The following is a 57,671-nucleotide window of genomic DNA, read 5'->3' as shown; positions in this document are numbered from 1 at the left end:
CTACTGGACTCATTTTGGCAGTTTTCGTGCAGCCTTTCCGGACTTCTTTAAAGAAGTGCATGGTTTCGAACCGTTGCGAGAGATGGAGGACCTGGGGCGCCTTGCCAGTGAATTGCAAGAATCCGGTGTGCGTGCAGTTAAGACCAATCCCATCCGATTTGTCGATGGAAAATCAGCCATGTACGGGTCAGGCCTGCGGATAGGCCCGGGCATCTTCGACAAAGGTTTGAACAAAGAACTGGTCAGAGACGTCCACCGTCAAATCGATGTACTCCAGGATAGCCTCGGGCCTGATATCGACATCATGTTGGACATCAACTTCACCTTGAGGGGCGACGGATATAAGCAATTCATCCACGAGTTCGCCGACCGCGGACTGCGGTGGATAGAGTTGGACGGACCGGAACCGGATTCGCTCCGAATCATCCGAGAATCCTCGAAGACTCCCATAGCTTCGTTGGAATCCCTGTACGGCCCGCAGCAGTATGCGCCTTTTCTTGAGGCGCGAGCGGTAGACGTACCAATTGTGGATGTGATTTGGAACGGTGTCGCCCAGTCGACGAAGATCGCGCATCTGGCGGATGCCTACGGTGTAGACATCGCGTTACACAACCCAGTCGGGCAACTGGGAACCGTCATGAGTGCTCACTTCGCGGCTGCGCACTCAAATGTTCGAGTCCTGGAAGCGCGCCTGGATGAAGCTCCTTGGGGAGATACATTCCTTACGGACCCACCGTGTGTGGAGAACGGACATCTTGTCGTATCGGACGCGCCCGGGTGGGGGACTGCAATCGATCCGGAACGCCTACTCGCGTACCCCGAGCGCACACTGAGGAGTTGAGGTGGCGGTCCGGCTGGATGCAGATCGAGTCTTCGACGGCACCCGGTTCATTTCGGAGGCTTCGGTAGTCGTTGAGGACGCTCAAATCGGTTTTGTCGGGCCGACGTCCGAGCTACCGTCGCAGTATCGTCACCTTCCCGCCAACGGGCGCCACTCTACGATCATGCCTGGGCTCTGGGACGTGCACACCCATTTCTTCGGAGTGCAGCAATTGACGATGAATGCGATGCTGCAGACACCGCCGGCAGTAGCCGGTATCCGAGTGGCCAAGGACGCAGAGAGGATGCTCGCGGCTGGAGTCACGAGTGTTCGCGAAGCCGGTGGCTTCGGTATCTTTCTCGCATCGGCTGTCGACGAGGGGACGGTATTGGGTCCCACTATCTACGCAGCCGGCGCGATCCTGAGTCCCACTGCAGGGCACGGTGACTGGCCCTCGGCTCCGCTTGAATGGATGACGTCGTATCACAGGCCACCGCAATTTCAACTCTGCAATGGGGTCGATGAGTGCATCCGGGCGGTGCGCATGCAAGTTCGCAAGGGGGCGCGCGTCATCAAGGTATGTGCGTCAGGCGGATTGTTGGGGGCACACGACAGTCCTCATGATCAGCACTTTTCGGACCGAGAGCTTCGTGCGATAGTTAACGAAGCAGGATTGACCGGGAAGATTGTCATGGCCCATGCCACGGGAAAGGCGGGGATCTTGGCAGCGTTGCGAGCAGGTGTCCACACGATCGAGCACGGGAGTTATCTAGATCGAGAGTGTGTCGATGCGATGCTCGAGACCGGTGCGATACTCGTACCCACATTGGCAATCGGTCACGCCTCATTGCGTCGGGCCGAATTATCGCCGCCAGCGGTCGCTAGAAAACTGCGAGATGCAGTTGAACGAGCCGCAATTGGAGTTAATCTTGCTTACACCTCAGGGGTGCCGATTGCTGCCGGATCAGATTTCGGAACTTCGGGCGCTGGATCAGCGAATCCACAAGAACGCGGAATAGACGAGATCGGCTATCTCCAAGAGGCAGGGCTGTCGGCAGTCGACGCGTTGAGGGCTGCCACAAAGGTTGCCGCAGCAACCGTTGGGCAGACGTCGACGGCCACGGGTGAACTGGTGGAAGGTGCAACAGCTGACCTTCTTGTGCTCACGGTTGACCCGAGTTCCGATGCTTCGTTGGTGGCCAATCCGTCTGCAATCAAGGAGGTGTGGAGAATGGGCCATATCGTTCACTCGTCTTGACGGCCTAAGAATGTGGCGACAATTGCGGGGTCCGAAAGGTTTCGGCGTCGACTCGTATGTGTGGTGTACCGGCGCCGAAGTACTTATGCCGCCGGTACACCGAGTCGTCACTCGTCGGTATGATCAGAGAAGTTGAGCAAGAGCGATCTCGAACGCGTTGGCGGCGATCAGTGTTCTGTCTTCAGATTTCGAGTGACATTGGAGCAGCGCCTTTTCCACGGTCTCGGAGACGTCGCCGAAGATCAGGTCATCGGACAGTTCAAGTTCCGTCTGCATGAGCAAAGCGAATGCTCGGGCCATGCCACAGTTGGCGATGAAGTCGGGAATCACGGAGACGGCCCGATCGGCGTGCTCATATGTCGGTCCGTAGAAAATTTCCTCATCTGCGAAGGGGACATTAGCGCCACTCGCAATCAACTCCAGGCCTGCGTTTGTCAGTCGCTCTACCTGCTCACGCGTAACCAACCGTGATGCGGCACACGGTAGGAACACGTCCGCCTGCAAGCCCCAGAAAGTGTTGTTCAGTTCTGCGAACGGGAGTGGATCGGTGACATTGAGAGTGTTCCCATTGCGTCCCAGGAACATTGATGTCACTTCAGCAAGACTGAAGCCGTCGGTATTTGCAACTCCGCCATCGCGGTCGATGATGCCTACGATCGACGCCCCGGCTCGTGCGAGGTAATATGCCGCAGTGGCACCAACATTTCCCCAGCCTTGAACAAGTACTCGCTTTCCCGTCACGTCGCCGCCGTAGATTCGATAATAGTGCCTTACGGATTCGGCGACGCCCCAACCAGTCACGAGGTCAGCTATCGAGTGCGCTCCACGTGAAGTTGGGGCATACCGTGGATCGTCTACAGGCTTGGCGACACCCAGTCGCAGCTGGCCGATACGCCGTACGTGATCAAGATTGATCCGCGGGAAATGCCCGGTGACCACGCCTTCCTGTGGATGCCAGAGTCCGTGTCGTTCGGTTGCCGGAACCACATCGAGCATTTCGTCTACATTGAGGTCGCCGCCTGTGCCGTAATACGATTTCAGTAGGGGCATTACTGCTCTGAACCATCGATCGAGAACCTCGTTCTTACGAGGATCGGAGGGATCGAAATCGATACCCGATTTAGCCCCTCCGATCGCAGGTCCGGATACCGTGAATTTCACTTCCATTGTCTTGGCGAGTGATTCGACCTCTCGCTGGTCGAGTCCCCTGCGCATTCTGGTTCCGCCGCCGGCGGCGCCACCCCGCAAGGAATTGATGACAGTCCACCCGCGAGCAGTTGTTTCGCTGTCGTTCCATTCGAATACGATTTCGGGGGCTTTGCTCTCGAACTGGGCAAGTAAGGATTTCATATCTTCTCTCAGTGCTTGCTAGCTGCTGGCTGAACATCAGTACTCTGAATTATGTCGTGAGACTTGACAAGTTAGACAACGTAACATGTCCATGTCGCCTAGGATCATCGCCCCGAACCTTGACTTTTCTGTACAGTCTGCATGGCAGTGTAGGCGGATCGCTTTCGTGCCAAGGCAGTTGGTGCGTAGACCTCAGTTCGATTGTGAGGTGCACACCTCGGTGGGTGCCGAGTAGAAGATCAGGTGCGTGCAATGTGAACAGCTCGACGCGCTTTCAATCTCGCTTTCTGCATTGCCTTCATTCTCGATGACCTCCGTTGGCGCAGGTCAGGTCGAAACGACTCTCGTGTCGAAGTGCTGGGCCACGACGTGCCTTGAGTGCAATGCAATTCGTGCCATGTAGACGTCATTTCGGAAGGTTGACCGGTGAATCGAACTGTTTCAGTAACGATGGTGTGCACGCTCGCGCTAATCTCCGCAATCGCACCCTTGTCCATCGACATGTACCTCCCCGCGTTGCCTTCAATGGCCGAAGCCATGGGCGCGTCCACCGCGAGTGTTCAACTGACACTCACTACGTTCATGGTCGGGCTTGGAGTGGGACAACTGGTCGTCGGCCCGATCTCGGACGGGATTGGCAGACGAAAGATGATGGTCGTTGCGGCGGTTATCATGACCTTGAGTAGCGTGGCGTGTGCGATTGCTCCAAGCATCGGGTTTCTTGTTGCTGCCCGATTGGTTCAAGGACTGAGTGGCGGATCCGCCATAGTGCTCGCCCGCGCTTGTATTTCCGACCGCGCACGGGGTGACAACGCGGCGAAGCTCTTCAGCCTCATGATGATAATTGGCAGTATCGCTCCGGTGGTCGCGCCGCTTATCGGGGGGGTATTGCTCGGTCCCCTTGGTTGGCGCGGCATTTTCTTTGTTCTGTCAGTTGCAGGCATGGTCATGGTTTGCGGTGCAACATTTTTCGTGCCAGAAACTCTTACCCTTGAGCGTCGACACAGCGGCGGGCTCAGGGCAATGTCATCGCACGTTCGTATCGTGGCCTGCAATCGACGCTATGTCGGGTACGCATGTTCGTTCATCTTCGGGTTCGGCGCGTTGTTCGCGTATATTTCCGCGTCGCCATTTGTGATTCAAAACGTACTGGCCTTCACTCCGTCGCAGTTTTCAGCCATCTTTGCCGCCAATGCTGCGGGGATGGTGACGACCGCGATGCTTGCCGCGCGCCTGGTCGAGCGCGTTGGGGCGCGTGTACTACTGCGGTTCGGTATAAAGATGCTCGTGATCAGCGGAGTCGTGCTCTTGTGCACCAGTGCGCTCCCCGCTCCTGTTGGTTCCGGGTTGATCTTGGTCCCCTTGTTCTTGGCTGTTTCGAGTGTTGGGTTCATTCTGGGAAACGCGACCGCACTCGCACAGAACGAAGTAGTTAACTCTGCCGGCACCGGTTCTGCGCTGCTGGGCGCGGGCCAGTTCGGTTTGGCAGCAATAGTGTCTCCGCTGGTGGGGATCGCAGGAGACCACAATGCAGTACCGATGGCTATCGCAATTCCCATCTTCGGTCTCTTGGCAGCAGGAGCATTGGCGTTGTTGGCAGGCGGAGAAGGATCTGTGGGTTAGCGTCCCATCTGTACTGGTGAATGCCAGCGAGATGGGCATAAAAATCAGAAGCGTATTGCTTGACGGTTTTGAGCCGAAGGAGGAAAGGGCTGACGTGGACCGAAAAGTCACAACTGGCTAGCCTGCACGAGAGATGCCACGGACATTCGCCTTTGTACCACGTGGCTGGGCAGGTGATGAGAGGTGCCTCCCGCTTTACTGCGAATCGGCTGACACCGACACCCGCGGCTCGCCATCCCTGGCTAGCTCTAAGACTGATTGAGGTTGTGGACAGTTGGCCTTCCGATGAGGGAAGACTCCCTGCGACGACAAGAGATCGAACGCCGAGGAAGTCGTAAACGCGTCTGTCGTACGTCGACGAAAGTTAGTGGCAACGTCGCTGGCCCCGTCTCTCATACGGCACCGTTGACGGTGCTACTAGACTTCGAGGTACGACATTCGAGGGTGCGGCGGACCGCTCTGCTGTTCCGCACATCAGCCCGTCAAGCCCGGCCCTAAGGTAACCGAGAAGATCCGCTGGCTCCGCCAGCACCACCACTTCGGGTCACGATGAATCTCGATGCACTTCGCCTGCTATCAAGACTTGTCATCGTTCTCCACCCCGGTACGCCGGCGCCTTGGTCCGCTGTCCGGCCTCAAGGGTCCGCATGAGCGGCATCGACCGAAAAGGTGTAACGACCGACAGAACCATGACACTCGTCGATCGGTTGGCAATTCCCGCTCGATTGAGTTGGAGCAACGTCGCCTGCAGGTCTTGATGTGACGCAGCAGCTATGCGACACAGCACATCTCCGGATCCAGTCGTTGCGAACGCTTCGAGCACACCAGGTACCGCCTCAAGTTCTGCCGTCACCCGGTCGAGCGCGCCCTGTGCGATCTCAAGCGTCACGAACGCTTGAACACCGAAACCAGCTGCGGACAAATCGATGTGCGGAACGTATCCAGCGATGACTCCGGCATCTTCCATCTTCTTCAGCCGGGCAGTCACTGTCGCCCTGGCGACTTTGGCGTGCCGGGAAAGCTCGAGTGGCCCGGCACCGGGGTGAGCGTTCATCGCTTCGAGCAAAGCCAGATCAACCGCATCCAAATTCACGTCAGGTCTCCCATTACATCGACTCGGAAAGTATTCTAGGCAGAATGTGCATAAAATTCCCGAACCGGTTACTGATTCCGTCGAAATGTACAGCATAACCTGACCCTGTTGACCAGGATTTGCCCGGGGTGATTCTCTGGGAGTACTTCTGGTTCCAAACTTCCTTGACACCAGAATCTTTCATCGCGTACTCAGAGAGGGCTCACAATGACCGTCGAACAGACTCTCACCGACGAAGAAAAACTCGCGGGACTCGATCTCGATCAGCTTCGTCAACTGGTAGGGCTAGTCGAATACAACGACACACTCGATCCATTTCCTGTAAGCGGTTGGGACGCTCTGGAATGGATCGTCGGAAATGCTACGCAGACTTCGCATTTCTTCCAGTCTGCATTCGGAATGGAATTGGTCGCGTACTCCGGACCGTCGACTGGCAATCGCGATCATCACGCTTTTGTCCTCAAGAGCGGTGCGGTGCGCTTTGTGGTCAAGGGAGCCGTGGACCCCGCCAGTCCACTCATCGAACATCACCGCACACACGGCGACGGCATCCGAGACATCGCGTTGACTGTTCCCGATGTCGACCGCTGCATTGCACATGCCATCACACAGGGCGCCATCGTGCTCATCGAACCCCATGACGTTAGCGACGCGAACGGTACAGTCCGCATCGCGAGCATCGCCACATATGGCGATACGCGCCACACCTTGATCGATCGATCGCGGTACTCCGGACCCTATCTGCCCGGATACGTTGCTAGAACGTCGACCTACACCAAACGAGACGGTGCACCCAAACGCATCTTCCAAGCGCTTGACCACGTCGTCGGAAACGTCGAGCTCGGCAAGATGGACGGTTGGGTCGACTTCTACAACCGTGTCATGGGTTTCACCAACATGGCCGAGTTCGTCGGCGGTGACATCGCTACCGACTACTCGGCATTGATGAGCAAGGTCGTCTCAAGCGGAAATCACCGCGTGAAGTTTCCCCTGAACGAACCCGCCATCGCCAAGAAGCGGTCACAGATCGACGAGTATCTCGAGTTCTACCAAGGACCAGGTGCCCAGCATTTGGCGTTGGCCACCAACGACATTCTCACCGCAGTGGACATCCTGACCACCGAGGGCATCGAGTTCTTGGCTACACCGGATTCCTACTACGAGGATCCCGAACTTCGCGCGCGCATTGGCGAGGTTCGTGTCCCGATCGAAGAGTTGCAAAAGCGCGGCATCCTGGTCGACCGTGACGAGGATGGATACCTGCTGCAAATCTTCACCAAGCCGATCGGTGATCGACCGACTGTGTTCTTCGAGCTCATCGAACGCCACGGTTCGCTGGGTTTCGGCTTGGGCAATTTCAAAGCTCTTTTCGAGGCCATCGAGCGTGAACAAGAAACCCGCGGAAACTTCTAATTCACGTCGTTCGAAGAACCCATCACGGACAGGAGGTGCGCGGTCATGGCGTCTACCGACAATCGGCCTCGTCCCACTTCAATGTCACACCCCGTGTCGCGACGATAGTGGTGCCGGTAGCAGCGGCCGCTTCTACTACAAAGAGCTGACCGGAGAATGAGGTTCTCCTCCGACTCCTTATCGCGCCACCAACATGAAATTACTTAAGTGATAGTCAGATGCCACGGTCTGGGATCTTTCGCGATGACGGCACCACGGCCAACTAGCCATCTAAACCTCGTCACCTGCTGCTCCCGTCGCTGTTACCCGACGGCATCTGATTGCAGACGGACGTCGTTATCGGTCGACGTTTGATAATCGGCAACGCCGACGTCCGTCTGCACGAATGTTGTAGCCGGCGACGAATCGCCGCCGAATCGCCATCTATCCCGTTCGGGTACTGCTCGAAAACGCACCATTCTGCGAACAAGACCTACACGGACCTCAGGCGCCCATGCTCGCGGTGGGTACAGCTGCGTAGGTGGTGGTGAAGCACCGGATGTTGTCGGGAATTGACGGTATCCGAGTTGTGTATCCAGCCGTCCCATACGACGTCGTCGGTTGGGGCGGTTGTCTCTATCTGTGGACGTTCAACATTTCGACTACGAGCCGGTCACCGGACGGGGTCAACAGCCACTACCTGCCCATCAGATATGAGAGGGCAGTGGATGCGTAATCTGCAATTTTGTACCACGTAGGGCGACTACCATTCTCTGTCGATACCTGTTCCGTACGACAATTCCAACGTCGACTCGGACAAGATCAGACAAGATCATGTTCGATTGTAGCGGTGACTAGAAGCGTGCAAGGCTCCAGCATCGGTCTGGGTTCGATACCGGTGTATCTTGGTGCTCTCGCTGACCTACACCCGCTGAGATCAGAATATCGGCACTAACTTAGGGGCGAAGGAGTTGTTAGTTAGGGCGCATTAATTAGCTGCTGATATTCGAGATTGAGCTTAGAGAATAAATTTCGAAATGATTGAAAATGTCATTAAATCGGAAGCTTTCGAATAAGAACCTGAGAAAGTGTTGGTCTCCCGGGCCGATCTGACGCTGCGGTCTATTACGTACTCCCGAACAGGTCAGAGCGTTGCAGAGGGGCTCGGCTGGTTCAGGGAGGTACGCGACCGTCAACGCGTCGGTGCATGTGGCGATGCAGATGACAGTGACTGTCACCTGAGCAGGTCCGCCGGGCGGTGACCCACCGCGCACCTCGGGGAAGCGGGATGGCCCACTCTGCAAGCAGAGCGGGCCATCGGATTTACGCCTAGATGGTGTGGCCGGCTGTCGGTATCGACGTCGCGCCATCTCGGCCCTGGGTTCTGTAATGCGGCCGGTCCGGTCGGATGAAGCAGCACGTTACCGCGCCGATGAACGGGCCGATCGCGAGGACGATGAATGCGGAATAGAACGAGCCGGTGGTGTGGAAGACGAACCCTAAGACCGCGGGTACTGCAACGCTGCCGAGTTGCCAGACCGCGTTGACGCTACCGGCGGCGGAGCCGACCAGGTTACTTCCAGCGAGCACGGGGGTCAGGGCTGCGGTCAGCGGCGCGTATGCGTACGCGCCCAATCCGAGCAGCGGTGCGCACCAGAGGAACTGCGTGAGGGTGGAGAAACTTCCGAACACCAAGAGGGTGCATCCGAAGACCGTGAGAATGACGATGATCGGCAGTTTCTGGCCCAGCCGGAGACGGTCCGTGATCCATCCCATCATCGGTTTCGCTGCGACGGCGACGGCGGCGAAGATGACCAGGACGGTGCCGGCGTCGACCGGGTCGATACCATTCGCTTTAACCATCAGCGTATTCGACCAGGTGACGAAACCGTAGGTCCCCCAGAGGCCGCCAAAGCCCGTAATTCCGAGTAATACTAGGTCGCGATTGCGTAGTAGCGGACGCAAATTCGGCAATGAACTCGTGCGGACAGGCAAGCGCTCATGCTCTTGCCCTGGGGTCCGGTCTCGGAGCAGGACGAAACACAGGACGCTGATGACGATGGTTACGATACCGAAGAGATGGTATGACTCGCGCCATCCCGATGCGGCGATCATCCGTGGGACGACGGCATTGGCGATGACGGTTCCGAGGGAGGTGGCGGTCATGAACACGCCCATCGCGAACCCACGTTGAGTGGGTCGGAACCAGGTCGCGATCAGTTTGAGGCCACCCGCGAAGTCCGCGCCGGCGAACAACCCGACGACGCCCTGCACGATCAAGCCTGCGCTGATGGATTCGATCTCGCCGAACACGATCATGAACGACCCCGCGACCAGTCCGGTGATCGATAGGATCATTCTCCCGCCGAGCCAGTCGGTGAGAAATCCACCGAAGGCGTTAGATGCGACATAGCCGATGTAGTAGCAGGTCGCGAAGATGCCGATGGCCGCTATCGGTACGGCGAGGGACTCACTCACCGACGCGGAGGCAGGACCCCAGGTTGAGCGATCGACCGAGGTCATGGTGAAGGCGGCCCAGCACATTGCCAGGACGACCCACCTATAGCTGGAGGAATGCTGAACGCTCATCATCGTGGCTCCAGGGGCAATCCGAAAATTGATATTCGTGCAGGACGCCAGGGGAAGCGGAGGTGTTCGGTCATACGATCGCCCCCTGCTTGAGCAGAGTTCGGCGAATGGACGGCAGGTCGTGGGGACGGCCGCCACTCAGTTGCGCCGCGGCGATTCCGGCGGCGTGCCCGGTAGCGAACGCGGTGCCCATCACACGTACCGAGGCGAACGCCTGGTCGTCCGAGCTTGTCAACCGGCCGACCCCCCACACGTTATCGGTGTCGGAGCACCGGATGGCGTCGTAGGGGACGTCATACCAGCTGCCACCTTCAATTTCCTCGTAGCGCGTGACACCTGGGGCGGCGTGGTCTTCGATCGGCCAACCACAGCGTCCAATGGATTCGGTCGGCCGCTTTCGGGCGTGCAAGACGTCGTCGGAGGTGACCATGGTCGTGCCGACCAGTCGCCGACTCTCCCCGAATGCCGATCTGCGGGCCGGTGGTGACCAGGTATGCCTGCTGCCACCCGGCCATTCCCTTGCGCATCGCGTCGAGGTACCGCCAGGTCTGAGCCCGGGCACTGGCCTCCGCAGCACTGATCTGTGTTGAATCGAGAGTGTCGAAGTGCTCGTCGATCAGCAGCGCCATAACGTCACCAGTCACCGGCAACCGCACCGCGATGCCGTGGTCCCGAGGCATCTCGGCGCCCGTTTCCTGCACATACTCGGCGACGGCGGCGCGCATACCGTCGGTCGACAGGTCGGCGTCCTCTGCCACCCCGCCGAAACGACATGCGAGGGTATTCGTCTGACGGTCTGGCAGCTCCACCGTCCGCACGGCTGACCCGGACAACGCCAGCAGCGCACCGTCCCCACTCGCATCGATGAAGGCGTCGGCGGTGATGCGCTCCGTTCCCCCTCTGTGGGCCAACTCGATTCCGGTGATCAATCCCTCGTGCCGAGTTGCGCCGACCAGTGTGGTGTGCAGCCGAGTTTCGACGCCAGCGTCCGCCACGATCTCATCGCACACGATCTTGGTCGCTTCCGCGTCCAGAAGGACGATCCGGTTTCCGGTCCAGCCCATCACCTTCTCGGCATACACCCCGCGCGCCCGTAGGCGGTCGAGTACTTCTCCACCAACCCCGGCGACAACGGTCTCGTGGGTCTGGTCGAAGAAACCACAAAGTGCGAGGACCGAACTATTCGTCGCAGCGCCGCCGAGGAACGGGTACTGCTCGATCAGCCGAACGCGTGCGCCGGACCGCGCGGCACCAACCGCCGCCGCGATACCACCGGCGCCGCCTCCGATCACTACGACATCAACATGCTCTGTGAGCGTCACCTGGGACTCCTATCCATGCCCTCCGAAGAACCGGGGCATCCTATGTGCTGAGTCACACTGTTACCCATACCGAGACCGGCGTCCAATACCCGTTTCGGCAACCAGGCATAGCCGGAGAGTATGGCACGCTAGGGGGGTGGAACTACGTCATCTCCGATACTTCGTAGCCGTCGTGGAGGAACGCTCGATTTCCGGTGCGGCGGAACGACTCATGATGTCGCAGCCCGCGCTCACCAGGCAGATCAAAGAACTCGAGCGGGAATGCGGCATCAGCCTTCTGGACCGAGTGCCGCGGGGTGTCGAGCCAACACCGTCCGGCACGGCCCTCTACCAGCATGCAGCACAGCTTCTCGGATTGGCAGCCGCTACCCGGGAGGTTGCTAGATCGGCGTCGTCGTTCCGCGAGATCGTGTCCATCGGACTACCGCCAGGCCTTCCCACTCCCTGGTTAACCGGCCTCGTCCATACCTTTCGAGATGAATCGCCAACTACACGAATAGATTTCTCAGATGCGCCGAGCAGCACACAACTGAGAAGAGTCCAGGAAGGGCAGCTCGACCTCGGCATCGTCCACCAGAATCCGCCATCCAGTCTGAACTCCGTCAAGCTCTTCGAGGAGCCGTTCGGTGTCGCCGTCCGGCCGAATCACCAATTGTCCGAACGTGGCACCTGCCGTCTCGTCGAACTCGACAACCTGCGGGTGCTGGCACACGCACGTGAGCAGGTCCCGGACGAGCACGATCGGCTCATTTCCGCCGCCTATGAGGCAGGCATCGCCCCGATATGGCAATTCGCCGCGTTCGTCGAAAATGCCTACGCGTACGCCGAAGCCACCGAATCACATGCGGTGTTGCTCAGCGAAGCCAGCGCACACCGCCTCCTGCCAGGTTGGCGGTGGATCCCTCTCGTCGAACCCACGTTCCCGATGCGCACATGGCTGGTGCGATCAGATCGCACGCGAATGGCTGTCGAGGCCAGTGGGCAGTTGATTGTCCGGTACGCACAAACAACGGCCAAGCCGATTTGAGCGCAGCCAGCCGATCTCCGCGATGACAGCAAAACTTCTGAACGTCGGGCGCCGACCGACATAGCGGAGGCAATTCCACCCGGCGCATCGGAGGCATCAATGGCGCAGAAGTACTTTCGTTCGGTCTCATCGAGCAGAACCCGGAAACGAACGGAAGCCGGCATTGCAATCGACGCCGCCCGCGTCGGCGCCGAGGATGCACTCGAGTCAGCTATGAATTTGAGCCTTCAGGTCCTGGTGCAGAACAGTGTCGACGAAAGGGATTCGTGAGCTTTGACGTAACAGTACTTTCGGGTGATCGAGGTTGAACCGGGTGATATCGGATCGTGGTGACAGTCCGAGGAAAGTGCGGAAGTCATTACACGCTTGCATCCGAACCCCGTCGACCTTGCCGACGCATCTCGCGATGACAGATGGCAAACCCGGGAGGCGCAAGCCTGCTGGCTGTGGATCATCGAAAGAGACGAAAGAGACGAAAGAGACGAAAGAGACGATGACCCGGACTCGTACGCAGCGACCGCCGAGTGGGTCGTTGAGTTCGTCGATATCGAACTCGGTCTTCTGACGAACTTCCGAATCTTTGTAAAAATAGCACTGTCATGTTAATCGAAAAGCGTAGCGGCACATTTAGTTCGGGACCGGATGCTACGAGATACCGTCAGGCCATTATTGCGTAACCGGATTACAGGTTTCCAGTGGGATTCAGCCCGCGACTTGGGCGGTGACGATCAGCGGCCGGTCGAGGAGAATCTACGAGGCCCGATTTGGGGCCATTTGAATACGGTTGAATTTCAGTAGATTTCGGCACACCGTGTGCGTATTGAGTTTCGGCGGTTGCGCACGGCGCTGTTCGTGAACCGTACTAGGGTGTTCGCGTGTTTTGATGCAGAGCGCGTGAAAGTCTATGCGCTAGTGAGTAATTCATTGAACCAACGCTATCGGGGATTGAGGCGATTGACGCGTCCGCGAGAGAGTACTTGTTCGACTGTTGATCGGCGCCAACACGAAAGAGAAGCGGCCTGAGCGCTCGGGCCGTGCCTATGTGCTGGCCGACATTGTTGCGGACGGCTGTGAGCGAAGTCTGTAGCGAGGTGTGGGTGGCTGAATCGCGGTGAGCCGGTTGGACGAAGCAGACCGTGCAGAATGTGAATTGGGTCAAATTCGGTACTCAAATTGACCGTTGTCACAATGCGGCCGGCACAGTAAGCTTACGGCGTCGGAAACTTACCGTGACCGTTAACTTACTGAGAGTGAGCGCTACGCCATGAGGGCATTACGTTTCTACGGAAAAGGTGACCTACGTGTGGAGGACATCCCCGAGCCCGAATTGAAGCCTGGGCATGTGAAGATTCAGGTTGAGTGGTGTGGGATCTGTGGCACTGACTTGCACGAGTATCTCGGTGGCCCGATTCTGATTCCAGACAAGGGGCATCCTCATCCCCTCACAGGTGAAACGCTACCCATTACGATGGGCCATGAGTTTACCGGCCGGATCACTGAGATCGCCTCGGATGTCAAAGGTTTCAGAGTCGGTGACCCTGTCATTGTCGAACCGAACATCCGTGACAACACTTGCCATCAATGCACACACGGAGACTACAACCTTTGTCCTCAAGGTGGCTTCTACGGCCTCTCCGGGTGGGGGGGTGGGCTAGCCGAATACGCGGTCATCGACGCGCGCAACGTATACGTATTGCCACCAAGCGTCCCCACGGACGTGGGTGTGCTTATCGACCCGCTCGTAGTGGCATGGCAGGCAATGCTGGACTCTGGGTACGCTCCAGGTCAGAGCGCGGTTGTTATCGGCGCGGGACCTATCGGACTGGCGTTGATTCTGGTCTTGAAGGCTAGCGGTGCTTGTTGGGTCGGTGTAAGCGAAGTGTCGCCAGCCCGGAAGGCTCAGGCCGAAGCTTTCGGCGCGGACGACGTGTTCGATCCTACGACCGACGATGTTGCTGAGCGGGTCCGCGAACGCACGCAAGGGCTGGGTGCTCACGTGTCCTTCGATTGTTCCGGCCTCGAGAGTACGTTGCGGACGGCAATCGCAAGTGTGCGCCCTAAGGGCACTGCTTTCAATGTGGCCATCTGGGAAGGCCCCACTACTCTCGACGTGAATTCGCTCGTGACTGGGGGCAAGAAATTGGCTTCGACTCTGGGCTTTGCGGGGGTGCATCCCAGCGTCATTTCGGCTCTGGGGGATGGCCGTATCAAACCAGCGGACATGATCACTGCGCGGATCGCGTTAGAGGACATCGTGGATGCCGGCTTCGACGAGTTGGTGCGCAACAAAGATGAGCACATAAAAATCATCGTCCATCCGTGATTTCGAGGAAAGTGAAGACATGAAGTATGAGGCTGGCCTCCTTGCACGGAGAGCTGCACAGAGCTACCCCGACCGGATTGCCCTCACTTATGAAGATAGTGACATCACGTTCCGCGAGGTCAATGCAACCGCCAACAGATTCGGATCGGGGCTTGCACGACTTGGGCTTGGGAAGGGCGACCGTGTCGCGGTGCTCTCCTGGAACAGACCAGAAGTCGTTTATACATGGCTGGGCTGTGAGAAATTCGGGTTAGTCCGCGTCGGAATGCACACGCATAACCCTTTGCAACATCACATCGACCTACTGCGACACGTAGGAGCGGCTGCGCTGGTATTTGACACGGCTTTTAAAGACGACGTCTCCGAGATCAGGACGCAGCTTCCCGACTCGACAGTGTTCATCGGACTCGGTGACGAGTGTCCTTCGTGGGCAATTCCTTTCGCCCGTTCGCTCATCAGTGGTTCCCCCGAAGATCCTCGGATCGATGTCGACGAAGACGACCCGTGCTTCATGCAATTGACTTCGGGTACTACAGGCATGTCGAAGCCTTGGGTCAAGTCGTACCGATCCTGGCTTGCCGTGATCAACCAGAACGCCATTCATCTCGATACGTTCGACGATCAGCCTGCTATCGACAAGCACGACGTCAACTTGCACTTTCACCCTCTGCAGTGGGCCACCGGTTTTCAGACGTTCTATCCCTACTTCATCCGAGGCGCACGCACGGTACTGCTCTCGGACGCGGACTTTGACGCCGACGTCGTACTTGACACCTTACTGAAAGAGCAGGTCACCGGATCATTTGCTCCTGGACCGCTGCTTTCGCCGATCCTAGATGCCATCGAGCGTCGCGCTGACGTCAACTTGTCGATCAAGCGGCTCGTTGTCTTCTTTGCGACCCCAGAATTGCTCACACGCACGACGCGGCTGATCGGAGCCGTCTGGGCCCACGCGTTTGGTTCGACCGAACAAGGCGCTGCAGCCACACGACTCCTGCCCAGCGATGTCACCCCGGATTGCCCACGGCGGCTGGACAGCGTAGGACGACCAGCATCATTCAACTTCGAGGTCGCCGTCGTCGACAGCGATGGACAACAGTTGCCCAGTAATCACGTCGGCGAGATTGTCGTCCGGTCGGCGATGTCGATCGGCTACTACTGGGGATTTCCCGAAGCCACCGAGGCCGCGTTTTTGAAAAACAATTGGTTCCGCAGTGGTGACGTGGGTCAACTGGACGAGGACGGATTTTTGTACTACGGCGATCGGGCCGTGGACACTATCGAAATCGGGGACGACGTCATCTATCCCCATGTAGTCGAAGCGTCCTTGCTCGCACATGAATCAGTGTCGAATTGTGGTGTGGTGAGAGTCGAACAAGGTGGCCGAGCCACGGTGGTCGCAGCGGTGTGTCTCAAAGACGGTGTGGATACTGATTCTAGAATTCGCGAAACACTGCAGACCCTCTCAGCGTCGGCGCTGCCCGGCTTGAGCGTTGGTGTCGAGATCCTGTTCGTAGAAACGTTGCCAACAGTCCTCGGTGGCGCCAAGGTTCAGCGCAACGTACTCCGAGAAACGATCGAGGCACAGCGATGAAGAACGGAACAGCAACGCGGAATGCGTTGCAGGCCGCCGCCGACCGGCCGTTGCTGTACTACCGAGACGAATCCTTCAGCGGAGCTGAGATCGACACGGCGGTCGACGGACTTGCCGCTCGACTCCGTAGCTTGATCAACCATGGCGGCGTAGTAGGTATCTGGTCCTGGAACTCCCCAGAGCTCCTTGTGGCCCATCTAGCGGCTGAGCGCGCGGGCCTCACCCGTGTGCCGATCGACCCCGAAGCGCCTCAGGCAGAAGCGCAAGCAATCCTCGATGCCGTCGGCGCCGATTTGGTGCTCGTCGACGACGAGCACTCCCTCGACGGCGGGCGGGCTTCCCACACCTTGACACCCGATGTGTGGACCGTACAGGGGAGTGATTTCTCGCCGTCGGAGCGCGATGGACAACACATCGCGATTCGCATCGTCCGAGGAATCGATGGGGGGGGCCTCATCAATATCCCTTTAACCCAGGACAACTGGGACGCGCATATGCGGCAATCCGAGTCGTTCCTGCGCAGTGATCTATACGGACATACCGTTGGTCCAGAGTCGACCTACCTGACAGTCCAACAATTGCAGTACGGCACCGGACTCCTAGGCACGTTCCCGTTCATTCGTATGGGGCTGCCGCAAGTGATCTTGAGGAAGTTCGACGCCGCAGAGGTAGTCGCGGCAGTCAAACGACACCGAGTGACGACCACTTTCATGGTGCCGGGAATGGTGAAGCGCCTCTGCGACACTCTTGAGAACTATGACATGTCGAGTTGGACGCTCAATGTGCTCTACGGTGGGGCGCCATTTGTGCTCGCCGATATGTTGCGTGCTGCTGCCGTCCTCGGACCACATAGGTTGAATCAACTTTACGGGCGCTTCGAGGGAGGATGGCCCATAACAGTTCTGGACGGTGCCGACCACCAAAGGATAGCTGCGGGCGAGCATGGCCTTGCGAGCAGCTGCGGATGCGTCGTTCCAGGAATTGAAGTAGACCTCGCCCACCGCGTCGCAGATGACCCGAGGGCTGAGCTACGCGTGCGCAGCGATTGCACGGCACCATTGTTCACCGATGCTGACGGGTGGTGCGCGTTGGGAGATTTGGTGACAGTAGACGATGAGGGGCACGTATTCTTGCTCGGCCGGCTCGATGGAATGATCAACACAGGTGCTTTTCACGTCTACCCAGCCGAGGTTGCCGCCGCGATCACCGCTGAGTTCCCTGGCGCCGTCGCAGTCGAGGTTGAAGGGCGACCTGACGAACGGTGGGGCGAAGCAGTCACGGCGATCATGGTGTGGACTGATATCGACCAAGCACCCAACAATGATGAGTTTCGGCAGAGAATGTCCGCGAGACTGGCGAAATACAAGGTACCAACCCTCATCGAGCACCGCGATGTTCCATGACGGGCCACGGAGGACGATGATGAGCGCCATAGAACCCAACTACGCTGCTCGTCGGCGCCGTAAGGAGGAAACCCGGAGCACTATTCTGCAAGCAGCCGCCGATACCTTCTACCGGGAGGGTATCGCTTCGGTCAGCATGGAAGAGATTGCTGCCGCAGCCGGCGTGAGCAAACCAACGCTGTACAAACACTTTTCGACAAAGGAACTCGTCGTTTCCGAGTGCCTGTCCTCGGTCGACGAAAAGCACTTCCGGTGGTTCGTCGACCAACTCGGCCACGCAGAATCCAACACGGAACTTCCAGCGGTGGCCGTGTTTGATGTGCTCGACAAGTGGATCAATTCGCGAAGCTTCCACGGATGCACCTTCATCAACGCCTCGGTGCAGGTCGGAAAGACAAACCCTGATGCCCAGCTGGCGGTCTTTAGACATAAGGATCGCACTCGTACTTGGCTTCTGGAACTGGTCGAGGACTCGGGTATTCGCGCAGGATCGTCGCGCGAACTGGCCGACCATTTGATGTTGCTGATGGAAGGCGCGATTATTACCGCGCTCGTCGAGGACGACCATCAAGCGGCTCAACGCGCCAAACGTGCCGCTGTGATTCTCGTCGAAGCGGAGAAGATGTCCGTGGACAACTGAGCGTACGAGCATCTCTTTGCTCGTCGTATCGGGTGAAGCGGAACAGCGTACGGAACATTTCGCGATCGCGGGTCGCTTTCCATTGCATGTGCGGCCCGCCGTCGCGCCAGTCCGAAAGACCGATGCTCCATGCACAGAAAGTCCATGAACATGAACGAAACGAACAGCCTAGCCATCAGTGTTGGTGTACTTGCGGGTGTTTCGGTGTGGGTGACCGGTCTTCTCAGTTTGCCTACGTGGCTGGTTTTCCTCGCTTGGTTGACCTTCTTCTTCTGTGGGCTAGGTAAATCGGGTCTGATACTTCAGCTTTCGAGCAATCTTTGGGGAATATTTGTTGGTGCCATTGCGCTCTACGCGCTTTCGCGTCTCCCTGACCAGATATTTATAGCGATGCTGGTCATTGCGGTTTCGGCGTTTACGATCGCGCAGTCTGCCCGCGTGAGATTCTTGTCGCAATCACCCGGCTCGTTCGTGGGCTTCGCCATGATCGCCGCTGCGGTTCAGACCACGGCGCTGCCGATTGATAACGTGACGGTTCACGGTCCCATTGCAGTTGCGGTGGGCGCTGCAGTACTCGGATCGCTGTTCGGGATTGCGTCGCAGCTAGCGGCTTTCGCCATTCGCACAGCGACCGGCGGTCGAGACGCGCACCGATCCGGTGATCAGATGTTGCTGAGAGAGGAATGAATAGCAACTCAACAGATCGAGTGTCCGTCGTCAGTTGAACGTTACAACCAGGTCGATCCTTTCGACGTGACAACCGTGGTATCAGTTCTGACGAGACCCAACCGTGTGCTGCGACGAACCGTAGGCACTCGCGCACCGACGTCATCACCGTGTTCGCTGTGCCCGCTCCGCGAAACCGCGATGGCGTACCCGGCCTACGAGGGGGCAACGGCTCAGCCGCGAGCCACCGCAAAACCACGCCAAATCGCTGAACTATATTTCCTGACAATCGAATCCGGACCGCCCCGCAGCAGCTCAGAAACAACGCAATACGGCCCGCGTATACCCGTTCGGTGTTTGGAGTTCGGTCCAACGCGCGCAGCGTCGCTAAATACGCCGCCGCTTTCGTGTGCACACGGTACGCGCCATCGATCACGACATACCGGGCTGACCATCTGACGGCGACACTGCCCCGCGCCGCCACGAAAACGTCCACCTGACAAAGCTAACCAATGCGCCAGCAAAGACCCTGATAACGGAAAGGAACATTGCACGAACACTTGCCGGCCAACGTGCCTCGACCAGGTAATCAAGAGTAGATAACGGATAAGACATCATTCAGAAGTCGCGTCCCCAAACAACGAGCCATCATCCCGGACACCGGATACTGCAAGTGGATGAAAGTGGAGCAGGGTAGAATATTTGATGGTTTATTCACGACAAGGTCGACGTTCTCGCGATGGCCGGTTTCTACGGGTTGTGGCCCGATCCCGAACTGCCCGAGGATGATCCGAACAAGTGGGTATGGACCTGTATAGTCTTGACCTGGCCAGCTACGGATGCCACAGGACAGATTTCCGCTGATCCTGCGCTGGCTTGGTGCGTTGGGTAGAGTGCGCCATTGCTCCTGCACGTTGGCGTCAGTTTCCGCTCACTTCTGTGCTTTTGCGCGGCAGTGAGGGCTGGTCCATGCCCAACACTCTGGTTGATAAGTGCAGGATCAATCGATCGTCCGGATCGGTCAGGTCGAGACCGAGAGCGGTGCGAACTCTCTCCAATCGTTGCAGGACAGTGTTGCGGTGCAGTCCGAGTGATTGGGCCGTTGCCGTTGCCGACGATTCGTTGTCGAGATAGCAGCTGAGGGTTTTCACGAGGTCTCCGCTGGGATCGACGAGGGTTAGAGGTTCGAGAAGCCCCAGTGCTGCGTCCCGCATTGATTGGGCTTCGAACCAACCTGAGAGCAAGCGCGCGGTGCTCACAGACGTGGCGTGTTCGATGGCAAACGGCGTCGACGCGCCGCGTGCGATCATTGCGGCCTGTTTTGCTTGCATGAGTGACTTCTTGATGCCGGCAGCACCGAATTCTGTTCCGCCGATCCCACCGCAGAATCGGAAGTGGTCTGAACTGTCGATGTTGGAGAGGATCCTTGACACTGTTCGACCCAGATCATCTCCGGAATTCGAATCAGGCCCGGTATCCGAAGAATTCTCGTCCGACGTAGTCCAAAACACATAGCCGTCGGATTGTTCGATGACGGCGGTTTCGATGCCTTGGGTGGCCAGCAGACGCTCTAGTGCGGTCAATGTCTCACTGGGATACGAGATTTCGGTGGTTCTCCAGGTGACGTAGACGGCGGTGTGCCAACCGCCGAGTCGCCAGCGCAACGCGCTGCTCTTCTCGAGCGTTCGCGGCGATACATCGTCGGCTTGGTCGAGGATTTCCCCTAGGAGCATGGATCGGTGGCGACTCTCGCGCTCGATGTGCGCAGTTCGCGAGGCGAGTAGGACGCTGTACGACAAGGCGGCAACCGACATCGCCTGCGCGATCGCGTCGAGAAGAAACGACGGGCAAGTAGCCTTGACCGCGACGAGCCAGATATTGGCTGATCCGTGTGTAATCTGAATTGGTTGCAGAACAACGGATTCGTGACCATCTGTGACGAACGAACCCGGACGTGGCTGCGTTGCTGACATGAGGCTACGTCCTTCGTTCATACCTGCCAGTGCATGGCAGTGTTCTGATCCGGCTAGCAGACGCCCCTCCGCATCGATCATTGCCGTCTCCGCATGGATGGTGCGGTTGAGCGCTGAGATCAGTTGCTGCGCAGTGCCGGGTGGTGTCCGGAAGTAGTTGACGGCGTCGGTGACGATGCGTAGGGCTGAAGTCTCGGGGGCGCGAACATACTCGTCGCAAGCCGCAACTATTACAGCGGCATCCATCGATTCGACGCTGATCAGTGGAATGGAGAGTCTGTCCGCCAGTATCTCCGTTGCGAGGGGAATCGCCTGCGCGCGCTTCCATGACCAGAGCAGATGCGCCGACGCTGTGTGCGAGCCGGATTGCGAGGTCGGTGGAGAGGTGTTCGGCTCGAATGGCACCTCGAGTGAAGACGACCAAGGTCTCCGGGGGAAGCTTCTGAATCCAGTGGACGTCCGCGCACGGCATCACTCGCATCACTCTTCGGTTCAGCCCCGACTGCCCTCCTACGACGCGATGCTCGGGTATGGCGTCGACAGACAACAGTTGGCTGACGGTCACCGGCAGGAATTTCATTTCAAAGGCCCCATGGCTGTGGCCCTGAGCCTTATGCAGGTGCTGTTGACGTAGGTAAGGGGGGTGTCGCGGAAGCGCGCGATCTCGATTTTCGCTGGATCGGCACCCGCCCGCACCGCTGCGTCGACGGCATCTGCTCGGGCAGCGGCTACACACTCGGCATACGTGCTGTCTCTGAACGGATAGACCCGATCGATTGTTCCGCCGGCAAATGCGGTCGCCGCGCCCAACGCCCCGGCCAGGTGGCCCAGCCGGGAAGCGAGAACGGTTCCGGGGCAGAGGGGTTGAGGATTTCCTGAAGCTGTCAGAAAGACGACCGGAGCGTCGCCGAGCCAGGATCTCATCCGATTTACCAAGCGAGGCAGTTTCGCTTCGAGTAGCTCCCGTGGGATTCGTGTCTTCCACAGCCCGGTGGACGAAGTGGGAACGCCGAACATCGTTGCGGTGTGATGACTTTCCCATGGAAGGCCGTCCGTGATGGCGGTGACGTAGCTGTGGGTCGGCGACGCGTGCACTACAAGAGCGTCCGCAAGATCATGCTCGTGCCGGATGCCGCCGATGACGCCGGCACGGGTCGATTCCCGGACCCGAAGCGGGTGCCGGATCATGTCCGCGACGGACATGAGTGTTCCGTCCCCGCTGACGACGTGCATCTGAGCGTCCACGCCCAGCGTGCGCAGTATGTGCGTCATCTCGGCGGCGACCCGTGCGGAGCGAGCTGAGAAGGCGGAGTCGAGGATTGTGACGTTCTCGCGTTCGATCAACCCGATTCCACTCGCTGCGCTGCCGAACGTGACAGTGGCCTGTGGGCCGACGATGTCCGTGACGATCGCGGCAGCTGCGGATTCATGCGTGGGCATCGACTGCGAATTGGTTCCTACAATGGCAAAAGCTCTGATACTCAACGTCTTGCAGGAACGCGCAAAATCTACGACCGCGCCGGTGTCGAGGTCGCACCGCTCAGTTCCGTCGTACTCGTGTCCGCCGGCCACCACGGTTGCCGGACCACCTACTGCGCGCGTGAGTGAGTCCGGCCAACCGAACATCGGCGGGACGGATGTCGTTGTCGGGCCTGCTATTCGAAGAACTCCCACCTTCTCCGCGTCGATCGGTAAACGCGAAGTCGAGACTTCGCCCAGTCCGGCAACCATGACCGCTGTTATCCGGTTCGCTTGGTGTTCGTGTAATAGCGTGCGCAGCATCTCCGCGATGGATGACGCTTTGCTGTCTACCGCCTCGGCGTCGTCAACCGTGTCGCCGTTTGCGTCCAACAGCACCGCTGCCGGACGTGTGCTGAGGGAGATGCCCATCGAGGTCGCGGTCATTGTCGAAATCCCACCGACACCGGGTCGATGTCGAATCCGAAAGCCCGCGGCCCCACCAGTGTGGCAGCGTGCGGCGTGTGCCACCTGGGGTCGCCCGGCAGCGCCACTACTCGAATGTGCTGTCCCCTCGACAAGGACGTTATCTGTACTACTGTTCCGGTTTCTCCGTCGAGGGCGGTGATGATGTCTGGAACAGTGGAAATCGTGACACCGTTGATCGATGCGATCAGGTTCTCGCTCTGTTGGTCTATTCGCAGTACATCGACACTTCCAATGCCCCCCGATACGTCGTCGCCGAGGACTGTAACGACTCCGCGCGGAATCCCCGACGTCACTTCGTGAATGACTTCGACAACTGTTCCCTCGAAGATCACGAGCCCACCACATACATCCAAGGTGCGGTCGAGGTCCACGAGTTCGCCCGATTCCATTGCGTGGACGAGCTTTCCGAGATCGACGATTCGCGAAAGCGACCGAAAGGCTCCGTGCACGACGCAATCCTGCGCAGTGACCCGGTAGGCGCTTGTGACAGCTACCATTCCCATCTCGGTCAGTGTTGCACGAAGGAGCTTGCTTCCGGTGCGATCGCCGCCCGCACGCACGATGGAATAGGCGCCCATCGCTCCCACCATGAAGATCGGCGACAACGGAAACCCAGCCAGGGTGAGGAACGACATCTCCAGAGCGGGGAAGCAGCGGGCCATGAGATCGGAGTCGATACACGGAAGCCCGAGTTCCGCGGCGACGACAATGGGGAACAACCCGTTAACCGGACCGATCTGTATGGGTAGTACCGCCTCACATACACGGCCGAGGTGTTTTTCGACGATCTCACGCAGCAGCGTGATCTCGGGGTTGCCCGGAAATGCCTCGACGACGGCGCTGGGGCTGCCGCCGATCGCAACGGGGAGAAGTGTGGCTTCGGGATTCAACGCATCCGCATCGACGAGTTGAACTGGCCCGTGCTTTTCGAGCGCGCATCGCAGCATCTGCAGCGGAAGAAAGGGGTCACCGCCACCGCCTGAGGCGAGAAAGGATGCACCGCGGGCGAGGTGTTCGACGTTGTCGACTGTCACATACCTCATGGGCGGAGCGGTCACCTCATTTCAGTCGGCGGTGTGACAAGGATACGTGTCGGGATTGAGGGAATCGGTGAGTACTCGGGTGAGAGGGTGCATCCCGAACGATGCGAAGACGCGTGCGAATGTCTTGGCTGCGCGCACCAGATCGTCTATGCCGACCCATTCACCGGCTGTGTGCGCATCCGTCATCGACCCTGGTCCGTAGATCACCGTCGGAATACCCAGTCGGTTCCGTAGAATCCGTGCATCGCTTCCCAGCAGAGAGCCTGCGATAGAGGCACTTCCCGAACGCCCGAGAGCAGTTCTTGTCATGTACTCGGTAAAGGGATGGTCGGACGGCAGTTCGGATGCTTCGACAAAAGTTCGGGTTCGAATCCGGTAATTGACGGGAGGATCGAGACGGTTGATCTTGTCGGTGAGGGACTCCGTCACCTGTGTGGGACCTTGTCCGGGGAGAGTTCTTCTGTCCACCGTCACGGTGCATCGGCTTGCAACGACATTGGCAGCTGTCCCGCCCACGATCGTTCCGACGTTGCACGACGGTTGACCAAGCAAGGGATGAACCGGGCCACTGAAATCGGCTAGATGCAAGTCCGTCACGATGCGGGCGGCGTCCGCGATGGCCGAGTGGCCGCGAGCAGGATCGCTACCGTGCGCTGCACGTCCCTCGACTTCGATCTCGGCAATCAGAGTGCCCCGCTCGGCGATTCCGACGTGAAGTTCGTTGGGTTCGGGAATGATGCACGCATCGGCGACGATCAAACCGGCATCTGCCAAGGCGATCGTGCCAAACTGGCCACCGGTTTCCTCGTCCGCAACGAGATGGAAGACGATGCCACAGTCGATCGCGACGTCGGCGTCGCGGCATGCCCGGAAACCTTCGATCGCCGCGGCAATTCCACCTTTCATGTCGCACGCGCCGCGTCCGACGACGCGATCAGTCTCGATCACCCCTTCGAACGGATCTGCCTGCCATTCCTCGCTGCGGGCAGGGACCACGTCGATGTGACCGTTCACCAGGATGATCGGCGCTGATCCGTCGACCGGGCCGGCGGTAGCGAGCACCGACGGTCGCGCGGGTGACGCATCGAAAATCGTTGTCGTAAAACCTGTCTCGGTCAGTGTGTCGACGAGTAGCGCGATGACTGCTCGTTCGTCACCTGGCGGGTTGGAAGTATCGCAGCGAATCAGCGCTGCCGTCAGGTCCGCGACACGCGAAGCCGACACATAGGTGTCGAGCGAGTGGGCGATGGGATCTGCATGCTCTGTCACAGGTATTGCTCCGGATCGTCGAGAAAGCCCACCGCAGCGATGCTCCGCAGGTAAGCGCGTAAATGCGGCGCCCGGTCGAACACCACACCGAAGGCCCGTCTGGCCTCCTCCGGGCGGCCGGCCCGTGCCAGCAACACGGCGTGCCAGAACCGTGCTTCGCTATTCTCGCCGAGCGCCTTGTCAGCTTCGACAAGTGCTTGCACGGCATCATCGAGTTGGGCACCGCTGACATCCTCGAACGGGCCCATCATGATTCGAGGCGCGAACATTACCGAACCAACTGCGTCGAAGGCAAGGTGCAGTGGAAGCAGGCGGGCTAGTTGTATGAGGCACGGACGTTAGTTACGCGGTGCCGGCGGTAAGCGGCGGGCGGTCGTCCTCCGCGTGCTGAATGCGGTCGGTGGTAATTGTAGTGAACATTCCAGATTTCGACGGCAGTGCGCCGCTCGGCTTCGCTGGTGTACTCGCGGGAGTACAGCAGTTCTTCGGCGAGGATGCGGTTGTAGCGTTCGACTTTCCCGTTGTGTTTCGGGGTGTAGGGCTTGATGCGGTAGTGCCGCGCTTCGCGAAGTGAAGCGGTGAAATCTGCTGCCCGGTAGCATGATCCGTTGTCAGTGATCACGCGCTCGATTCGGGTGATGCCGTGGGCGGCGAAGAAGACGCGGGCGTTGTTCATGAAATCGATGGCTGTTGCAGCGGTTTCGTTGTCGCGGGCTTCGGTGTACGCCAGGCGGGTGTTGCCGTCGATCGCGGAATGCAGGTAGGTGTAACCGATCCGGGCCTGCTTGTTCTTCGTTTTCCGGCGTTGTGATCGTTTGGCCTGCTCGGACCCGCGGCCATGAACGCGCCACCCGCCGCCGTCAGGGATGCGGCCGACTTTCTTGACGTCGACATGCACCATCTGACCAGGCCGTTTCGCGGCGATAACCTGCGTTTTTCGGTTGGTTTCGCCGTTCGGGTCGATGAACCGGCGACGATTCAGCCCGAGATCCCGCAGGATTTTCGTGACCGTCCGGCGAGCAATGACGATGCCGTCGGTGCCCAGTTCGAACGTGATCCGTGAAGGAAGACCATTTCCGGGTCCGTCGCATGAATTCGATCTCGGCGACAAGCCCTGCCGCTGTGGCAGTCGGTTGATGGTGCGGTGTGCTGGAGCGGTCCTGTAATCCCAGGTCACCGAACTTGCGATACCGATTGACCCAGGTGGAGGCGCATTGGCGGGAGATACCCATTTCGGCGGCGACGTGGGCGATCGGACGACTCTGGCAGCGCTCGATCAGGCGTCGTCTTCCCTCGACGGTGAGTGGGGCATTACGGTGTGTCACAGGGCTGGTCCCTTTGCTGTTGATGGTCAGTTTCGCAACTTCCATCCTGCCGCGAAGGACCAGCCCGTCTACTTCACTCCCGCGTCAGCAACGTCCATACCCACAACACCTAGGTGAGCGGAGTTGCGCTTATGTGATTTCTCGGACGCCCAGCCCGGCAGCAACCGAGCTCAGAGAGTTTCTACGACAGCGCGGACTCGCAGCTTACAAGATCCCGGATCGGTTCGAATTTGTTTCCCGTTTCCCAGAAACCGCGATCGGCAAAGTCCGCCGAATGGACCTTCGAACCGGTCTTGACAAAGATAAGGACAATCAATCGTGAGCATCCCCCGTATTCAGCCATACGCCATGCCGACCTTCGAGGAGTTGCCCCCGCATCGATTGAAATGGAAACTGGAGCCGCAGCGAGCAGCCCTGTTGATTCATGACGTACAACACTATTTCCTCAGTGCTTTCACCTCGGGGCAGTCACCCGTCGTCGAACTGGTCGACCACATCAACGAAATACGCACGAGAGCAGCGGAATTGGGTATACCGGTCATCTACACCGCCCAGCCCGGCAGTCAGGATCGTCAACAACGAGGTCTGCTGGGAGATCTCTGGGGACCTGGTGTGCCGGACAGCGACGACCAGACCGCAATTATCGCCGAGCTAGCACCTGCCCCTGGCGATGTTCTGCTTACGAAGACTCGTTACAACGCATTCCTGGGTACAGATCTTGCCTTACTCTTGAATCGGTTCGGGCGTGACCAGCTGATTGTGACCGGCGTGTACGCCCATATTGGTTGCCTCATAACGGCTGCCCATGCCTTCATGACCGAGGTCCAGCCGTTCATCGTCGCCGACGCTGTCGCAGATTTTTCCAGGGGTGAGCACGAGGACGCGCTTCGCTACGTTGCAGGCCGCTGTGGAGTCGCAACGACCACTGCCAATGTACTTGAGGGGCTTGCCCTGCCGCTGACGTGGGACACGATGTTGGCCGATGTCGCTGAGATCTTAGGCGAGTCCGTCGACAACGTAGCCCAATCTGGCGACCTTATGGCGCAGGGGATGGACTCATTACGTCTAATGACTCTCGTCGAGCGCTGGCGGCGACTCGGTGTGAACGTCGCGCCGGTTGACCTCGCCGAAGAACCGACGGTGGCGGCCTGGTGGTCACTTATCGGCCCACTACGGTCGGTCAGGTCGAAGTAGTAGGAGCAGTACTCCAGCCAGGGCGCACGCTGCTGCCGCAGCCCATAGCGTCGCGGCCCTGCGTGTCAGGGTGAGTTGAGTCCAACGGTTCACAGCAACCCCGCCTGCAGGGCGAGATACGGATCAACTCTTCTATGACAATGTCCAGCCTGGCCGTGGCCGGGGACAATGCCCGCATGGACTCCTCGCAGCCGCGTTCCGACGGCGCACGCCGACGCCGCGCGTTCACCCCGGCGGACAAGCTCGCGCATCTGGCCGCCTACGAACAGGCCTGCGAAAGCAACGAGGGCGGCGCCTACCTGCGCCGTGAGGGCCTGTACTCGTCGCTGATCAGCGAGTGGCGCAAGCAGCGCGACGCCGGTGTCCTCGACGGCAAACCAGCCGGCGCGAAGGTCGGCAAGCTCACCGCCGAGCAGGTCGAGATCGCCCGCCTGCGTGCCGAACTCGATCGCACCAACAAGCGGCTCGCGACGACCGAGGTCGCTCTCGAGATCATGGGAAAAGCACACGCGCTCTTGGAACAGATCTCCGAGAGCGCGGACACCGACGAGCCGCGCAGGAAGCGTTGATGACCGCCCACCACGACCTCACCGATGCCGGTGTGACCACCAGGGCAGCAACAATATTGACGTCGGTGACCCGGTCGACCGCAGCCCGGAACAGGACGCGTTCGCTGGTGCCGGTGCGGTCGGCAGCAGCGGTGAAGCAGGTTCCGGCGAACAAGCTCACCCCGGCCGAACGCCAGGCGGTGCTCACGATGCTCGACTGCGACCGGTTCGTCGACCAGGCCCCACTCGAGGTTTATACCCAGCTCCTCGACGAGGGCACCTATCTGTGTTCGGTGTCGACGATGTACCGAATCCTGCGGGAAAACATGCAGGTCACCGACCGCCGCCGGCAGGCCCGACATCCCGCCAAAGCCTGCCCCGAGTTGGTGGCCGAAGCGCCACGGCAGGTCTACACCTGGGACATCACCAAACTTCCCGGCCCGACCAAGGGCGTCTACTTCGACGCCTATGTGATGGTCGACATCTACTCCCGCTACGTCGTCGGAGTGCACGTCCAGACCCGCGAATCCGGACTCCTTGCCGTCGAGTTCATGACGGAAATCTTTGCCGTGCACGGCATCCCGAACGTTGTGCATGCGGACCGGGGAACGTCGATGACCAGCAAGCCGGTCGCCACCCTGCTCGCGGATCTCGAGGTGACCCGCTCGCACTCGCGGCCGAAGGTCTCCAACGACAACCCGTATTCCGAATCGCTGTTCAAGACCCTCAAATACGGGCCGGGGTTCCCGGAGCGGTTCGGGTCGATCCACCACGCCCGACAGTTCATGGAAACGTTCGTGACCTGGTACAACCACGAACACCGTCACACCGGAATCGGCCTGCACACCCCCGCCGACGTCCACTTCGGACTCGCCGCGCAGAAAGCCGCTGAACGCTCCGCCGTCCTGGCTGAGGCTCGGCGCAGCCATCCGGAGCGATTCGGGGCCTCGGATCGAGGCCCGAAGATCCTGAATTTGCCCACCGAAGCGTGGATCAACAAACCCGCGGTCATCGACGGCACCGAACCCGTGGCAGATCAGGCCGCCGCGTAACACCCATTGGACTCAATCACCTTGACAAGTTCCGCGGCGGGATTCGTCAGGTCGACAAGCACCCCCGTCATCGGACCGCCAATGGCAGACGTGCCGAACAGGGCCAGTGTGTAAACAGACATAACTCGGCCTCTTACGTCGTCGCCGGTCCGCATTTGCAGGACGCTTGCCACAATCACTGCGAAACCTGTTGAGCTTGCCCCAACTAGGACCGCCGCCCCTAGCGCTGGAAGTTCCGTCCGAGCCGTCCCGAGCACTGCCAGGGCGCCTCCGAGCGCGATTGCGGCAACACCGACAGCACGCGTCCCGGTCGGCGGGCGTCCAGCTAAGGCAACCACCACGACCAAGGCGCCCAAACCCGTTGCAGACATCAAGCGGCCGTATGCTGCGTTCCCGCCGTGGAGGGTTCCGTTCGCGAACAGCGTTAGCGAAGTTGGGAAATTGAAAGCTGCCATGAACACAACAAATGCAATGCCAACGACTGGACCCAGCACACGATCTGTCCGGATGTAGTGCAACCCAGCGCGCACCGAAACCCAGTTTCGGGAGCCACGCTCTTTCCGCTCACGAGGTAAGAAAGCAGCCACAACGGCGAAGCCGACGCTATTCACGACGAAGCAAAGCCAAGGACCGCCGCTCACCAGCAGCAGCGCCCCCATCGCCGGTCCAAAGAATCGTGTCGAAGTAGTGAGCAGACCAGTGAAGGCAACGGCGTTGACCAATGCTTCGGTCGGTACCAGGGATGGGAGATAAGCCTGAGCGGCAGGACGCTCGAAGGCACGCACTGCACCAAGGATCGCAGTCATACACCACACCAGGATCAAACCTGCGTTTCCCATTAGCAGTGCGATCCCTGTCGCCGCGGTGACAACTGCTCCCGCTACCTGGGTCGCTCGAAGAACGCGACGGGCACCCAGCCAGTCGGAACTTGTCAAGGTGATTGAGTCCAATGGGTGTTACGCGGCGGCCTGATCTGCCACGGGTTCGGTGCCGTCGATGACCGCGGGTTTGTTGATCCACGCTTCGGTGGGCAAATTCAGGATCTTCGGGCCTCGATCCGAGGCCCCGAATCGCTCCGGATGGCTGCGCCGAGCCTCAGCCAGGACGGCGGAGCGTTCAGCGGCTTTCTGCGCGGCGAGTCCGAAGTGGACGTCGGCGGGGGTGTGCAGGCCGATTCCGGTGTGACGGTGTTCGTGGTTGTACCAGGTCACGAACGTTTCCATGAACTGTCGGGCGTGGTGGATCGACCCGAACCGCTCCGGGAACCCCGGCCCGTATTTGAGGGTCTTGAACAGCGATTCGGAATACGGGTTGTCGTTGGAGACCTTCGGCCGCGAGTGCGAGCGGGTCACCTCGAGATCCGCGAGCAGGGTGGCGACCGGCTTGCTGGTCATCGACGTTCCCCGGTCCGCATGCACAACGTTCGGGATGCCGTGCACGGCAAAGATTTCCGTCATGAACTCGACGGCAAGGAGTCCGGATTCGCGGGTCTGGACGTGCACTCCGACGACGTAGCGGGAGTAGATGTCGACCATCACATAGGCGTCGAAGTAGACGCCCTTGGTCGGGCCGGGAAGTTTGGTGATGTCCCAGGTGTAGACCTGCCGTGGCGCTTCGGCCACCAACTCGGGGCAGGCTTTGGCGGGATGTCGGGCCTGCCGGCGGCGGTCGGTGACCTGCATGTTTTCCCGCAGGATTCGGTACATCGTCGACACCGAACACAGATAGGTGCCCTCGTCGAGGAGCTGGGTATAAACCTCGAGTGGGGCCTGGTCGACGAACCGGTCGCAGTCGAGCATCGTGAGCACCGCCTGGCGTTCGGCCGGGGTGAGCTTGTTCGCCGGAACCTGCTTCACCGCTGCTGCCGACCGCACCGGCACCAGCGAACGCGTCCTGTTCCGGGCTGCGGTCGACCGGGTCACCGACGTCAATATTGTTGCTGCCCTGGTGGTCACACCGGCATCGGTGAGGTCGTGGTGGGCGGTCATCAACGCTTCCTGCGCGGCTCGTCGGTGTCCGCGCTCTCGGAGATCTGTTCCAAGAGCGCGTGTGCTTTTCCCATGATCTCGAGAGCGACCTCGGTCGTCGCGAGCCGCTTGTTGGTGCGATCGAGTTCGGCACGCAGGCGGGCGATCTCGACCTGCTCGGCGGTGAGCTTGCCGACCTTCGCGCCGGCTGGTTTGCCGTCGAGGACACCGGCGTCGCGCTGCTTGCGCCACTCGCTGATCAGCGACGAGTACAGGCCCTCACGGCGCAGGTAGGCGCCGCCCTCGTTGCTTTCGCAGGCCTGTTCGTAGGCGGCCAGATGCGCGAGCTTGTCCGCCGGGGTGAACGCGCGGCGTCGGCGTGCGCCGTCGGAACGCGGCTGCGAGGAGTCCATGCGGGCATTGTCCCCGGCCACGGCCAGGCTGGACATTGTCATAGAAGAGTTGATCCGTATCTCGCCCTGCAGGCGGGGTTGCTGTGAACCGTTGGACTCAACTCACCCTGACACGCAGGGAGTCGACGACTGCACCAGCGTGAAGCCCTAAGAGTAGGCAGGGTAGAAACTCAAGTGCGCTCGTGAAGCCCACCGCAACAGCCGAACCGGTAATTTGTAGAACGAGCCAGTTCGCCGCAACGACTTGGATCCAGTTGCCGGTGAGGGAAAGTGCTTGCAGTGAAAAATACCGTCGGTAGTCTGCATAACGCAGGCTTTTGGTGGTCTGGTGAAACCAGCGCAACACTTCGTTTCGCACAGAGCAATGCAAGCAGAGCATGGCCTTTCTGCACAGCTAATTCAGTTAACCACTGTCAGGCTTCACGGTCTAACCAGGAGGAATTGTGACCGAAGTATCGAAGCCCTCGCTCTTGGCGGCGGCGAATCTTGCCACACCCATGGTCCTTCGGGTCGCGGCGACCTTACGGCTTGCGGATCTCACAGGTGATTCAGGAGCTACCGCCGATGAACTTGCGACACCGACGAAAACATCGGCAACAGCACTCCGTCGGTTGCTCGACCATCTGGTAACCGTCGGCGCTTTCGAATACGACGACCAGACTGGGCGTTACACTCCATCCGAGTGGGGTCGGCAGCTACGCGAAGACCACCCCAGCGGTACACGCGCCGACTTGGACGCGTACTCCGCGATTGGCCGTGCGGAATTGGCGTTCGCGGATCTATTGGAAACAATTGTCACCGGCAAACCGGCGTATCCCCGTCGCTATGGCGTCGATTTTTGGACCGATCTTGAAGCGAACCCGAACCTGCAGGAATCCTTCGACGCCAAGATGAGTCGAAGGTTCCAGATTCAGGCCCGTCAGATTGCCCAGCGTTTCGACTGGAGCAGGTTCGGTTCAGTGGTCGATGTCGGCGGTGGTGACGGCACCCTTCTATCCGCAATCCTCAGCGACCATCCAAGTGTGAGGGGAGCGGTTCTCGATTTACCTCCGACGGCTCAGCGCGCTCGCATGCGTTTCGGTCGAGAAGGTCTGACTAGCCGGGCGGAGACGATTCCTGGAAGTTTCTTCGACCCCTTGCCAGCAAACGCTGATGCTTACCTGCTTTCGGACGTCCTGCACGACTGGGGAGATGAGGAAAGCCGCTCGATATTACGTCGGTGTGCACAAGCGGCAGGTTCCGATGGCCGGGTGCTGGTGGTCGAGGCGCTACGTACCAATGCGCATGACCTGGTCGCGAATACTGCACTCGATCTGTTCATGCTGATGTGCTTCGGAGGACGGGAACGCACATCGGGAGAACTGAGAGAACTCGCCACGGATTGTGGACTTGTTTTGCTTTCGATCGGTCCGGTGGCAGACCGACGAACCCTGATCGAATTCGGCGTTTCGGCCAGCTGATCCACACCAAACTTCACCGAAGTGCACACGAACACCGTTGCCCCAACGGGAATCGATTCCGCACAATGAGGGCACGATCATCACTTAGTGAGGGACAGGAGTTCGCATGCCCGCGAACGTCGTGACGGTTCATTTTCAAGGCAACGGTGGTGAATTCGCTGACCTCAGTTGGGCACAGCAGCAGACCTGGGACTTTCTCCGAAATAACCGAGTCGATACTCCAGGCTGGGGGGCAAGTCCTGATGTCTACCTCGACGTCCCCCTGCGCACCCCATTTGCATTAGACAACTGCCCCGGCAGTCATCGCCTCCGTATTTTCACAGACTTCGAGTCTGCGAACTCAATTTTCAGGCTACGGGTGCACTTCGAGCTGGCAACGAGTACGAGATGGGGGAGCGGTCGACGTGGTGTGCGTAGAGAGTCTGGGTCCGAGTGACCCCGCCGTCGCCGAACTCTTCAGGATGATCAGTCGTAAACCTGTGGACATCACGACAGGCGTGCCGGTGAAGTTGGGGGCCATCGTGACGAACGGTTGGGTGACACGGTTGTTTGCCGCAGTCCCTCGGGTACTCGTCGACGCAGCCGGTGCAGATAATCTCGGCGCGCTCTTGGCCGGATCTCGGGTTGCAGGAAGAACTGCATTCGATCAGCTTGACCAAGCTCGCTGGGAATCATCGTCTGAGGGAGCAATGGCTAGCGAGCGTGCCGCCGTCCATCTCAGACAAGTATCGGCAATCGCAGACTCTGCGCCACAGCTGTCCGTTGTGGACGGGGGAGTGCTGCGTCGGACGCTAGCGGTCGTCCCATCCGGCGAGACAGACACTCTACGCATCGCCGCCGCTTATCGAGTGTCCTCGTCCTCCGTGCTATTAGCCTACTTTGCTGAGGCGAGTAACCGTTGGTTGGGGCAACAAGTATTCGCTGCGCGTCTGGGTAGCGCAAATCGCTACACCGAATCTGAACGCGTCTCCGTAACCCGTTTGAAGACCTTCGGTTTCGTTGCATTTACGTTCGGCGGAGACAACTATCTTCGCCGGGTCTTTCTCGCATCGTTACGTGCCTACGAACACGCCCGAATTGATCCCGCCGCAGCGCGTCGGCTGCTACCGCCGGAATTTATTCAGTTCGAAGATCGCAGGCAGACACTGTCGATTTACCACTACGTTGCCCCACCTACAGGTTTCGACCAACGAGACCAGCCGGTGCTGAAATTCTTTGCAGACAAGGGAGACCTACCGGGAGCTCTCAATTTGTCCGTCGAGACCAACGCGCTGTGCGACGCGGATGCGGCGGCACTGCTGACTTGCGTTTCCACCCTGGTGACGACTTGGAAATGAAAGAGCACTTGCGAAAGAGACTGTGCAGCATCGTCGGAGATGAGAACGTGCTAACCAGCCTGAACGCACTTAACGATGTTTCGGTCGACCGCGCCAACGTAAGGCTCCCCGGTATGCCACTGGCCGAAGTCCGCCCTGGTTCAGTTGCGGAATTGAGAGACATTGTCAAAACGGCGACAGTCGAGGGCATCATTATGGTTCCACGTGGGGCGGGGACCGGACTCGCCGGAGGCGTGAGCGCTCCTGCTGGATCTCTCGTGGTCTCGACGACGCGGCTGCGACACATCGGCCCAATCGATCCAATCGACCATACAACAGTCGTCGGTGCCGGAGTGCGCACCGCCGATCTTGATGCCGCAGCGGCAAAGCATGGCCTGATGTACGCCCCTGACCCATCCAGCGCGCGGTACTCCACCATCGGCGGGAACGTGGCCACAAATGCAGGTGGTCTGCGTTGCGCAAAGTACGGAGTGACCCGCGAATCTGTGTTGGCACTGAGAGTTGTGCTGACTGGTGGGCGGTTGCTTGAAACCGGTCACCGCACACTAAAAGGAGTTGCCGGATTTGACCTAACCAGCCTCTTCGTGGGATCCGAAGGCACGCTGGGGGTGGTCGCCGAAGTGACAGTACGACTTTACCCACGCCCTGCCAGGACCCGTTGGGCGACCGCCTACTTCCGAGACCTCGGTGCCGCTGAGGCTGCTCTCAATGCGGTCGCACGCTCAGAGATTCGGCCGGCGGCACTCGAGCTTCTCGATAGCGGAGCACTGCGTGAGATCGACCGAGACAGCGGCACTGCGCTCGCCATACGCGGCGCGGCACTGGTTCTTGCGCAAACCGATGGACTCGCCGCCGATGCCGAGCTCGCGGTGCTCGCGGAGCATCTCCGGACGGTGGGTGGCGCTGTCGATGTTCTCAATGATGCCGAAGCGCATAGGTATTCTGAATTGCGGCGCTGCGGTCGGTCGGTACCCGCAGATCGGTGGTCCTCAGGAGGGGATATTGCAGTACCGCGATCCCAGGTTGTCGCCGGGGTACGCCAAGGCAAGGCTATCGCGCGCGCCCGCGGACTGGAGTTCTCGGTAGTCGCCCACGCCGCGGATGGCAATCTCCATCCTAGCTTCACTCTTGCAAAGTCCGAAGAGCTCTCGCCACCATCCATCGTCACCGGAGCGTCCGGCGAGCTTTTCGACTGGGCCTTGTCGATCGGCGGCACTATCACGGGTGAGCACGGTGTCGGGTTAGTCAAACGGGCGTGGATTAGTAAAGAAATCGGACCGCTCGGGCTGGCATTACAACGCGAGGTGAAACGTGTTTTTGATCCTGAGAATCTTTTCAATCCGCATACATGGCTGGCTGCCGAAGCCGCCGACGAGAAATGAGAGGAAGATTCGATGAGCCGGCTCAAAATAGTCCTCTACTCGCATGACTCCGTTGGACTTGGACATGCCCGCCGCAACCTGGGCATAGCCCACCGATTGGCCCAGGTGATCTGCCGCGGGGATTTCGGACAATGGAGATGACTAATTCAGGCCGTGATCGCGAGCTGCTTGTAACTGTAGTGGACATCGTTCGGGAACCGGTATCCGAGTGCTGAATGTCGACGCCTCGAATTGTAAAAGCCTTCGATGTACTTGATGATGTCTTGTCGCGCTTTGTCTTTGGTGGGATAGACTGTTCGGTAGATGCGCTCGTTCTTCAGTGCCGCAAAGAAACTTTCGGCCATACTGTTGTCCCAACACACCCCAGTCCGTCCCATCGACGACCGTATGCCCAGAGAGCTCACCAGAGTCCGGTAGGCCCGAGAGGTGTAGACACTGCCGCGATCGGAGTGAAAGATCGCGTCCGGCTCGATGAGGGTCGTTGCCGCTGCGTTCGTCAACGCAGTCGCGACGAGCTCGGTGCGCATGTGATCTGCGATAGACCACCCCACGACTTTGCGAGAAAAGCAATCGATGACCGTCGCGAGATAGACGAACCCCTGCCAAGTGTGAACGTAGGTGATGTCGCCGACGAACGTGATCCCCGGACGGTCCGCGGTGAAGTCCCGCAGCAGCAAATCCGGAACGACCGGTTCACCGTCCGGGGCGGAATCGGTGGTGACCCGAAACGGACGCAGCTGGCACGGGATCAGGTCGTGTTCTCGCATGATCGAACGCACCAATTCCGGGGAACACTCGACGCCGGCTGCGGCGAGATCTGCATGGATGCGGCGGTAGCCGTAGGTTCCGTTCGATGCACCGAAGAACGATCGAATCTGTTCTGCAAGAACATCTCTGCGGATGGAAGTGGCGGACTGTGGTCGGCTGCGCCAGTGGTAGAAACCGGACGTCGACACCTCGAGCCAGCGGCATCGGTCGACTATCGAGACGGTCGTGGAGTCGTCGGTGACGTAGGAGTCGACGAACTCGTACTTCGCCACTACCGTGGCTCCCGCGCGAAGTACGAGGCCGCTTTTTTCAGGAAGGCCGCTTCTGCCCGAAGCTCACGGTTCTCGCGTTCGAGCTGGTTGAGGCGGGCGCGTTCGGTGAGCGTGAGATCCCCGTCGGCAGCACCGCCGTGGGTTTCGCGGTACTTGACGAGCCAGCGCCGCAGGCTGTCGTCACCGACCCCGTAGGCCTTGGCGACTTCGCTGACCAGCTTGGACGACTCGATGACCTCTCGGCACAGTTCGTCCTTGAACTCTGTCGAGAACGATCTCCGTGATCTGCTCATGCTGGTCGGACTCATTTCAGTAGATCCCTATCGTAAGCGGGTCCAGTGTCCGAAATCCGTGGGCCGATCACAGAGTCCTATTCATGGAACCTGTTCGCAAACATGACTATTCCCTGCTCCTAGTGCTCGACTGCCGGCGGTAACGGCACCGATGTCAGTCAGTTCGACTGCCCGCGGGGCGGAAGGGCCAGGGTGAGACAGGCGCTGTGACTACGCCCACCACCCGCGTTCCTCTCCTGGCTGGTCTCTGCGGCTCGGGACTGCTCAGCCGGTGAGCGAATAGTGTGTGCCACCCGGCGGGGCGGGCGCGGTGAATGTCGGTTCAGGCGCGAACGGGGGCCGTTGGTCTCAGATGGGCGACTATCGCTCCGGGATGGGCTCTACAGGTCCACCGAAGTCGTCCTCTCCGATGCGGTGGATGTGAATCAGGTTGGTGGACCCGACCGTGTGCGGGGGTGAGCCGGCGACGATGACGACGAGATCCCCGCACTGGTATCTGCCGAGCCGAAGGAGTGCCCGGTCCATCTGACGGATCATCTCGTCGGTCGATTTCACCGGGTTTACGACGGATGTTTCAGTCCCCCAGGTCAGGGCCAGCTGCTGACGCACTTCTGGCGCCGGGGTGAATGCCAGCACGGGAAGCGGGCTGTGCAGGCGCGCCAATCGCCGGACCGTGTCCCCGGACTGGGTGAATGCCACCAAGGCTTTGGCATGTAACCGCTCGCCGATATCGCGTGCGGCATAGGAGATCACGCCTGCCTTGGTTCGCGGCACGTGCGTCAGCGGTGGCACGTGCGTGGACTCGCTTTCAACCGCCTCGATGATCCGAGACATCGTGCCGACGGCTTCGATTGGGAACCGCCCGACCGATGTCTCACCGGAGAGCATCACCGCATCGGCACCGTCGAGGACGGCGTTGGCGACGTCGGACGCTTCGGCTCGGGTGGGTCGGGAGTTGTCGATCATCGACTCGAGCATCTGGGTCGCGACGATCACCGGTTTCGCGTTCTCCCGGGCGATCTGCACCGCACGCTTCTGTACTAGTGGTACTCGTTCGAGTGGCAACTCGACGCCTAGGTTTCCGCGCGCGACCATGATCGCGTCGAAGGCCAGGACGATCGCTTCGAGGTCGTCGACAGCTTCGGGCTTTTCGATCTTGGCGATCACCGGCACCCGGTGACCGACTTGGTCCATCACCTGATGAACCAAGTCGATGTCCGACGCGGACCGTACGAACGACAGCGCGACGAGATCAACCCCGAGACGCAACGCGAACTCGAGGTCGGCGATGTCCTTGTTGGACAACGCTGGCACCGACACACTCGTCCCCGGCAGGGACAGGCTTTTATCGTTGCTGACCGGGCCGTCGGCGACGACTCGGCAGATTACGTCGGGGCCGTCCACCTCAAGGAAGGTCAAGGCCACCTTGCCGTCGTCGATCAAAAACTGGTCGCCGGGACGGGCGTCGTCGGCGGTGATGCTAACCTGTTCTCCTGTCGCCCACACCGTTGCGCCGTCAGTGAGCCTCCCGCGCCGGATCTTCGGACCCTGCAGGTCGGCGATAACACCTACCGGCCAACCCGACAGCTCCGAGGTCTCCCGGACGTACCGGAAGTTGGCCTCGTGATCGGCGTGATCGCCGTGGCTGAAGTTCAGGCGCGCCACATCCATCCCCGCCTCGACAAGTTCTCGAATGCGGTCGCCGGAAGCGGTCGCGGGACCGAGGGTGCACACGATCTTCGCTCTTCGCGACGACTCGACGAGGCCGATCGGGTCGCCGGCTCTACTTGACGAGATGGGATCCGTGAGGGGCATGGTGTTCCTTCGGCTTATGAGGGGTGGGTACGTCGGAGAGTCGGTATTGGGAGTCGATGGTGCGGACGGTGCCGGATTTGCTCTTCATGACGATCGATTGAGTGGTGGCGGTGTCGTGTGTGTAATGCACTCCACGGAGGAGGTCACCGTCGGTGACGCCGGTGGCAGCGAAGAAGACGTTGTCCCCAGCGACGAGGTTTTCGGTGGTGAGGACACGGTCCAGGTCGTGTCCGGCGTCGAGGGCTTTGCTTCGTTCGGCATCGGTCGGTGCCAGGCGTGCCTGGATGATGCCGCCCTCTGGGGTGCCGCCGATGCCGATCATCATGTCGGTCCCGGATTCGGGGCGGCAGGCTGCGATCGCGCCGGCGACGTCACCATCGGCGACGAGTCGGATGCGGGCGCCGGAGGCGCGTACACGGGCAATGAGTGTCTGATGCCGGGGGCGGTCGAGGATGCACACGGTCAGATCCGACGCTCGGGCGTCGCGGACTGCGGCCAGTCGTCGAAGTTTCTCCTCCACCGGTGCGGTGATATCGACGACATTGGCGGCGTCGGAGCCGACCACGAGTTTGTCCATGTAGAACATCGCAGAGGGTTCGAGCATGGCGCCGCGTTCGGCGAGGGCCGAGATGGCGTTGGGTAGATCCTTGGCCATCAGGGGGTCCCTCGACCGGGCCGACCGCGACATCGCTGGCGGGCCCGGATTCATTTCCCACGGTTTCCCCGTTGAACAGCATCGGGGCTTCGTCCTTTTCGCCTTCCCCGATCACCACGACGCCAGTCATCGAGACGGTGGAGAGGAGTTGGCGCATGGCGTCGTCGGCGGCACCGTCGCCGAGTTCCTTCTCCCCTCGCCTCACCCAGCGCCCGGAGGCGAGGGCGCCTGTCTCGGTGACGCGGACGAGTTCCATTGCGGGGTTGCGGTCCGGGATCAGTCCGATGACGGGCCTCTCGGCGAGAGTCATGCTGGGTTTCCTTAGTCGGATGCAGAGCGGGGACTGAAGGCGTGCTGGTTCAGCCCGTGGGCATCGGGAGAGGGACGGCTCGTCAGGATCGAGTGATCTGCGTCTTGACGCCTTCGCCGCGGCGGACCAGATCGATGGCCTTCTCGATGTCGGGCAGCGGGACTTGAGCGGTGACCAGGGCTTCGCCGTCGAGCACGCCGGCGGCGAGGGCATGCGCGGCTCGGCCGAAGGTATGTTGCAGCGACTGGGATCCGGTGATGGCCAGTTCCTTGGCGAAGATATCGTACGGGGACACCTGCGCGGTCGCGTCGGGGCTCGAGACCCCGAACACGTGGAACCGGCCCGCCTGCCGCACGGCGTTCAGACCGGCCTGGAAACCGCCGACCGATCCGGTGGCCTCGACAACCAAGTCCCAGCCCAACGGTTGTTCGAGGGCGTCGATGTCGCCGGCGGCACGGTGTGCACCGAAATGCCCGGCACGCGAGTAGCGCTCGGGATTGCGGTCGACGACGTCGACGCGTGCCCCGGATGCGGTGAGGAGTTGGCTGAGGATCAGTCCGGTCGTGCCTGCTCCGATGACCAGGGCGGTGTCGCCCGGGTAGACGGGCCCCATCCGGTCGAGTGCGTGCAGGACGCAGGACAGCGGCTCGACCAGCGTGGCCCACTTGCGGGGGACGGAAGGGGGCAGCAGTTGGGCGTCGACCGCCCGCACGTGGACGTAGTCGGCGAAACCACCGGGCAGGGTGACCCCGTATCCCTGCCAATTCGCGCACAGATTCGTCCGTCCGGAGCGGCACTGAAGGCAGTGGCCGCACTCGACGACCGGGTCGACGACGACGAAATCGCCCTCCTCGAGGTGCTGTGCGTCGCGGCCGCGGGCGACGACCGTCCCGGCGATTTCGTGACCGGGCACTATCGACGTCCGCGCGGCGGGGTAGTCTCCGTCGATGATGTGCAGGTCGGTGCCGCAGACACCGCAGCTGTCGACCTGGATGATGACGTCGGACGGTCCCGGGGTGGGGTCGTCGACGGTGGTCAGGGTCAATGTTCCGGTGCCGTCCGCGATGGCTGCCCGCATGATCGTGTCTCCTGTCTGAAGGGGGTCGGGGTCAGTTGCCGATGCGGTCGCCGCTGACCGGGTGGAACAGGTGCACGGGTCCGGCACCGGTGCGCAGGCCGACGGTGTCGGCGAGGCGTGCCGGCGCACGGCCGGGGGCGCGGGCGACCAAGGAGAGTGAATCGTGGCCGGCTCCGACGTGGGTGTACACGTAGGACTCGCTGCCGAGTTCCTCGACCAGATCGACCACGGCACGGATACCGTCGGCCTCGCCGGCGAGCTCGAGCTGCTCGGGGCGGATCCCGACGGTGACGGTGTCGAGGCCCAGCTTGCTTACCTCGGCGAGCTGATCACGTTCGACCTTCAGGACCGACGTGCCGATCTGGACACCGTCCGCCGTCACGGGCGCGGTGATCAGATTCATCGCCGGCGAGCCGATGAACCCGGCGACGAACGCGTTGACCGGTTTGTCATACAGCTCGGTCGGGGACGAGAACTGCTGCAGCACACCGTTCTTGAGAACCGCAACGCGGTCCCCCATGGTCATCGCCTCGACCTGGTCGTGGGTGACGTAGACGGTGGTGGTGCCCAAGCGCTGTTGCAGGGCGGCGATCTGGGTGCGGGTCTGCACCCGCAGTTTCGCGTCCAGGTTCGAGAGCGGTTCGTCCATGCAGAACACCTGCGGTTCGCGGACGATGGCCCGCCCCATAGCGACGCGCTGGCGCTGTCCGCCGGACAGTTTGGCGGGTTTGCGGTCGAGGTACTCCGTCAGGTCGAGCATGCGGGCGGCATCGGCAACCCGCTTCTTGCGTTCCTCGGCGCCGATGCCGCGCATTTTCAGTGCGAAGCCCATGTTCTCCCCGACGGTCTTGTTGGGGTAGAGGGCGTAGTTCTGGAAGACCATGGCGATGTCGCGGTCCTTGGGGGCGACGCCGAGCATGTCGTTGCCGTTGATGGCGATGTTGCCCGAGTCGATGTCTTCGAGGCCAGCGAGCATCCGCAACGCGGTGGACTTGCCGGATCCGGAGGGGCCGACCAGGACGACGAATTCACCGTCTTCGATCTGCAGGTCGAGGTTGTCGACGGCGAGGGTGCCTGCGCCTTCGTAGATGCAGGAGGCCTGCTTGTAGTCGATGGTGGCCATGAGAGTTACTCCTGAAAGGAAAAGGTGTATGGGCTATTTGATGGCGCCGAAGGATAGGCCGCGCACGAGTTTGTTCTGCGCGAACCATCCGGCGAGGATGACGGGGAGGGCTGCCATGGTCGCGGCGGCGGACAGTCGCGCCCAGTACAGGCCTTCGCCGGTGATGAAGCCGACCAGGAATACAGGCACCGTCTGTGCTTGCACGGCGGTGAGGTTGAGGGCGAAGAAAAATTCGTTCCATGAGAAGATCACGCAGATCAGCGCGGTAGCGGCGATGCCTGGGGAGACAAGTGGCAAAATCACCTCGCGCACCGACGTCCACAAGCTGGCACCGTCCATGCTGGCGGCTTCGAGCAACTCGCCGGGTACCTCGAGGAAGAACGAGCGCATCATCCACACGGCAATGGGCAGGTTCATGGCGGTGTACATGATGATCAGTGCCCAGATGTTGTCGAGGAGACCGACCTTGTTGACAATCACGTACAACGGCACGATGGCGGCGACAGCGGGCAGCATTTTGGTGCTGATGAAGAAGAACAGGGCGTCCTTGGTGCCCTTGACCGGTCGCAGCGACAGGGCGAACGCGGCCGGGACACTCAGCAACAGAACAACAATGGTGGAGACGGCGGTGGCGAACACGGAGTTCAGCACTGCGGTGCCGAGGCCGCTGTCGAAGACGGCCTTGAACTGGTCCAGGGTGGGAGTGAAGAACAACTTGGGTGGGTCGGTGTAGGCGTCGCCTTCCTGCTTGAACGCCGTCAGCGCCATCCAGAAGACCGGGAAGAAGAATCCGAGTGCGGCGATCCAGGCTACGACACCCCACGGACTGAACCGGGCACGTTTCTTCGGTGCTTTCGTTGCGGTACCGGGGGCGGTGGACCCGCGGGTGATCATGGCGCCGGGTCGGGTCGGATCAGTGCTCATCAAGCTGTCTCTTCTTTTCCGCTGAAACTGGTGAAAATCAGGCGCAGCGCCAGGGTGGATACGGCGATGGTGGCGATGACGGTGACCACGCCCATGGCGGCGGCCTGGCCGATGTCGAATCCTAGGAAGGCGCGCTGGTAGATGTAGAACGGCAGGTTCGAGCTCGCCACGCCGGGGCCGCCCTGCGTCATCATGTAGACCGCGTCGAAGGTGTTGACCAGGTAGATCGCCCCGAGGACGGCTCCGAGTTCGATGAACCGCCGCAGGTGCGGAAGGGTGATCTCTCGGAACAGCTGGAAGGCGCTGGCGCCGTCGACCCGGCCCGCTTCGAGGATGTCGCGAGGCATCGACTGCAGTCCCGCGAGGATCAGCAGCATCATGAACGGGGTCCACTGCCAGACGAGGTCTGTCATCACCGCGGCCATCGGGAACCGGCTGACCCAGTCGATCTGCCCGACTCCCAGCGGGGATAGAACGAAGTTGACGATACCGAAGACCGGGTCGAACATCGAGGTCTTCCACACCAGCGCGGCGGCGACCGGGGTGACCAGGAACGGGGTGATCAACAGAGTGCGGACGACGCCCCGGCCGAAGAAGGAACGGTCGAGCAGTAGCGCCAACAGCAACCCGAGAACCACCGAGATGATCACGGTACCGACGATCATGATGACGGTGTTGACCGCCACCGTCCGAAACTGCGTGTCCCGGAAGACGTCGACATAGTTGTTGAGCCAGTTGAACTCCCGAGAACCGGGACGGACCAGGTTCCACGACTGCGTCGAGTAGTACAGGGTGAACAGGAACGGCACCTGAGTGACGACGATCATGAAGATCAGCGCGGGCAGCAAGGGGCCGCGGCGGCGCCACCCTTCGGCGCGGCTCACTCTCGGCTTCTGCGGCGCCCGGACCGGTGAGGCATCGGGGCGGGGTGTGGTAATCGTGGTCATCGTCCCTCCTCCTGGTAGGTTTTGCCGACCACTTCGGCGTATTGCTGCGCCTGGTCGAGTGCGTCGTCGACGCTGGTGCGGCCGGCGATCGCAGAGCTAATCTGCTGGCTGACCCGGGTGCCGAGATCCTGGAACTCGGGGATGGTGAGGAACTGAACCCCGGTGTAGGGCACCGGCTGCACGGTGGGGTGCTGGGAGTCGGCGTTCTTGATCGACTCGAGGGTGATCGGGCCGTAGGCGGCGCTGATCTCGTCGTACTGCGGAATCCGGTAGGTCGAGTTCCGGCTGCCGGGCGGGACTCGTTCCCAGCCGAGATCGTTTCCGACCTTCTCGATGTACTGCTTGTTCGTCATCCAGGACACGAACTTCCAGGCGGCGTCCTTCTGGTGACTGGATTCGGGGATGCCGAGCGACCAGGTGTAGAGCCAGCCGGGGTTCTCCTTCTCCACCATCGGGGCCTTGGCATAGCCGACCTTGCCGACGACCTGGCTCGATTCGGGACTCTCGACGGTGTTTACGGCGGAGGTGGCGTCGTACCACATCGCGGTGTGTCCCTGCGAGAACTGAGTGGCGCACTCGCTGAACCCGCTTGTCGCAGGTCCGGGTTCACCGTGCTCGCGGACGAGGTCGACGTAGAACTGGACTGCCTTCTTCACCTCGGGGCTGTTGAGTTGGGCGTTCCAGTTCTTGTCGAACCAGCGGCCGCCGAAGGTGTTGATCACCGTGTCCAGTGGGGCGAGGACCTCGCCCCAGCCAGGTTTGCCGCGCAGGCAGATTCCGGTCATGTCCTCGGCAGAGTTGTCGAACTGCTGCGCCCAGCTGGCAACCTGATCCCAGGTCGGGTCGTTGGGGACGGTGATCCCGGCCTTGTCGAACAGGTCCTTGCGGTACATCAGGAACGACGATTCGCCGTAGAACGGGACCGAGTACATGTCCCCTTCATAGGACAGGGCGTCCTTGATAGAGGGGATGAAGTCGTCCTGGTCGTAGCCCTCGGTCGCGGCGATGTACGGCTCGAGGTTGGTCAGCCAGCCGTTCTCTGCCCACTGTGGGGTTTCGTAGTTGCTGATCATCGTGACGTCGAACTCGCCGCCGCCGGTCGCGGTGGAGGCGGTGATCTTCGCGCGGGCCTCGTTTTCGGGCAGCGTGACGAACTTCAGGTGAATGCCCGGGTTTTCGGCTTCGAACTGTTCGGACAACTTGATGGCGTCCTGCATCTGGGGGTTGGACACCATGGCGATGGTGACTGTGTCACCGCTGGAGCTGCCGAGCGATCCCGCTCCGGCACATCCGGACAGTGTCAGGGTCGTCGCGGCACAGCAGATGCTGGCGGCGAAGAGTTTGCGTCGCATGGGAGGACTTTCTCGAGACAGAAGGCTGCCTGTAGACAGACGTGAATTACTACTGATGCTTCTCATGTGCAACAACGGAGATTTCGGCCCTCGAGCACACCGGCCGCGTCGTTACCTTGGTGCGGTGAATTCTGTGCAGCGAAAATTATTTGACGATACGCATAGGCGAAGTTCTCATTCCGGTGCGCTGCTCGGCGGCAGCAGCGACACCTTGACCGATTCGCTGCCGCTGCCGACGAGGTCGAGTCCCTTCTGGAACTCGTTCAGGGGCAGCTGGTGGGTGCAGATGCGATCCATCGGCAGGGTGCCGGATTCGATCATCTTGATGGCCGTCGGCCAGCAGTGCGGACCCAGGTGGGCGCCGAGGACGTCGAGCTCTTTGACGTCGCTGATGATGGACCAGTCGACCGAGACCTCGTTGGCGAAGATGCCGTATTCGACGTAGCGGCCGAGCTTGCGGAGCAGGTTCAATCCCTGCGACACTGCCGAGGGGTGTCCGGTGGCTTCGAGGTAGACGTCGGCACCGTATCCGTCGGTCAGATCGCGCACGATCTGTTCGGCGTTCTCCTCGGTGATGTTTACGACGATGTCGGCGCCGCAGGCGCGGGCGAGATCGAGCTTGGCCGGGGCCAGATCGAGGGCGATGACGTGAGCCGGGCTCTTGGCGCGGGCTCCGGCGATCATGCCGAGACCGATGGGGCCGCAGCCGGCGACCACCACGACGTCACCGAAGCTGATCTGGGCACGCTCGACGGCATGCAAGGCGCAGGAGAGCGGTTCGGCGAACGCGGCATGCGCGGCGGGAATGTCCTTGGACACCTTGTGCACGATCGCGTCGGCCGGGTAGATCATGTATTCGGCCATGGCCCCGTTGACCACTCGCCGAAATCCGTAGATACGGTGCGGGGCGCACATCCAGTACTGACCGCGCTGGCAGTACCGGCACTTCCAGCACGGCACGATCTGCTCGGAGACCACCCGGTCACCTGCGTCGACGCCCCACCGCTCGCGGCCCTGGTCGTCGATCGCGACGATCTCGCCGACAAACTCGTGGCCTGGCGTCACCTGCAGGTCGACGTTCGGGGGCACCGGGCCGTCGCCCCAGTACATGTGCGCGCCGTGGTAACACTTGAGGTCGCTGGCACAGATGCCGACGGCCTGAACTTTGACCAGTGCCTCGCCGGGGCCGGGCACTGGGATCGGGAGCTGTTCGAGGCGGTAGTCCTCGCGGCCGTAGATCACAACTGCTTGCATGGTGTTCGTCATTGGGTCGGTCCTTCGTCGCTGGAGAGTAATCGAGGAGACATCAGGCTGCAGCTCAGGCACCTGTGCGCAGGCCGGGTTCGGCAGGGGTGGCGGTCGCCGCGGTGGGTGCGGGTTCGTCGTCATGCAGGATGCGGCGGCGGTCGACGTCGTCGTAGAGGGTGACGGTCACCTGCGGCGCGGTGGCCGGCGAGAACAGGGTTCCCTCGTGTTGCACGGCAGCTGCACCCCATTCCAGGGCGGTGGCCAAGGCGGTGCGGCGATCGCGGCGGCCGGCGAGATATCCGGCGAGCATGGCGTCGCCGGCACCGACGGTGCTGACGACCCGGTCGACGGGGGCGCGGCCGTAGAGGGTGCCCCCGTCGTCGACGAGGACGGCTCCGTCGGCTCCGAGGCTGGCCAGTACCGCTCCGGCGCCGCGGGCACGGACCTCGTCGGCGGCGTCGATGACGTCACCGAGGGTGTGCAGGGCCTGGCCGGTCAGTTCGGCGAGTTCGTGGGTGTTCGGTTTGATCAGGTCGGGTCCTGCGACAATGCTGGCGGCGAGCGGGGCTCCGGAGCTGTCGATGACCACCGGAATTCCTTGGCGTGCTGCGGTTTCGATAATGCGGGCGTAGAGGTCGATGGGGGCGCCAGCGGGAAGGCTCCCCCCGCACACCAGCAGGGACGCATCGTTGGTGGCGGCGGCGATCGCCTGGACGAGGCGGTTGACCTCGTCTGAGGTCAGGACCGGGCCCGGTTCGTTGATCTTGGTGACGGCCCCGTCCGGGCGGGTGAGGCTGACGTTGGCGCGGATTTCGCCGGTGACGGGGACGAAGACGGTGTCCAGGCCGGCGGTCTCGAGCATCTGGCGCAGCTGCGCGCCGACCGAGCCGCCGGCGGTGACGATGGCACGGACCGGCTCACCGTGGGTGTGTAGGGCTAGCGCGACGTTGACGCCTTTGCCGCTGGGCTCGCTCCAGCTGCGGCGACTGCGGTTGACCGAGCCGAGGACGATGTCGTCGAGAAACACTGTCCGGTCCACGCTCGGGTTGGGGGTCAAGGTGACGATCATGTGCGTTCCACACTCATTCCGGTTTTCTCCAGTTCGGTGAGTTGGGTGTCGGTCAGTCCGGTGTCGGTGATCAACAGGTCGATGTCCGTGAGGTCTCCGTGTTTGGTGCCGCTGATCGCGCCGACCTTGCTGTGGTCGGCGAGCAGGATGCGGCGCTGGGCGCAGCCGAGCATCTGTCGTTTGATCGCCGCTTCCTCCGGGTCCGGGGTGGTCAGCCCGCGGGTGACCGAGATGCCGTTGGTGCCCAGAAATGCGACGTCGACGTTGATCTCGGCCAGTGCTCTCGATGCCCAATCCCCCACCTCGGCCAGGGTTTTGGTGCGCAGGCGTCCGCCGAGGGTGATCACGGTCAGCATCGGTCGGTTCAGCAGCGCCACCGCGAGCGGCAATGTGTTGGTGTAAACGGTCAGCTCCCGGTCCCCGGGGAAGATTTCGACCAGCTGAGATGTCGTGGATCCGGCGTCGATCAGTACCGATCCCTGCTCTGGCAGGTGCGCGAGCGCGGCCTTGGCGATGCGTGTCTTCTCGGTGGTGAATTCGGTGCGCGCCTCCACCGCAGGTTCGAACGAGAGTGACTGCACGGGGACGGCGCCGCCGTGCACCCGGCGCAGCAGGCCTTGCCGTTCGAGTTGGATAAGGTCCTTGCGGATCGTTTCGTTGGTGACGCCCAGCTGCTCGGCGATCTCGTTGGCGTCGATACGCCCGCGGCTGCGCATCACCGCGATGATGCGGACCTTGCGCTCGTCGGCGTAGAGGGCGCGGGCTTCGGCGTTGTGAATGCTCATAGCAGCTGATCCTTCCGCACGCGTCGTTGGAAGTCGGCCGGGAAGGCGGAATGGCTCACCGCCGTCCCGGCCGCGGATCGGGCCGGCAGGGGCGGCGCACAGGGACGTGTCGCGTGCTGCTTGGGGAGTTGCCATCACACACACGCCGGGAAGCCGGGGGTGGCCGTCGCTCCGGCGGCCATGCTGGCCACTAGCGCCGCCCCGCGGGCACCGGCCTCGGTGATGTCCGGGCGCACCAGGTCACCGAACCGGCGACGCTTGACCTCGATCAATGCTTCGCTGCGGGACCAGCCACCGGTAACCACAAGCGCCCGATGCGGACCGGCGACCGCGCTCATCGCGTCGTGAATTTCGGCCACCTGATCGGTTACCGTCTCGAGCGCAGCCCGCCAGATCTGGGGGGGACCGTCTCCGTCGCCGGCTCCGAGGATGTCGACCCTGCCGAATGGCGGGGCGACGACCTGGACTGAGGGTTTTGGAATCGAGGTGGCAGTGGCATCGAGTTGGGGGAGGTCGTTGCGGTCTTTGCCGAGCAGCGCCAAGATCCGCTGCAGTGCAAGGCCACCCTGGGTGGCCCCAAGTAGGCACCAGTGATCGGTCACCGCGTGCCACCCGGTGGTGATCCCGGCATGCGCGAGGTCGGCAACCACCAGCGGTGAGAGCCCCGGCGTCACGGTGCGCACGAGGGCCTCGGCGGTGCCACAGGAGTCGAGTTCGTCGCCTGGTCCGTCGGCGCCGGCGCCGATGGCCGCGGCCTGATGGTCGTGACCGGCCACCGTCAGCACCGCTCCGGTCAGGCGAGCTAATCCGGCGTCCGCGCCGACTCGGCCGAGGGGCGTGCCGGCGGAGACGATCGGCGGCATCAGATCGGCCCGGGCGCCGGACCATTCGAGGGTGTCCGTCCACCAGGATCGGTCGGCGAGGCGAAGCCACCCTGTCCGCGATGCCAGCGATTGTTCGGTCGCTTCTTCGCCGCCGAGGCCCCGCACGATCCACTCGGCGACGTTGAGCCGCCGAACGGCGCTTCGTACAGCCGGGACATGGTCGACGAGCCAGCGATGCTTGGTCAGCGACCACTGCTGGCGCAGCGGCAATCCCGTGACCGCGGAGAATTCCTGGCCGGGGAGCTGCCGCTGGAGATCGGCCAACTCCGCGTGGTCTCGGGTGTCGTGCCAGGCGATGACCGGTGCGACCGGCTGCCCGTGCCGGTCGAGAAGGACCCCGGACTCGGCGAGGCTCGCGACTCCGATTCCTGCGATCTCTCCGGCGGGGCATTGCTCGAGGGCCTCGGAGAGTGCGGCGATCGCGGAATCCAAGAGTGCCTGGGCGTCGAGTTCGGTGCCGGTGGCGGTGAAGGTCCACGGAGTGTCGGCTCGACCGGTTGCCACAGCATCCCCGGCCTCGGTGAACACGACAGCCTTGCTCGTCGTGGTTCCGACGTCGAGCCCGACAAAAAACGTGCTGCTCATCTAAGGACCCTTTGCGTGTGATGTTGCTCACTTGGAAGTTAATGGATATAGTTGTCTTTCGTTGGATAAATGTCAAGTGGATGAAACCCGGCAAGACATCCCCAGCGCAGGTACGACAACCGAAATCACCTGGCACGACCCAGTGCCGTAACTGTGGGAGGACCACATATGCCACTCGCCACCACCGCCGAACTCGTTGCGTCTGCGCACAGCGCAGGATCCGGGCTGGCCGCTTACAACGTGATCACTCTCGAGCACGCCGAGGCGATAGTCGCGGGCGCCGAACGGGCCAGCAGGCCGGTGATCCTGCAGATCAGCGAGAACGCCGTCAAGTTCCACCGCGGCCAGGTCAAGCCCATCGTCGCCGCTGTCACGGCAGTCGCCCGCGAGGCCGAGATCGCAGTCTCCGTGCACCTCGACCACGTCGAAGACGAGACGCTGCTACACGCCAGCGCCGATGCCGGCGCAAGTTCGGTGATGTTCGACGCCTCCAAACTCGATTACGACGCCAACGTCGCCGCCACCAAGGCCGCCGCCGACTGGGCGCACGAGCGGGGCCTGTTCCTCGAGGCCGAGCTCGGCGAGGTCGGCGGCAAGGACGGAGCCCACGCCCCCGGCGTGCGGACCGACCCGCAAGAAGCAGCAGCATTCGCCGCCGCCACCGGGGTGGATGCTCTCGCCGTCGCCGTCGGAAGCTCACACGCCATGGCCACCCGCACCGCTAGCCTTGACTTCGACCTGATCGCACGACTTCACTCGGCGGTACCAGTGCCGCTGGTGCTGCACGGCTCCTCCGGCGTTGCCGACGAAGACCTCCGCAAGGCCGTCAGTGCCGGCATCACCAAGATCAACGTCGGCACCATCTTGAACGTCGCCTTCACCGGCTCCGTCCGCTCCATTCTGGCCGCCGATGGCACCCTCATCGACCCCCGTAAGTACCTCGCCCCCGCCCGCGACGCCGTCGCGGGCACAGTCGCATCGATCACCGTAACCATCAGCTAACCCCGACCCTCACCGGCAGCTCTTCCATGCCGTTCGACGCCCGACAGCGTTCCGTGCTGCCCCGAAAATGGCGACACGGAACGCACAAAAGCCAGGAGCATCACCCATGCCCATCGCCACCCCCGACGCCTACGCTGAAATGCTCGACCGCGCCAAAAACCACGCCTTCGCCTTCCCTGCGATCAACTGTGTCGGATCGGAAGCGATCAACGCGGCGATCAAGGGATTCGCCGACGCAGGTAGCGACGGAATCGTCCAGTTCTCCACCGGAGGAGCCGAATTCGGATCCGGACTCGGCGTCAAGGACATGGTCACCGGCGCCGTAGCCCTCGCCGAATTCGCGCACGTCGTCGCCGCTCGGTACGACGTCACCATCGCCCTGCACACCGACCACTGCCCCAAGGACAAACTCGACAGCTACGTCCGGCCACTGCTGGACATCTCGCAAGAACGGGTCAACGCCGGCAAGAATCCACTGTTCAACTCCCACATGTGGGACGGATCCGCCATCCCCATCGACGAAAACCTCACCATCGCCAAAGAGCTCCTGAAAAGGGCCGCCGCAGCCCGGATCATCCTCGAACTCGAAATCGGCGTGGTCGGTGGAGAAGAAGACGGGGTTGAGGCTGAAATCAACGACAAGCTCTACACCTCGGACGACGACTTCGCTAAGACCATCGACGCCCTCGGCGCGAGCACCCCCGATTCCCGCTATCTGCTGGCCGCGACCTTCGGGAATGTTCACGGCGTTTACAAGCCCGGCAACGTCACGCTCGAGCCATCGGTTCTCGGTCAAGGGCAACGGATCGCGGCCACCAAACTGGGACTGCCCGACGGAGCGAAGCCGTTCGACTTCGTCTTCCACGGCGGCTCCGGCTCTCTCAAGTCCGAGATCGCCGAATCCCTCCACCACGGTGTGGTGAAGATGAACGTCGACACCGACACCCAATACGCCTTCACCCGTCCGATTGCCGGTCACTTCTTCAGCAACTACGACGGCGTGCTCAAGGTTGACGGCGAGGTCGGCAACAAGAAGGTCTACGACCCGCGCACTTACCTCAAACTCGCCGAGGCGTCGATGTCCGCTCGAGTGCTCGAAGCCTGCCAGGACCTCGGATCCGCCGGGCGCAGCATCTCGCAGTAAGTCCGCCGATTCCGGTCAATCGTGAGTGAGAAAGAAGACCCATGGCCACGTCGTTGTCGATACTCGACGTTCGATCGTTCAACCCGGTCGCCGAATGGTGGGACTGGCAAAGGGCCGCTGCCGCATGAGTTCCTCGATCTTCTCCCATCCAGACCTCGAACGGGGTCAAGCCCGCAAACGACGGATCCGAGTCGCCAAATTCAGCTCCCAGCAATGCCCCGTCATCAACCAGTGCAGTCAGCATGCATTCACAGTGAACCCTACGGAATCTGGGACAGACTGGCCGAATCCGAGCGCATAACTGAACACCAGGGCGGACGCGGGACGTCAATGAACTACTCCTATCCCCATGAGCACGAATTTATAACCTTCGCCCCGCGTGGACACCTTGCAGAGGGGCGCTGTCACGTTGTGATCGGCCCACGGATTTCGGACACTGGACCCGCTTACGATAGGGATCTACTGAAATGAGTCCGACCAGCATGAGCAGATCACGGAGATCGTTCTCGACAGAGTTCAAGGACGAACTGTGCCGAGAGGTCATCGAGTCGTCCAAGCTGGTCAGCGAAGTCGCCAAGGCCTACGGGGTCGGTGACGACAGCCTGCGGCGCTGGCTCGTCAAGTACCGCGAAACCCACGGCGGTGCTGCCGACGGGGATCTCACGCTCACCGAACGCGCCCGCCTCAACCAGCTCGAACGCGAGAACCGTGAGCTTCGGGCAGAAGCGGCCTTCCTGAAAAAAGCGGCCTCGTACTTCGCGCGGGAGCCACGGTAGTGGCGAAGTACGAGTTCGTCGACTCCTACGTCACCGACGACTCCACGACCGTCTCGATAGTCGACCGATGCCGCTGGCTCGAGGTGTCGACGTCCGGTTTCTACCACTGGCGCAGCCGACCACAGTCCGCCACTTCCATCCGCAGAGATGTTCTTGCAGAACAGATTCGATCGTTCTTCGGTGCATCGAACGGAACCTACGGCTACCGCCGCATCCATGCAGATCTCGCCGCAGCCGGCGTCGAGTGTTCCCCGGAATTGGTGCGTTCGATCATGCGAGAACACGACCTGATCCCGTGCCAGCTGCGTCCGTTTCGGGTCACCACCGATTCCGCCCCGGACGGTGAACCGGTCGTTCCGGATTTGCTGCTGCGGGACTTCACCGCGGACCGTCCGGGGATCACGTTCGTCGGCGACATCACCTACGTTCACACTTGGCAGGGGTTCGTCTATCTCGCGACGGTCATCGATTGCTTTTCTCGCAAAGTCGTGGGGTGGTCTATCGCAGATCACATGCGCACCGAGCTCGTCGCGACTGCGTTGACGAACGCAGCGGCAACGACCCTCATCGAGCCGGACGCGATCTTTCACTCCGATCGCGGCAGTGTCTACACCTCTCGGGCCTACCGGACTCTGGTGAGCTCTCTGGGCATACGGTCGTCGATGGGACGGACTGGGGTGTGTTGGGACAACAGTATGGCCGAAAGTTTCTTTGCGGCACTGAAGAACGAGCGCATCTACCGAACAGTCTATCCCACCAAAGACAAAGCGCGACAAGACATCATCAAGTACATCGAAGGCTTTTACAATTCGAGGCGTCGACATTCAGCACTCGGATACCGGTTCCCGAACGATGTCCACTACAGTTACAAGCAGCTCGCGATCACGGCCTGAATTAGTCATCTCCATTGTCCGAAATCCCCGCGGCAGATCAGTTCAACCAGACGGCCAACGAGTTTACGACCCCCGATACACACCGGATGTCTCCGACATCGGGCCGACCCAGCTACAGGCCCTTTACGAGGATCTGGTCGTAGTCCGTCGCATCGATACCGAGGCTACGGCCCTGCAACGACAGGGTGAACTTGCATTGTGGACGCCGCTGCATGGGCAGGAGGCCGCGCAAGTCGGTTCGGCGCGTGCATTGCATTCCGACGACTATGTCTTTAACAGCTATCGTGAACACGGAGTGGCCTACTGTAGAGGTGTCGATCCTGGATTGATAACAGCCCCTTGGCGCGGATGCGCCCATTCAGGGTGGGATCCGAACACGGTCAATATGACCAATCCTTCGATCGTCGTCGGATCGCAGGGCTTGCACGCCGTCGGGTTCGCCTACGCAGCGCAGATGGACGGCGATGATATTGCCACCATCGTCTACTTCGGTGACGGTGCAACTAGCCAGGGTGACATCGCCGAAGCACTGGTTTTTGCCAGCACGTGGAGCGCCCCTGTTGTGTTCTTCTGCCAGAATAATCAGTGGGCCATCAGTGAGCCAGTGCACATACAAAGTCCGAGTCCGATTGCTCAGCGCGCCGCAGGCTACGGTATTCCGTCCATCCAGGTCGACGGCAACGATGTATTGGCTGTGCTGGCCGTAGCCCGACAAGCGATCAGACGGTCCCGCGAAGGGGCTGGGCCGGCGTTTATCGAGGCGATTACTTACCGCATGGGTCCACATACCACTGCGGATGATCCGACTCGATACAGGTCGAATGTGGAAGTAGATGCGTGGAGGGTCCGCGATCCGCTCGACCGGATCCGCCGACTGCTCGAAAGGAACGGATTCTTCGATGACGAGTTCGTCGCGCGTGTGCAGATGCGGTCGGATGAGGTGGCAGAACGGGTCCGGTCTGAGACGATCGGCATGCCAGATCCAGCCCCCTTGAGCATATTCGACAACGTTTACGCCACAACGCATTCCAAACTCGACAGCCAGCGCGAAGGCTATTCGTCTTACCTTGACACGCTGGAGGACTCACCATGCTGATCACCATGGCCGCCGCTCTCAACTTGGGCCTGCGACACGCTCTTGAAGGCGACTCCAAAGTGCTGGTGATGGGGCAAGACGTGGGGCGCCTAGGCGGGGTGTTCCGTGTCACCAACGACCTGCAGAAAGACTTCGGGTCCAACCGCGTCATTGATACTCCGCTGGCTGAATCTGGAATCATCGGAACGGCTTTCGGTATGGCGCTGCGTGGCTATCGGCCAGTGTGCGAGATCCAATTCGATGGATTCGTTTATCCGGCATTCGATCAGATCGTATCCCAAGTTGCCAAAATTCATTACCGCACACGAGGAATGGTCAAAGCGGGCTTGACAATTCGTATCCCATACGGTGGGGGAATCGGTGCCGTAGAACACCACTCGGAATCCCCCGAAGCGTACTTCGCCCACACCGCTGGCCTACGAGTCCTATCGCCGAGCACCCCCTCGGATGCTTACACAATGATCCGCCAAGTGATCGAGCTCGACGACCCCGTGGTGTTTCTTGAGCCAAAACGCCTATACTGGGGCAAGGGGCTAGTCGATTTGCGAGCCGATCCCGATCTGCAGCTAAACAGTGCACGAGTCGTCACTCCAGGGTTCGACGTCACCATCGTCGCCTACGGTGCATCGGTCGCAACTGCAGTTACGGCTGCAACCCTTGCCGCACAAGAAGGTCGTTCAGTCGAAGTCATCGACATACGATCGATCTCACCGATCGACTTCGCCACGATCGAAACATCAGTCCGTAAAACCGGCCGACTAATCATCGTACACGAAGCACCGGTCTCTTTCGGTGTTGGAGCCGAGATCGCGGCTCATGTGGCCCACCACTGCTTCCACCAGTTGCTGGCACCTGTGCATCGAGTGGGAGGACACGACATCCCTTACCCGCCTGCGCGGCTCGAAGCCCATCAGCTACCAGACCCAGATCGGATCTTGGATGCGGTCGATCAAATATTTATCAAGAATTGAGAGGCGGAAACAATCCACATGGCAGAGGAAGCAGAGTTCCGACTTCCAGATCTTGGAGAGGGGCTCCACGATGCCGAGTTGGTGTCCTGGTCGGTTGCCGTCGGGGACGTTGTAAGACTGAACCAAATCCTCGTCGAAGTCGAAACAGCGAAGGCGGTAGTCGAACTGCCATCTCCACTGGCTGGAACTGTGATTGCCCTGCTTTTCGAGCCCGGGGATACGGTTCCCGTCGGCTCGCCGATTATTCGGATTTCCACCGACATGCATTCAGACCACGATCCCAAAGCAGCCGTCCTGGTCGGCTACGGAACAGACGCTACCCCGCAGACGCGACGACGCAAACGCCGTCCTCCCTCTGTAGGAGACATCGCGACTGAGGGCACACCTACATCCACTGTCGGGGAACAGGATTCTCATATAGGCCGCCTTCAGCTCCGGACGACGCCGCGTAGGGATGCAGTCACCCCTTCGGGAGGCGACGCGGAGCATAACGGCTCCGCACCAACTGGCCCTTCACGCGAATCGCGTTTAAGGGCTAGCGGACACCGAAGACGGACGGCCGAGGCCATGACGAACAGTTGGCGGTCGACGCCTCATGCGACCGTCTTTGTCACCGTCGATCTCACTGAGTCGATGGCGGCGATCGATTATCTACAAGAAACCGCTCGATTCTCTGACCTCAAGTTGACCCCGCTTACGCTCACCGCAAAGGCTGCACTTACAGCGCTCGACGAATTTCCTGGTCTGAATTCTAGTGTTCTGCGTTAGAAATTAAGCATGTTAGTTATTGATTGTTTTCGTCGTGGTTGGGTTGAACTTGGCGAGGTAGTCGGCGAGGGATCTGAGGATCTCGTCAGCAGTCTTGGTCCAGCGGAAAGGACGCGGATTGTCGTTCCAGGTATCGATCCACTCGGTGATCTCGCCTTCGAGGGCTTTGACCGAGGTATGGACACCGCGGCGGATGAGCTTGTCGGTGAGCAGTCCGAACCAGCGTTCGACTTGATTCATCCAACTCGAACCTGTTGGGGTGAAGTGAATATGGAAGCGGGGATGCCTGGCCAACCATGCCTTGATCTCGGCGGTGTTGTGGGTGGCGTAGTTGTCGCACACCAGGTGCACGTCGAGGTCACGGGGTACGGCTTTGTCGATGGTGATCAGGAACTTGCGGAACTCGACGGCTCGATGCCTACGGTGCAGTGCGGAAATGACGGTGCCGTCGGCGATGTTGAATGCCGCGAAGAGGCTGGTAATACCGTGACGAAGATAATCGTGGGTGCGCCGTTCGGGAGTGCCGGGCACGATCGGCAGGATCGGTTGTGACCTGTCGAGGGCTTGGATCTGAGACTTCTCATCGACGCAGAGCACGATCGCCTTCTCAGGTGGATTGTGGTACAAGCCAACAACATCGACCACTTTCTCGACGAACAGCGGGTCGGTGGACAGCTTGAACGAGTCCTGCAGGTGCGGTTTGAGATCGAACTTGCGCCAGATCCGCCCGATCGTTGATTTGGACAGTCCGGTGTGCGCAGCCATCGACGTCCGGGACCAGTGGGTGTCCTTGCTGGGCGTCGACTCCAAGGTCGCGATGATCACGTCCTCGACCTGATCGAGCAGGATCGACGGCGGCCGGCCTGACCGGGGCTCGTCGACCAACCCGTCGAGCCGGTGTGT

47 protein-coding genes and 4 pseudogenes (2 of these 51 only partly in view) are annotated in these 57,671 nt (G+C 60.8%); 24 read left to right on the top strand and 27 right to left on the bottom strand.

Features of this window, described 5'->3' with window-relative positions:
* Positions 1 to 841, top strand: the 3' portion of a protein-coding gene (locus tag ABH922_RS25805) for a mandelate racemase/muconate lactonizing enzyme family protein (RefSeq protein WP_424809894.1). 362 nt of this gene lie to the left of the window's left edge; only the last 841 of its 1,203 coding nucleotides appear in the window; its start codon lies off the left edge, out of view; it ends in the stop codon at positions 839 to 841.
* A gap of 163 nt (positions 842 to 1,004) precedes the next feature.
* Positions 1,005 to 2,078, top strand: a complete 1,074-nt coding sequence (locus tag ABH922_RS25800) for a metal-dependent hydrolase family protein (protein ID WP_424809893.1) — start codon at positions 1,005 to 1,007, stop codon at positions 2,076 to 2,078.
* Positions 2,079 to 2,201: 123 nt separating this feature from the next.
* Here the strand turns inward: ABH922_RS25800 and ABH922_RS25795 are convergent, their stop codons facing one another.
* Entirely contained in the window at positions 2,202 to 3,428 is a 1,227-nt protein-coding gene (locus ABH922_RS25795) for a Glu/Leu/Phe/Val dehydrogenase dimerization domain-containing protein (protein WP_424809892.1), read from the bottom strand.
* A gap of 450 nt (positions 3,429 to 3,878) precedes the next feature.
* Between ABH922_RS25795 and ABH922_RS25790 the strand changes: the two genes are divergently transcribed.
* Positions 3,879 to 5,051, top strand: a complete 1,173-nt coding sequence (locus ABH922_RS25790) for a multidrug effflux MFS transporter (protein ID WP_424810317.1) — start codon at positions 3,879 to 3,881, stop codon at positions 5,049 to 5,051.
* Between the two features lie 586 nt (positions 5,052 to 5,637).
* On the opposite strand, the gene ABH922_RS25785 is transcribed toward ABH922_RS25790, so the two are convergent.
* Positions 5,638 to 6,144 (bottom strand): Lrp/AsnC family transcriptional regulator, encoded by a 507-nt coding sequence (locus ABH922_RS25785; RefSeq protein ID WP_424809891.1) that lies wholly within the window; start codon positions 6,142 to 6,144, stop codon positions 5,638 to 5,640.
* 207 nt (positions 6,145 to 6,351) lie between these two features.
* Between ABH922_RS25785 and hppD the strand changes: the two genes are divergently transcribed.
* The gene (gene hppD / locus ABH922_RS25780) at positions 6,352 to 7,557 is read left to right on the top strand and encodes a 4-hydroxyphenylpyruvate dioxygenase (protein ID WP_424809890.1); all 1,206 of its coding nucleotides are present in this window, start codon (positions 6,352 to 6,354) and stop codon (positions 7,555 to 7,557) included.
* A gap of 217 nt (positions 7,558 to 7,774) precedes the next feature.
* Positions 7,775 to 8,360, top strand: a pseudogene (locus ABH922_RS25775) (homogentisate 1,2-dioxygenase); the annotation flags it as partial.
* 505 nt (positions 8,361 to 8,865) lie between these two features.
* On the opposite strand, the gene ABH922_RS25770 reads toward ABH922_RS25775, so the two are convergent.
* The 3 genes from ABH922_RS25770 to ABH922_RS25760 all read right to left on the bottom strand — a co-directional run bounded on the left by ABH922_RS25770 (position 8,866) and on the right by ABH922_RS25760 (position 11,447).
* Positions 8,866 to 10,080: an MFS transporter gene (locus ABH922_RS25770; protein WP_424810316.1), complete on the bottom strand. Its 1,215-nt coding sequence runs from the start codon at positions 10,078 to 10,080 to the stop codon at positions 8,866 to 8,868.
* A 115-nt stretch (positions 10,081 to 10,195) separates the two neighbouring features.
* Positions 10,196 to 10,555 carry an FAD-dependent oxidoreductase gene (locus tag ABH922_RS25765; RefSeq protein WP_424809889.1) on the bottom strand — a complete coding sequence of 120 codons (360 nt, stop codon included), beginning with the start codon at positions 10,553 to 10,555 and terminating at the stop codon, positions 10,196 to 10,198.
* Positions 10,437 to 11,447 carry an FAD-dependent oxidoreductase gene (locus tag ABH922_RS25760; protein ID WP_424809888.1) on the bottom strand — a complete coding sequence of 337 codons (1,011 nt, stop codon included), beginning with the start codon at positions 11,445 to 11,447 and terminating at the stop codon, positions 10,437 to 10,439. Before ABH922_RS25760 ends, ABH922_RS25765 begins: the two co-directional genes overlap by 119 nt.
* A 136-nt stretch (positions 11,448 to 11,583) precedes the next feature.
* On the opposite strand from ABH922_RS25760, the gene ABH922_RS25755 reads away from it, so the two are divergent.
* The 6 genes from ABH922_RS25755 (at position 11,584) to ABH922_RS25730 (ending at position 19,121) form a co-directional block, all read left to right on the top strand.
* A complete protein-coding gene (locus ABH922_RS25755; protein WP_424809887.1) occupies positions 11,584 to 12,474 on the top strand; it encodes a LysR family transcriptional regulator in 891 nt (296 codons plus the stop codon).
* 1,303 nt (positions 12,475 to 13,777) lie between these two features.
* Positions 13,778 to 14,797, top strand: coding sequence for a 2,3-butanediol dehydrogenase (locus tag ABH922_RS25750; RefSeq protein WP_424809886.1), 1,020 nt, complete (start codon positions 13,778 to 13,780; stop codon positions 14,795 to 14,797).
* Between the two features lie 19 nt (positions 14,798 to 14,816).
* Positions 14,817 to 16,391, top strand: a complete 1,575-nt coding sequence (locus tag ABH922_RS25745; protein WP_424809885.1) for a class I adenylate-forming enzyme family protein — start codon at positions 14,817 to 14,819, stop codon at positions 16,389 to 16,391.
* The gene (locus ABH922_RS25740) at positions 16,388 to 17,794 is read left to right on the top strand and encodes a class I adenylate-forming enzyme family protein (protein ID WP_424809884.1); all 1,407 of its coding nucleotides are present in this window, start codon (positions 16,388 to 16,390) and stop codon (positions 17,792 to 17,794) included. The genes ABH922_RS25745 and ABH922_RS25740 overlap by 4 nt, the downstream gene beginning before the upstream one ends.
* A gap of 19 nt (positions 17,795 to 17,813) precedes the next feature.
* Positions 17,814 to 18,434, top strand: a complete 621-nt coding sequence (locus ABH922_RS25735) for a TetR/AcrR family transcriptional regulator (RefSeq protein ID WP_424809883.1) — start codon at positions 17,814 to 17,816, stop codon at positions 18,432 to 18,434.
* A gap of 150 nt (positions 18,435 to 18,584) precedes the next feature.
* The gene (locus ABH922_RS25730; protein ID WP_424809882.1) at positions 18,585 to 19,121 is read left to right on the top strand and encodes a DUF1097 domain-containing protein; all 537 of its coding nucleotides are present in this window, start codon (positions 18,585 to 18,587) and stop codon (positions 19,119 to 19,121) included.
* A gap of 899 nt (positions 19,122 to 20,020) precedes the next feature.
* Here the strand turns inward: ABH922_RS25730 and ABH922_RS25725 are convergent.
* The 6 genes and pseudogenes from ABH922_RS25725 to ABH922_RS25700 all read right to left on the bottom strand — a co-directional run bounded on the left by ABH922_RS25725 (position 20,021) and on the right by ABH922_RS25700 (position 26,657).
* Positions 20,021 to 21,478 (bottom strand): PucR family transcriptional regulator, encoded by a 1,458-nt coding sequence (locus ABH922_RS25725; RefSeq protein WP_424809881.1) that lies wholly within the window; start codon positions 21,476 to 21,478, stop codon positions 20,021 to 20,023.
* Positions 21,479 to 21,649: 171 nt separating this feature from the next.
* A complete protein-coding gene (locus ABH922_RS25720; protein WP_424809880.1) occupies positions 21,650 to 22,978 on the bottom strand; it encodes a hypothetical protein in 1,329 nt (442 codons plus the stop codon).
* Positions 22,975 to 24,063 (bottom strand): DUF917 domain-containing protein, encoded by a 1,089-nt coding sequence (locus tag ABH922_RS25715; RefSeq protein WP_424809879.1) that lies wholly within the window; start codon positions 24,061 to 24,063, stop codon positions 22,975 to 22,977. Before ABH922_RS25715 ends, ABH922_RS25720 begins: the two co-directional genes overlap by 4 nt.
* Before the next feature lie 21 nt (positions 24,064 to 24,084).
* Positions 24,085 to 25,332: a M20 family metallopeptidase gene (locus ABH922_RS25710; protein WP_424809878.1), complete on the bottom strand. Its 1,248-nt coding sequence runs from the start codon at positions 25,330 to 25,332 to the stop codon at positions 24,085 to 24,087.
* The gene (locus ABH922_RS25705) at positions 25,329 to 25,583 is read right to left on the bottom strand and encodes a hypothetical protein (protein ID WP_424809877.1); all 255 of its coding nucleotides are present in this window, start codon (positions 25,581 to 25,583) and stop codon (positions 25,329 to 25,331) included. The genes ABH922_RS25710 and ABH922_RS25705 overlap by 4 nt, the downstream gene beginning before the upstream one ends.
* Before the next feature lie 65 nt (positions 25,584 to 25,648).
* A pseudogene (locus tag ABH922_RS25700) lies at positions 25,649 to 26,657 on the bottom strand (IS481 family transposase).
* 22 nt (positions 26,658 to 26,679) lie between these two features.
* Between ABH922_RS25700 and ABH922_RS25695 the strand changes: the two are divergent.
* From ABH922_RS25695 to ABH922_RS25685, 3 genes are all read left to right on the top strand, one after another.
* Positions 26,680 to 26,979, top strand: coding sequence for an AMP-binding enzyme (locus tag ABH922_RS25695; protein ID WP_424809876.1), 300 nt, complete (start codon positions 26,680 to 26,682; stop codon positions 26,977 to 26,979).
* Positions 26,976 to 27,851 carry an isochorismatase family protein gene (locus ABH922_RS25690; RefSeq protein ID WP_424809875.1) on the top strand — a complete coding sequence of 292 codons (876 nt, stop codon included), beginning with the start codon at positions 26,976 to 26,978 and terminating at the stop codon, positions 27,849 to 27,851. Before ABH922_RS25695 ends, ABH922_RS25690 begins: the two co-directional genes overlap by 4 nt.
* Before the next feature lie 176 nt (positions 27,852 to 28,027).
* Positions 28,028 to 29,451 (top strand): IS3 family transposase gene (locus ABH922_RS25685; RefSeq protein ID WP_424810315.1). Its coding sequence is split into 2 segments (ribosomal slippage): positions 28,028 to 28,388 and positions 28,388 to 29,451, totalling 1,425 coding nucleotides; the frame shifts between segments, so codons are not numbered across the junction.
* Here ABH922_RS25685 and ABH922_RS25680 read toward each other — a convergent pair.
* From ABH922_RS25680 to ABH922_RS25670, 3 genes are all read right to left on the bottom strand, one after another.
* A complete protein-coding gene (locus ABH922_RS25680) occupies positions 29,436 to 30,386 on the bottom strand; it encodes an MFS transporter (RefSeq protein WP_424809874.1) in 951 nt (316 codons plus the stop codon). The two genes, ABH922_RS25685 and ABH922_RS25680, sit on opposite strands and share 16 nt — an antisense overlap.
* A 21-nt stretch (positions 30,387 to 30,407) precedes the next feature.
* Positions 30,408 to 31,831 (bottom strand): IS3 family transposase gene (locus tag ABH922_RS25675; RefSeq protein ID WP_424810315.1). Its coding sequence is split into 2 segments (ribosomal slippage): positions 30,408 to 31,471 and positions 31,471 to 31,831, totalling 1,425 coding nucleotides; the frame shifts between segments, so codons are not numbered across the junction.
* Between the two features lie 97 nt (positions 31,832 to 31,928).
* On the bottom strand, positions 31,929 to 32,210 hold the full coding sequence (locus tag ABH922_RS25670) for an MFS transporter (RefSeq protein WP_424809873.1): 282 nt from the start codon (positions 32,208 to 32,210) through the stop codon (positions 31,929 to 31,931).
* A gap of 64 nt (positions 32,211 to 32,274) precedes the next feature.
* Between ABH922_RS25670 and ABH922_RS25665 the strand changes: the two are divergent.
* From ABH922_RS25665 to ABH922_RS25650, 4 genes and pseudogenes are all read left to right on the top strand, one after another.
* Positions 32,275 to 32,511, top strand: a pseudogene (locus tag ABH922_RS25665) (methyltransferase family protein); the annotation flags it as partial.
* A gap of 51 nt (positions 32,512 to 32,562) precedes the next feature.
* Positions 32,563 to 33,291, top strand: coding sequence for a methyltransferase (locus tag ABH922_RS25660; RefSeq protein WP_424810314.1), 729 nt, complete (start codon positions 32,563 to 32,565; stop codon positions 33,289 to 33,291).
* Positions 33,292 to 33,752: 461 nt separating this feature from the next.
* Positions 33,753 to 34,628: a hypothetical protein gene (locus ABH922_RS25655; RefSeq protein WP_424809872.1), complete on the top strand. Its 876-nt coding sequence runs from the start codon at positions 33,753 to 33,755 to the stop codon at positions 34,626 to 34,628.
* Entirely contained in the window at positions 34,625 to 36,010 is a 1,386-nt protein-coding gene (locus tag ABH922_RS25650; RefSeq protein ID WP_424809871.1) for an FAD-binding oxidoreductase, read from the top strand. The genes ABH922_RS25655 and ABH922_RS25650 overlap by 4 nt, the downstream gene beginning before the upstream one ends.
* Positions 36,011 to 36,156: 146 nt before the next feature.
* On the opposite strand, the gene ABH922_RS25645 is transcribed toward ABH922_RS25650, so the two are convergent.
* The 12 genes and pseudogenes from ABH922_RS25645 to ABH922_RS25590 all read right to left on the bottom strand — a co-directional run bounded on the left by ABH922_RS25645 (position 36,157) and on the right by ABH922_RS25590 (position 50,118).
* Positions 36,157 to 37,343, bottom strand: a protein-coding gene (locus ABH922_RS25645; protein WP_424809858.1) for an IS3 family transposase whose coding sequence is annotated in 2 segments (ribosomal slippage) — positions 36,157 to 37,082 and positions 37,082 to 37,343 — 1,188 coding nt in all. Because the reading frame shifts where the segments join, the coding sequence is not laid out codon by codon here.
* Between the two features lie 360 nt (positions 37,344 to 37,703).
* On the bottom strand, positions 37,704 to 39,158 hold the full coding sequence (gene pyk, locus ABH922_RS25640) for a pyruvate kinase (RefSeq protein ID WP_424809870.1): 1,455 nt from the start codon (positions 39,156 to 39,158) through the stop codon (positions 37,704 to 37,706).
* Positions 39,127 to 40,123 (bottom strand): annotated as a pseudogene (locus ABH922_RS25635) (fructose-bisphosphatase class II family protein). The gene pyk and the pseudogene ABH922_RS25635 overlap by 32 nt, the downstream one beginning before the upstream one ends.
* A gap of 82 nt (positions 40,124 to 40,205) precedes the next feature.
* Entirely contained in the window at positions 40,206 to 41,201 is a 996-nt protein-coding gene (locus ABH922_RS25630; protein ID WP_424809869.1) for an alcohol dehydrogenase catalytic domain-containing protein, read from the bottom strand.
* Between the two features lie 31 nt (positions 41,202 to 41,232).
* Entirely contained in the window at positions 41,233 to 42,324 is a 1,092-nt protein-coding gene (locus ABH922_RS25625) for an ABC transporter ATP-binding protein (RefSeq protein WP_424809868.1), read from the bottom strand.
* A gap of 33 nt (positions 42,325 to 42,357) precedes the next feature.
* Positions 42,358 to 43,248 (bottom strand): carbohydrate ABC transporter permease, encoded by an 891-nt coding sequence (locus ABH922_RS25620; protein WP_424809867.1) that lies wholly within the window; start codon positions 43,246 to 43,248, stop codon positions 42,358 to 42,360.
* A complete protein-coding gene (locus tag ABH922_RS25615; RefSeq protein WP_424809866.1) occupies positions 43,248 to 44,195 on the bottom strand; it encodes a carbohydrate ABC transporter permease in 948 nt (315 codons plus the stop codon). Before ABH922_RS25615 ends, ABH922_RS25620 begins: the two co-directional genes overlap by 1 nt.
* Positions 44,192 to 45,547 (bottom strand): ABC transporter substrate-binding protein, encoded by a 1,356-nt coding sequence (locus tag ABH922_RS25610; RefSeq protein ID WP_424809865.1) that lies wholly within the window; start codon positions 45,545 to 45,547, stop codon positions 44,192 to 44,194. Before ABH922_RS25610 ends, ABH922_RS25615 begins: the two co-directional genes overlap by 4 nt.
* Positions 45,548 to 45,721: 174 nt before the next feature.
* The gene (locus ABH922_RS25605; RefSeq protein WP_424809864.1) at positions 45,722 to 46,813 is read right to left on the bottom strand and encodes an alcohol dehydrogenase catalytic domain-containing protein; all 1,092 of its coding nucleotides are present in this window, start codon (positions 46,811 to 46,813) and stop codon (positions 45,722 to 45,724) included.
* A gap of 52 nt (positions 46,814 to 46,865) precedes the next feature.
* Positions 46,866 to 47,864 carry a 1-phosphofructokinase gene (gene pfkB, locus ABH922_RS25600; protein ID WP_424809863.1) on the bottom strand — a complete coding sequence of 333 codons (999 nt, stop codon included), beginning with the start codon at positions 47,862 to 47,864 and terminating at the stop codon, positions 46,866 to 46,868.
* Positions 47,861 to 48,649, bottom strand: a complete 789-nt coding sequence (locus ABH922_RS25595; RefSeq protein WP_424809862.1) for a DeoR/GlpR family DNA-binding transcription regulator — start codon at positions 48,647 to 48,649, stop codon at positions 47,861 to 47,863. Before ABH922_RS25595 ends, pfkB begins: the two co-directional genes overlap by 4 nt.
* A 134-nt stretch (positions 48,650 to 48,783) precedes the next feature.
* Positions 48,784 to 50,118: an FGGY-family carbohydrate kinase gene (locus ABH922_RS25590; protein ID WP_424809861.1), complete on the bottom strand. Its 1,335-nt coding sequence runs from the start codon at positions 50,116 to 50,118 to the stop codon at positions 48,784 to 48,786.
* Between the two features lie 168 nt (positions 50,119 to 50,286).
* Between ABH922_RS25590 and ABH922_RS25585 the strand changes: the two genes are divergently transcribed.
* From ABH922_RS25585 to ABH922_RS25560, 6 genes are all read left to right on the top strand, one after another.
* Positions 50,287 to 51,120: a class II fructose-bisphosphate aldolase gene (locus ABH922_RS25585; RefSeq protein WP_424809860.1), complete on the top strand. Its 834-nt coding sequence runs from the start codon at positions 50,287 to 50,289 to the stop codon at positions 51,118 to 51,120.
* 106 nt (positions 51,121 to 51,226) lie between these two features.
* A complete protein-coding gene (gene fbaA, locus ABH922_RS25580) occupies positions 51,227 to 52,264 on the top strand; it encodes a class II fructose-bisphosphate aldolase (protein ID WP_424809859.1) in 1,038 nt (345 codons plus the stop codon).
* A gap of 482 nt (positions 52,265 to 52,746) precedes the next feature.
* Positions 52,747 to 53,933, top strand: a protein-coding gene (locus ABH922_RS25575; RefSeq protein WP_424809858.1) for an IS3 family transposase whose coding sequence is annotated in 2 segments (ribosomal slippage) — positions 52,747 to 53,008 and positions 53,008 to 53,933 — 1,188 coding nt in all. Because the reading frame shifts where the segments join, the coding sequence is not laid out codon by codon here.
* 7 nt (positions 53,934 to 53,940) lie between these two features.
* The gene (gene pdhA / locus ABH922_RS25570) at positions 53,941 to 55,029 is read left to right on the top strand and encodes a pyruvate dehydrogenase (acetyl-transferring) E1 component subunit alpha (RefSeq protein WP_424810313.1); all 1,089 of its coding nucleotides are present in this window, start codon (positions 53,941 to 53,943) and stop codon (positions 55,027 to 55,029) included.
* Positions 55,023 to 56,000: an alpha-ketoacid dehydrogenase subunit beta gene (locus ABH922_RS25565; protein ID WP_424809857.1), complete on the top strand. Its 978-nt coding sequence runs from the start codon at positions 55,023 to 55,025 to the stop codon at positions 55,998 to 56,000. Before pdhA ends, ABH922_RS25565 begins: the two co-directional genes overlap by 7 nt.
* Positions 56,001 to 56,018: 18 nt before the next feature.
* Positions 56,019 to 56,768, top strand: coding sequence for a biotin/lipoyl-containing protein (locus tag ABH922_RS25560; protein ID WP_424809856.1), 750 nt, complete (start codon positions 56,019 to 56,021; stop codon positions 56,766 to 56,768).
* A gap of 12 nt (positions 56,769 to 56,780) precedes the next feature.
* Here the strand turns inward: ABH922_RS25560 and ABH922_RS25555 are convergent, their stop codons facing one another.
* Positions 56,781 to 57,671, bottom strand: the 3' portion of a protein-coding gene (locus tag ABH922_RS25555) for an IS630 family transposase (RefSeq protein ID WP_424810312.1). Its footprint extends 225 nt past the window's final position; 891 of the gene's 1,116 nt are visible here — the last part of the coding sequence; the start codon falls outside the window, past its right edge; it ends in the stop codon at positions 56,781 to 56,783.

The organism is Rhodococcus sp. 27YEA15, from assembly GCF_049739425.1.
In the GTDB taxonomy this organism is placed as follows: Bacteria; Actinomycetota; Actinomycetes; order Mycobacteriales; family Mycobacteriaceae; genus Rhodococcus_F.
The sequence above is the reverse complement of the archived record's forward strand: the minus strand, read 5'-3'. Positions and strand labels throughout refer to the sequence as shown.

Bases quoted from the DNA above. Each gene is read 5' to 3' on its own strand.
- ABH922_RS25800 (WP_424809893.1), top strand. From the start codon at position 1,005: ATGCCTGGGCTCTGGGACGTGCACACCCATTTCTTCGGAGTGCAGCAA.
- ABH922_RS25795 (WP_424809892.1), bottom strand. From the start codon at position 3,428: ATGAAATCCTTACTTGCCCAGTTCGAGAGCAAAGCCCCCGAAATCGTA.
- ABH922_RS25790 (WP_424810317.1), top strand. From the start codon at position 3,879: ATGGTGTGCACGCTCGCGCTAATCTCCGCAATCGCACCCTTGTCCATC.
- hppD (WP_424809890.1), top strand. From the start codon at position 6,352: ATGACCGTCGAACAGACTCTCACCGACGAAGAAAAACTCGCGGGACTC.
- ABH922_RS25770 (WP_424810316.1), bottom strand. From the start codon at position 10,080: ATGTGCTGGGCCGCCTTCACCATGACCTCGGTCGATCGCTCAACCTGG.
- ABH922_RS25765 (WP_424809889.1), bottom strand. From the start codon at position 10,555: ATGGTCACCTCCGACGACGTCTTGCACGCCCGAAAGCGGCCGACCGAA.
- ABH922_RS25745 (WP_424809885.1), top strand. From the start codon at position 14,817: ATGAAGTATGAGGCTGGCCTCCTTGCACGGAGAGCTGCACAGAGCTAC.
- ABH922_RS25740 (WP_424809884.1), top strand. From the start codon at position 16,388: ATGAAGAACGGAACAGCAACGCGGAATGCGTTGCAGGCCGCCGCCGAC.
- ABH922_RS25735 (WP_424809883.1), top strand. From the start codon at position 17,814: ATGAGCGCCATAGAACCCAACTACGCTGCTCGTCGGCGCCGTAAGGAG.
- ABH922_RS25730 (WP_424809882.1), top strand. From the start codon at position 18,585: ATGAACGAAACGAACAGCCTAGCCATCAGTGTTGGTGTACTTGCGGGT.
- ABH922_RS25720 (WP_424809880.1), bottom strand. From the start codon at position 22,978: ATGACCGCGACCTCGATGGGCATCTCCCTCAGCACACGTCCGGCAGCG.
- ABH922_RS25715 (WP_424809879.1), bottom strand. From the start codon at position 24,063: ATGAGGTATGTGACAGTCGACAACGTCGAACACCTCGCCCGCGGTGCA.
- ABH922_RS25705 (WP_424809877.1), bottom strand. From the start codon at position 25,583: ATGATGGGCCCGTTCGAGGATGTCAGCGGTGCCCAACTCGATGATGCC.
- ABH922_RS25695 (WP_424809876.1), top strand. From the start codon at position 26,680: ATGGTCAGTTTCGCAACTTCCATCCTGCCGCGAAGGACCAGCCCGTCT.
- ABH922_RS25670 (WP_424809873.1), bottom strand. From the start codon at position 32,210: ATGCTCTGCTTGCATTGCTCTGTGCGAAACGAAGTGTTGCGCTGGTTT.
- ABH922_RS25655 (WP_424809872.1), top strand. From the start codon at position 33,753: ATGATCAGTCGTAAACCTGTGGACATCACGACAGGCGTGCCGGTGAAG.
- ABH922_RS25650 (WP_424809871.1), top strand. From the start codon at position 34,625: ATGAAAGAGCACTTGCGAAAGAGACTGTGCAGCATCGTCGGAGATGAG.
- pyk (WP_424809870.1), bottom strand. From the start codon at position 39,158: ATGCCCCTCACGGATCCCATCTCGTCAAGTAGAGCCGGCGACCCGATC.
- ABH922_RS25630 (WP_424809869.1), bottom strand. From the start codon at position 41,201: ATGCGGGCAGCCATCGCGGACGGCACCGGAACATTGACCCTGACCACC.
- ABH922_RS25625 (WP_424809868.1), bottom strand. From the start codon at position 42,324: ATGGCCACCATCGACTACAAGCAGGCCTCCTGCATCTACGAAGGCGCA.
- ABH922_RS25620 (WP_424809867.1), bottom strand. From the start codon at position 43,248: ATGAGCACTGATCCGACCCGACCCGGCGCCATGATCACCCGCGGGTCC.
- ABH922_RS25615 (WP_424809866.1), bottom strand. From the start codon at position 44,195: ATGACCACGATTACCACACCCCGCCCCGATGCCTCACCGGTCCGGGCG.
- ABH922_RS25610 (WP_424809865.1), bottom strand. From the start codon at position 45,547: ATGCGACGCAAACTCTTCGCCGCCAGCATCTGCTGTGCCGCGACGACC.
- ABH922_RS25605 (WP_424809864.1), bottom strand. From the start codon at position 46,813: ATGACGAACACCATGCAAGCAGTTGTGATCTACGGCCGCGAGGACTAC.
- pfkB (WP_424809863.1), bottom strand. From the start codon at position 47,864: ATGATCGTCACCTTGACCCCCAACCCGAGCGTGGACCGGACAGTGTTT.
- ABH922_RS25595 (WP_424809862.1), bottom strand. From the start codon at position 48,649: ATGAGCATTCACAACGCCGAAGCCCGCGCCCTCTACGCCGACGAGCGC.
- ABH922_RS25590 (WP_424809861.1), bottom strand. From the start codon at position 50,118: ATGAGCAGCACGTTTTTTGTCGGGCTCGACGTCGGAACCACGACGAGC.
- ABH922_RS25585 (WP_424809860.1), top strand. From the start codon at position 50,287: ATGCCACTCGCCACCACCGCCGAACTCGTTGCGTCTGCGCACAGCGCA.
- fbaA (WP_424809859.1), top strand. From the start codon at position 51,227: ATGCCCATCGCCACCCCCGACGCCTACGCTGAAATGCTCGACCGCGCC.
- ABH922_RS25565 (WP_424809857.1), top strand. From the start codon at position 55,023: ATGCTGATCACCATGGCCGCCGCTCTCAACTTGGGCCTGCGACACGCT.
- ABH922_RS25560 (WP_424809856.1), top strand. From the start codon at position 56,019: ATGGCAGAGGAAGCAGAGTTCCGACTTCCAGATCTTGGAGAGGGGCTC.